The sequence below is a fragment of the Billgrantia ethanolica genome, assembly GCF_021404305.1.
GTDB lineage: Bacteria > Pseudomonadota > Gammaproteobacteria > Pseudomonadales > Halomonadaceae > Halomonas > Halomonas ethanolica.
In genome coordinates this window covers 337,185-394,646 of sequence record NZ_JABFTX010000002.1, presented here as the reverse complement: position 1 = coordinate 394,646, position 57,462 = coordinate 337,185, and the positions used below count along the sequence as shown (strand labels likewise).

The 57,462-nt window shown below is 64.2% G+C and carries 51 protein-coding genes and 1 pseudogene (1 of these 52 cut by a window edge); 23 read left to right on the top strand and 29 right to left on the bottom strand.

Annotated elements, in window-relative coordinates; translation table 11 throughout:
- Positions 1-56 precede the first annotated feature (56 nt).
- The 3 genes from HOP53_RS10645 to HOP53_RS10635 all read right to left on the bottom strand — a co-directional run bounded on the left by HOP53_RS10645 (position 57) and on the right by HOP53_RS10635 (position 3,096).
- Complete coding sequence (locus HOP53_RS10645) at positions 57-1,379, bottom strand: TRAP transporter large permease (RefSeq protein ID WP_234270018.1); 1,323 nt, start codon at positions 1,377-1,379, stop codon at positions 57-59.
- Complete coding sequence (locus tag HOP53_RS10640; RefSeq protein ID WP_234270017.1) at positions 1,376-1,924, bottom strand: TRAP transporter small permease subunit; 549 nt, start codon at positions 1,922-1,924, stop codon at positions 1,376-1,378. Before HOP53_RS10640 ends, HOP53_RS10645 begins: the two co-directional genes overlap by 4 nt.
- Before the next feature lie 212 nt (positions 1,925-2,136).
- Entirely contained in the window at positions 2,137-3,096 is a 960-nt protein-coding gene (locus HOP53_RS10635) for a LysR family transcriptional regulator (protein WP_234270016.1), read from the bottom strand.
- Positions 3,097-3,237: 141 nt separating this feature from the next.
- On the opposite strand from HOP53_RS10635, the gene HOP53_RS10630 reads away from it, so the two are divergent.
- The gene (locus HOP53_RS10630; protein ID WP_234270015.1) at positions 3,238-4,038 is read left to right on the top strand and encodes a TraX family protein; all 801 of its coding nucleotides are present in this window, start codon (positions 3,238-3,240) and stop codon (positions 4,036-4,038) included.
- 16 nt (positions 4,039-4,054) lie between these two features.
- Here the strand turns inward: HOP53_RS10630 and HOP53_RS10625 are convergent, their stop codons facing one another.
- The 3 genes from HOP53_RS10625 to HOP53_RS10615 all read right to left on the bottom strand — a co-directional run bounded on the left by HOP53_RS10625 (position 4,055) and on the right by HOP53_RS10615 (position 8,667).
- A complete protein-coding gene (locus HOP53_RS10625; protein WP_234270014.1) occupies positions 4,055-6,400 on the bottom strand; it encodes a putative bifunctional diguanylate cyclase/phosphodiesterase in 2,346 nt (781 codons plus the stop codon).
- A 144-nt stretch (positions 6,401-6,544) separates the two neighbouring features.
- A complete protein-coding gene (locus tag HOP53_RS10620) occupies positions 6,545-7,378 on the bottom strand; it encodes a cytochrome b5 domain-containing protein (RefSeq protein ID WP_234270013.1) in 834 nt (277 codons plus the stop codon).
- Positions 7,375-8,667 carry a ferredoxin reductase family protein gene (locus tag HOP53_RS10615; protein WP_234270012.1) on the bottom strand — a complete coding sequence of 431 codons (1,293 nt, stop codon included), beginning with the start codon at positions 8,665-8,667 and terminating at the stop codon, positions 7,375-7,377. The genes HOP53_RS10620 and HOP53_RS10615 overlap by 4 nt, the downstream gene beginning before the upstream one ends.
- Before the next feature lie 255 nt (positions 8,668-8,922).
- Here HOP53_RS10615 and HOP53_RS10610 point away from each other — a divergent pair, with 255 nt between their 5' ends.
- Positions 8,923-10,938, top strand: coding sequence for a PhoX family protein (locus HOP53_RS10610; RefSeq protein WP_234270011.1), 2,016 nt, complete (start codon positions 8,923-8,925; stop codon positions 10,936-10,938).
- Between the two features lie 268 nt (positions 10,939-11,206).
- Here HOP53_RS10610 and HOP53_RS10605 read toward each other — a convergent pair whose 3' ends face one another.
- The 5 genes from HOP53_RS10605 to HOP53_RS10585 form a co-directional block, all read right to left on the bottom strand.
- Entirely contained in the window at positions 11,207-12,346 is a 1,140-nt protein-coding gene (locus HOP53_RS10605) for a 5-(carboxyamino)imidazole ribonucleotide synthase (protein ID WP_234270010.1), read from the bottom strand.
- Between the two features lie 40 nt (positions 12,347-12,386).
- Positions 12,387-12,896 (bottom strand): 5-(carboxyamino)imidazole ribonucleotide mutase, encoded by a 510-nt coding sequence (purE, locus tag HOP53_RS10600; protein WP_234270009.1) that lies wholly within the window; start codon positions 12,894-12,896, stop codon positions 12,387-12,389.
- Positions 12,897-13,017: 121 nt separating this feature from the next.
- On the bottom strand, positions 13,018-15,039 hold the full coding sequence (locus HOP53_RS10595) for a TRAP transporter permease (protein WP_234270008.1): 2,022 nt from the start codon (positions 15,037-15,039) through the stop codon (positions 13,018-13,020).
- 9 nt (positions 15,040-15,048) lie between these two features.
- Positions 15,049-15,501: a DUF1850 domain-containing protein gene (locus tag HOP53_RS10590; RefSeq protein ID WP_234270007.1), complete on the bottom strand. Its 453-nt coding sequence runs from the start codon at positions 15,499-15,501 to the stop codon at positions 15,049-15,051.
- 81 nt (positions 15,502-15,582) lie between these two features.
- Complete coding sequence (locus HOP53_RS10585; protein ID WP_234270006.1) at positions 15,583-16,542, bottom strand: TAXI family TRAP transporter solute-binding subunit; 960 nt, start codon at positions 16,540-16,542, stop codon at positions 15,583-15,585.
- Positions 16,543-16,835: 293 nt separating this feature from the next.
- Between HOP53_RS10585 and HOP53_RS10580 the strand changes: the two genes are divergently transcribed.
- Positions 16,836-17,117: an XRE family transcriptional regulator gene (locus HOP53_RS10580; protein WP_234270005.1), complete on the top strand. Its 282-nt coding sequence runs from the start codon at positions 16,836-16,838 to the stop codon at positions 17,115-17,117.
- Between the two features lie 108 nt (positions 17,118-17,225).
- Here the strand turns inward: HOP53_RS10580 and ilvD are convergent, their stop codons facing one another.
- Positions 17,226-18,917: a dihydroxy-acid dehydratase gene (gene ilvD, locus HOP53_RS10575; RefSeq protein ID WP_234270004.1), complete on the bottom strand. Its 1,692-nt coding sequence runs from the start codon at positions 18,915-18,917 to the stop codon at positions 17,226-17,228.
- A 193-nt stretch (positions 18,918-19,110) separates the two neighbouring features.
- Here ilvD and HOP53_RS10570 point away from each other — a divergent pair, with 193 nt between their 5' ends.
- The gene (locus HOP53_RS10570) at positions 19,111-19,782 is read left to right on the top strand and encodes a hypothetical protein (RefSeq protein WP_234270003.1); all 672 of its coding nucleotides are present in this window, start codon (positions 19,111-19,113) and stop codon (positions 19,780-19,782) included.
- A gap of 13 nt (positions 19,783-19,795) precedes the next feature.
- On the opposite strand, the gene HOP53_RS10565 is transcribed toward HOP53_RS10570, so the two are convergent.
- From HOP53_RS10565 to HOP53_RS10555, 3 genes are all read right to left on the bottom strand, one after another.
- Positions 19,796-20,395: a peroxidase-related enzyme gene (locus tag HOP53_RS10565; RefSeq protein WP_234270002.1), complete on the bottom strand. Its 600-nt coding sequence runs from the start codon at positions 20,393-20,395 to the stop codon at positions 19,796-19,798.
- A gap of 80 nt (positions 20,396-20,475) precedes the next feature.
- On the bottom strand, positions 20,476-22,278 hold the full coding sequence (locus tag HOP53_RS10560) for a diguanylate cyclase (protein WP_234270001.1): 1,803 nt from the start codon (positions 22,276-22,278) through the stop codon (positions 20,476-20,478).
- Between the two features lie 184 nt (positions 22,279-22,462).
- Positions 22,463-23,962: a CoA-acylating methylmalonate-semialdehyde dehydrogenase gene (locus tag HOP53_RS10555; RefSeq protein WP_234270000.1), complete on the bottom strand. Its 1,500-nt coding sequence runs from the start codon at positions 23,960-23,962 to the stop codon at positions 22,463-22,465.
- Positions 23,963-24,143: 181 nt separating this feature from the next.
- On the opposite strand from HOP53_RS10555, the gene HOP53_RS10550 reads away from it, so the two are divergent.
- Positions 24,144-25,076, top strand: a complete 933-nt coding sequence (locus tag HOP53_RS10550) for a LysR family transcriptional regulator (protein WP_234269999.1) — start codon at positions 24,144-24,146, stop codon at positions 25,074-25,076.
- 60 nt (positions 25,077-25,136) lie between these two features.
- Here HOP53_RS10550 and HOP53_RS10545 read toward each other — a convergent pair whose 3' ends face one another.
- Positions 25,137-25,922 (bottom strand): GntR family transcriptional regulator, encoded by a 786-nt coding sequence (locus HOP53_RS10545; protein ID WP_234269998.1) that lies wholly within the window; start codon positions 25,920-25,922, stop codon positions 25,137-25,139.
- A gap of 378 nt (positions 25,923-26,300) precedes the next feature.
- Between HOP53_RS10545 and HOP53_RS10540 the strand changes: the two genes are divergently transcribed.
- From HOP53_RS10540 to HOP53_RS10495, 10 genes are all read left to right on the top strand, one after another.
- Entirely contained in the window at positions 26,301-27,278 is a 978-nt protein-coding gene (locus HOP53_RS10540) for a Bug family tripartite tricarboxylate transporter substrate binding protein (RefSeq protein ID WP_234269997.1), read from the top strand.
- Positions 27,279-27,290: 12 nt separating this feature from the next.
- On the top strand, positions 27,291-27,740 hold the full coding sequence (locus tag HOP53_RS10535) for a tripartite tricarboxylate transporter TctB family protein (protein WP_234269996.1): 450 nt from the start codon (positions 27,291-27,293) through the stop codon (positions 27,738-27,740).
- 19 nt (positions 27,741-27,759) lie between these two features.
- Positions 27,760-29,277, top strand: a complete 1,518-nt coding sequence (locus tag HOP53_RS10530; protein ID WP_234269995.1) for a tripartite tricarboxylate transporter permease — start codon at positions 27,760-27,762, stop codon at positions 29,275-29,277.
- 25 nt (positions 29,278-29,302) lie between these two features.
- Entirely contained in the window at positions 29,303-29,881 is a 579-nt protein-coding gene (locus HOP53_RS10525; protein ID WP_234269994.1) for a cysteine hydrolase family protein, read from the top strand.
- 26 nt (positions 29,882-29,907) lie between these two features.
- On the top strand, positions 29,908-30,777 hold the full coding sequence (locus HOP53_RS10520; protein WP_234269993.1) for a LysR family transcriptional regulator: 870 nt from the start codon (positions 29,908-29,910) through the stop codon (positions 30,775-30,777).
- A gap of 352 nt (positions 30,778-31,129) precedes the next feature.
- Complete coding sequence (locus HOP53_RS10515; RefSeq protein WP_234269992.1) at positions 31,130-32,053, top strand: isocitrate lyase/PEP mutase family protein; 924 nt, start codon at positions 31,130-31,132, stop codon at positions 32,051-32,053.
- A 73-nt stretch (positions 32,054-32,126) separates the two neighbouring features.
- Positions 32,127-33,134: a TAXI family TRAP transporter solute-binding subunit gene (locus tag HOP53_RS10510; protein WP_234269991.1), complete on the top strand. Its 1,008-nt coding sequence runs from the start codon at positions 32,127-32,129 to the stop codon at positions 33,132-33,134.
- Positions 33,135-33,136: 2 nt separating this feature from the next.
- Complete coding sequence (locus HOP53_RS10505) at positions 33,137-35,077, top strand: TRAP transporter permease (protein ID WP_234269990.1); 1,941 nt, start codon at positions 33,137-33,139, stop codon at positions 35,075-35,077.
- The gene (locus HOP53_RS10500) at positions 35,074-35,730 is read left to right on the top strand and encodes a cysteine hydrolase family protein (protein ID WP_234269989.1); all 657 of its coding nucleotides are present in this window, start codon (positions 35,074-35,076) and stop codon (positions 35,728-35,730) included. The genes HOP53_RS10505 and HOP53_RS10500 overlap by 4 nt, the downstream gene beginning before the upstream one ends.
- A 149-nt stretch (positions 35,731-35,879) precedes the next feature.
- Complete coding sequence (locus tag HOP53_RS10495) at positions 35,880-36,968, top strand: TauD/TfdA family dioxygenase (RefSeq protein ID WP_234269988.1); 1,089 nt, start codon at positions 35,880-35,882, stop codon at positions 36,966-36,968.
- Positions 36,969-37,051: 83 nt separating this feature from the next.
- Here the strand turns inward: HOP53_RS10495 and HOP53_RS10490 are convergent, their stop codons facing one another.
- The 6 genes from HOP53_RS10490 to HOP53_RS10465 are packed head-to-tail and all read right to left on the bottom strand — an operon-like array spanning position 37,052 to position 42,404.
- On the bottom strand, positions 37,052-38,464 hold the full coding sequence (locus tag HOP53_RS10490; RefSeq protein WP_234269987.1) for an FAD-dependent oxidoreductase: 1,413 nt from the start codon (positions 38,462-38,464) through the stop codon (positions 37,052-37,054).
- An 11-nt stretch (positions 38,465-38,475) separates the two neighbouring features.
- Positions 38,476-39,411 carry a polysaccharide deacetylase family protein gene (locus HOP53_RS10485; RefSeq protein WP_234269986.1) on the bottom strand — a complete coding sequence of 312 codons (936 nt, stop codon included), beginning with the start codon at positions 39,409-39,411 and terminating at the stop codon, positions 38,476-38,478.
- Between the two features lie 3 nt (positions 39,412-39,414).
- Positions 39,415-40,365, bottom strand: a complete 951-nt coding sequence (locus HOP53_RS10480; RefSeq protein WP_234269985.1) for a polysaccharide deacetylase family protein — start codon at positions 40,363-40,365, stop codon at positions 39,415-39,417.
- A gap of 17 nt (positions 40,366-40,382) precedes the next feature.
- Entirely contained in the window at positions 40,383-41,057 is a 675-nt protein-coding gene (locus tag HOP53_RS10475; protein WP_234269984.1) for an isochorismatase family protein, read from the bottom strand.
- 31 nt (positions 41,058-41,088) lie between these two features.
- Positions 41,089-41,964 (bottom strand): isocitrate lyase/PEP mutase family protein, encoded by an 876-nt coding sequence (locus HOP53_RS10470; protein WP_234269983.1) that lies wholly within the window; start codon positions 41,962-41,964, stop codon positions 41,089-41,091.
- A 53-nt stretch (positions 41,965-42,017) separates the two neighbouring features.
- On the bottom strand, positions 42,018-42,404 hold the full coding sequence (locus HOP53_RS10465; protein ID WP_234269982.1) for a nuclear transport factor 2 family protein: 387 nt from the start codon (positions 42,402-42,404) through the stop codon (positions 42,018-42,020).
- Between the two features lie 158 nt (positions 42,405-42,562).
- Here HOP53_RS10465 and HOP53_RS10460 point away from each other — a divergent pair, with 158 nt between their 5' ends.
- From HOP53_RS10460 to HOP53_RS10435, 6 genes are all read left to right on the top strand, one after another.
- Complete coding sequence (locus tag HOP53_RS10460) at positions 42,563-43,375, top strand: GntR family transcriptional regulator (protein WP_234269981.1); 813 nt, start codon at positions 42,563-42,565, stop codon at positions 43,373-43,375.
- Positions 43,376-43,505: 130 nt separating this feature from the next.
- The gene (leuC, locus tag HOP53_RS10455) at positions 43,506-44,903 is read left to right on the top strand and encodes a 3-isopropylmalate dehydratase large subunit (RefSeq protein WP_234269980.1); all 1,398 of its coding nucleotides are present in this window, start codon (positions 43,506-43,508) and stop codon (positions 44,901-44,903) included.
- Between the two features lie 13 nt (positions 44,904-44,916).
- A complete protein-coding gene (gene leuD, locus HOP53_RS10450) occupies positions 44,917-45,549 on the top strand; it encodes a 3-isopropylmalate dehydratase small subunit (RefSeq protein WP_234269979.1) in 633 nt (210 codons plus the stop codon).
- 68 nt (positions 45,550-45,617) lie between these two features.
- Complete coding sequence (gene dctP, locus HOP53_RS10445) at positions 45,618-46,619, top strand: TRAP transporter substrate-binding protein DctP (protein ID WP_234269978.1); 1,002 nt, start codon at positions 45,618-45,620, stop codon at positions 46,617-46,619.
- An 84-nt stretch (positions 46,620-46,703) separates the two neighbouring features.
- Complete coding sequence (locus HOP53_RS10440) at positions 46,704-47,210, top strand: TRAP transporter small permease (RefSeq protein ID WP_234269977.1); 507 nt, start codon at positions 46,704-46,706, stop codon at positions 47,208-47,210.
- Positions 47,210-48,523 (top strand): TRAP transporter large permease, encoded by a 1,314-nt coding sequence (locus HOP53_RS10435; protein WP_234269976.1) that lies wholly within the window; start codon positions 47,210-47,212, stop codon positions 48,521-48,523. Before HOP53_RS10440 ends, HOP53_RS10435 begins: the two co-directional genes overlap by 1 nt.
- Before the next feature lie 7 nt (positions 48,524-48,530).
- Here HOP53_RS10435 and kynU read toward each other — a convergent pair whose 3' ends face one another.
- From kynU to HOP53_RS10415, 4 genes are all read right to left on the bottom strand, one after another.
- Positions 48,531-49,799, bottom strand: a complete 1,269-nt coding sequence (kynU, locus tag HOP53_RS10430) for a kynureninase (RefSeq protein ID WP_234269975.1) — start codon at positions 49,797-49,799, stop codon at positions 48,531-48,533.
- A gap of 81 nt (positions 49,800-49,880) precedes the next feature.
- A complete protein-coding gene (gene kynB, locus HOP53_RS10425; protein ID WP_234269974.1) occupies positions 49,881-50,513 on the bottom strand; it encodes an arylformamidase in 633 nt (210 codons plus the stop codon).
- The gene (gene kynA, locus HOP53_RS10420; protein WP_234269973.1) at positions 50,510-51,382 is read right to left on the bottom strand and encodes a tryptophan 2,3-dioxygenase; all 873 of its coding nucleotides are present in this window, start codon (positions 51,380-51,382) and stop codon (positions 50,510-50,512) included. The genes kynB and kynA overlap by 4 nt, the downstream gene beginning before the upstream one ends.
- 190 nt (positions 51,383-51,572) lie before the next feature.
- Entirely contained in the window at positions 51,573-53,051 is a 1,479-nt protein-coding gene (locus HOP53_RS10415; RefSeq protein WP_234269972.1) for a protein adenylyltransferase SelO, read from the bottom strand.
- A 122-nt stretch (positions 53,052-53,173) separates the two neighbouring features.
- On the opposite strand from HOP53_RS10415, the pseudogene HOP53_RS10410 reads away from it, so the two are divergent.
- Positions 53,174-53,373, top strand: a pseudogene (locus HOP53_RS10410) (malonyl-CoA decarboxylase domain-containing protein); the annotation flags it as partial.
- Positions 53,370-54,887 carry a malonate--CoA ligase gene (locus tag HOP53_RS10405; RefSeq protein WP_234269971.1) on the top strand — a complete coding sequence of 506 codons (1,518 nt, stop codon included), beginning with the start codon at positions 53,370-53,372 and terminating at the stop codon, positions 54,885-54,887. The pseudogene HOP53_RS10410 and the gene HOP53_RS10405, both read left to right, overlap by 4 nt.
- Positions 54,888-54,964: 77 nt before the next feature.
- On the opposite strand, the gene HOP53_RS10400 is transcribed toward HOP53_RS10405, so the two are convergent.
- From HOP53_RS10400 to HOP53_RS10390, 3 genes are all read right to left on the bottom strand, one after another.
- Complete coding sequence (locus tag HOP53_RS10400; protein ID WP_234269970.1) at positions 54,965-55,453, bottom strand: tripartite tricarboxylate transporter TctB family protein; 489 nt, start codon at positions 55,451-55,453, stop codon at positions 54,965-54,967.
- A gap of 14 nt (positions 55,454-55,467) precedes the next feature.
- Positions 55,468-56,982 carry a tripartite tricarboxylate transporter permease gene (locus HOP53_RS10395; RefSeq protein ID WP_234269969.1) on the bottom strand — a complete coding sequence of 505 codons (1,515 nt, stop codon included), beginning with the start codon at positions 56,980-56,982 and terminating at the stop codon, positions 55,468-55,470.
- An 88-nt stretch (positions 56,983-57,070) separates the two neighbouring features.
- Positions 57,071-57,462 carry the 3' end of a Bug family tripartite tricarboxylate transporter substrate binding protein gene (locus tag HOP53_RS10390; protein ID WP_234269968.1) on the bottom strand. The gene runs 583 nt beyond the window's last position, so 392 of the gene's 975 nt are visible here — the last part of the coding sequence; its start codon lies off the right edge, out of view; it ends in the stop codon at positions 57,071-57,073.

The window sequence follows — 57,462 nt, the reverse complement described above, 5'->3', positions numbered from 1 at the left end:
GCTTGTTGTCGGAAGAAACGCGCTGCTCGTGGGTCGTACCGGGGTCACCTCCTGGGTCAGTAGCCGCGATAAAGATGCGGCAGCCACAGCGCCAGCTGCGGGAAGATGGTGATCAGCGCCAGCCCGATCAGCATGATGCCGACGAAGGGCCAGACGCTGCGGTAGATATCGCCCAGCGACACCTCCGGCGGCGCCATGGCGCGCATGAGAAACAGGTTGTAGCCGAACGGCGGGGTCATGTAGGCGATCTGCACGGTGATGGTGTAGAGCACGCCGTACCAGATCGGGTCGAAGCCCAGGCTGATCACCAGCGGCACGTAGAGGGGTGCCACGATCACCAGCATGGCGGTGTCGTCGAGGAACATGCCGAGCAGGATGTAGGAGAGCTGCATCATCACGAGAATCTGCCACGGGCTCATGCCGATGCGGTCGAGGAACACGTTCTCGATGGCGCGCACTGCGCCGAGGCCGTCGAACACCGCGCCGAAACAGAGCGCCGCCAGGATGATCCACATGAACATGCAGCTGATGCCGAGCGTCTTGTGCACGGTGCTCTCGATCACCTTCCAGGTCAGGCGTCGCTTGAACAGCGCCGCCAGGGTCGCGGCCAGGGCCCCCACCGCTGAGCTCTCCACCAGGCTGGTCACCCCCATCAGGAACAGCCCGGTCATGAAGAAGAAGATCATCAGTGGCAGCAGGCCGGCGCGTAGCAGCTTGAGCTTTTCGGCCAGGCTCATCTGGCGTTCCTCGGCGGGCAGTGCCGGGCCGAGGTGCGGCTGCAGGCGGCAGCGAATGACGATATAGAGCACGAACAGGCCGGCCAGGATCAGTCCTGGGATGGCCCCGGCCAGCCACAGCTGGCTGACCGGCTGGCGCGCGATCATGCCGTAGAGCACCAGCACCACGCTGGGCGGCACCAGGATGCCGAGCGAGCTGCCGGCCTGGATCACCCCGGTGACCATCACCTTGTCGTAGCCGCGACGCAGCAGCTCCGGCAGTGCGATGGTGGCGCCGATGGCCATGCCCGCCACGCTCAGCCCGTTCATCGCCGAGACCACCACCATCAGGCCGATGGTGCCCACCGCCAGGCCGCCCTTGAGCGAGCCCATCCAGACGTGGAACATCTCGTAGAGTTCGCCGGCGATACCCGATTCTGAGAGCATGTAGCCCATGTAGATGAACAGCGGCAGGGTCAGCAGCGGGTACCAGTTCATCAGCTGAATGGCGGCGCTGAACGGCATCTCCACCCCACCCTGGCCCCACAGCAACAGCGCCGCGGTGGCGCCGACGAAACCGATCACGCCGAACACCCGCTGCCCGGTGAGCAGCAGCAGCATCATGGTGGAGAACATCAGCAGGGCGATCATCTGGTAGCTCATTCGCCCGCCCCCTTATCCACGACACCATGCGTTCGCTCCAGGGGAACGCCGCGCGCACGGGCGATATCCTTGAACAGCGTCGAGAAGCTCTGCAGCAGCATGAGGAACACGCCGAAGGTCATCACGATCTTGATCGGCGCCAGCCGCGGGGCCCAGGCGCTATAGCTCTTCTCGCCGTAGCGCAGGGCGTATTCGGTACTGGAGATACCCCCGAACAGCAGCGCGGCGAGGAATACGATCAGCAGCAGGATGGTGAAGGCATCGACCCAGGCTCGGGTGCGGTCGGACCAGCGCGAGTAGAACAGGTCCATGCGCACGTGGGAGCCCATCTGCATGGCGTAAGCGCCGCCCAGCAGGTAGTAGGAGGACATCAGGAACTGCGAGACCTCGATGCTCCAGATCAGCGGGCTGTTGAAGGCGGTACGTGCCACTGAGGCGTAGAGCAGCACGCCGATCATCACGAAGATCATGAACATGACGATGCGTCCCACCACCCGGTTGAACGCATCCACCCAGCGCACGTAGAGGATTATTGTTCTTGGCATCGTCCGGCACCGATCCTGGTTTCATCCCGTCTCGATGCAGTCTTTGCGCATGTAACGCAACGGCGCAAAGAGCATCGGCAATCGGGACGACGGCACTATGGGCAAAATCGATAGTGCCCCGTCAGGCGGCGTGCGCAACGCCCGATGCACTCGCTCGGCGCAAGAGAGTGACGGAAAAGCGCAGCTAGAGGGTGAGAAAACCCTAGGAAGTCTCAGGGCTGGACGGATACCTCGGCCGCCAGCCACGGCAGCACCCGCTCCAACTGGGCGCGAAAGCGCTGTTCCAGCAAACGACGGCTGTCTCGGGCCAGCAGCGCCGGCAGCTCACCCAGTTCGTCGCGCCGCGCCACCAGGGTCAGCTCCCGGGTCAGCGCTGCCAGCGGCAGCGGCGCCACGGTGACCTGCAGGCTGTCGAGTCCGGCCTGATAGAGGCATAGCGGCGTGGTGATGGTCCAGCCGGCGCCGGCACTGACCAGGCGCAGCACGGCGAAGGTGTTGTCGAGATGCAGCCGGGCCGGCAGTTCCAGTTGGTTCAGGCGCAGATGACGCTCGATGGCCTGACCGATCAGCGACTGTGGCGTGTAGCGCACGAAATCCAGGTGGCGGGCCAGCCAGCGCAGGTTGTCCAGCGGACCGTTCCAACTGAGCGGCACCACCAGCACGAAGGGCTCGCGCAGCAGGGCGTGGCGCTCCAGGCCGTCGTAGTTCTCCAGGCGGTCATCGGAAATGATGATATCCACGTGACGCGTGAGCAGGGAGTGGCCGTGCATGTGCGACAGCCCCGTGGTCAGGGTATAGTCGCGGGTGTAGCGCCGGATCAGCTCGATCAGGGGCTGGCCCACGGCGGTGGCCAGCGAATCGACCAGCGCCAGACGCACCTGATGCAGCTGACCGAAGCCACCGCTGACCAGTTCGCGCCGCGTGCTGCGCGCCTCGTCGAGCAGGCGCTTGGCGCGGTCGTAGAAGAAGCGCCCTGCGCTAGTCGGCTCGAGGGGGCGGGTGTGGCGCTTGAACAGCGACACGCCCATGCTCTCCTCCAGATTGGCCAGACTCTGCGACACCGAGGACTGCTTGAGCCCCAGCCGCCGAGCCGCCGCACTCTGGCTGCCCTGCTCCAGGGTCTCGACGAAGATCTCCATGCTGCGAAGATCGAAACCGAAGCCGCTGCGCATTGCCGTGATTCTCCGTGCACTGCCCTGTTTCCAGTGGAACTCTACCGGTGCGACTCGGTCACAGGGGATTGTTATCTTTACCGTTTCTTCATCACCGACTTATTCACCATCGACTCACTCATCATCGACAAGGAGGTCAGGATGACCGTACAGGCCGCTTCCGGCGCGGCGCCGGATCGCCCCGTATCCACCTGGACAGGCTGGGGGCAGTGGCTGGCTCTCGCCACCATGACCGTCGATCACCTGACCCGCTATGTCTTCCCCAGCGCCTGGGAACTCGGCTGGGCCGGCTCTTCGATCGGCCGTATCGCCTTCCCGCTGTTCGCCGCCATGGTCGCCTGGCATGGTCTGTTCAATACCCGCAACCCGCTGCGCTACGCACGGCGCATCCTGATCATCGGCATCGCCGCCCAGCTGCCCTACATGATGATGCCGCGGGCCTCGGACGCCTTCATTCTCAATGTCTGCTTCACCCTGGCGCTGGGGCTGGCCTGGGGCGCCTGGCTGCGCGATCTCCTCGAACGCCACCGCAGCGGCAGCCTGGGCAGCATCTGGCTGGGGACGGCAATAGCCGCCAGTCTGGTCATCTGGTACCTGCTCGGTGACTGGGTCGAATACGGCCACCGCGGCCTGCTGCTGATCCCCTTGTTCATGCTCGCCATGCATCACCTGCACGGTGCCGGAGAAAGCTTGGTCGAACGCCTGCAGGCGGTATCGCTGGCGGCTCCCGTGCTGATCGTGGCAGGCCTGATGAACAGTTCCGACATGGCCAAGTCGTTTACCGTGGCCACCTGCCTCGCCGTGCTGTGGCTGGCCGCCGGCGCCCACCGCCTGACACCCGGCGTGCCCCTGGCCATGCCCCGTCGGCTGTGGCTGACCTGGTATCCGGGACATTTCGCCCTGATCGCACTGTTGCTCTGGGCCAGCGGCGCGCTGGGCTGAGCCGGCCATTCAGAGCCTAGCCCTCGCCGACCTCGGTCTCGACTTCACTGCCGGTAAGCAGCGCTTCGAACGCTTCGACGCTCATGGGGCGGTGGAAATGGTAGCCCTGGAAGAGCCGGCAGCCCCGTGCCAGCAGGTACTCCTGCTGCGCCCGATTCTCTACCCCTTCCGCCACCACGTCGATGCCCAGGTGCTGGGCCATGGCCAATACCGTTTCCACGATGGCGGCATCGCTGCCATCGGTATCTAGGTTGCTGACGAAGCTGCGGTCGATCTTGAGTTCATCCAGCGGCAGCGACTTCAGGTAGGAGAGCGACGAGAAACCGGTCCCGAAGTCGTCCAGCGCCAGATGCACGCCCAGCCGCTTGAGCGCCTGCATGCGCTCGACGGCGTCCTCCAAGCCATCGATCATGATGCTCTCGGTCAGCTCGACCACCAAACGGGACGGATCGATACCGTGGGTGCCGGTTACCCAGGTGACTCCCTCGACGAAGCCGGGCTGGCTGAAGTGGCGCACGCTGATGTTGACCGACAGGCGCGGGAGAGACTCCACCGGCAGGCGTGCCAACAGCTTGCAGCAGCGATCCAGCATCCAGGTCTCCAGCTCGACGATCAGATCGCTCTCCTCGGCGATGGCAATGAATACCTCAGGCGAGACCCAACCGTGCCGAGGGTGCTGCCAGCGCATTAGCGCCTCCCCGCCGATGACCCGCTCGTGCTCATCGAGCTGAGGCTGGATAGCGATACTCAGGCGGTCCTCGGCCAGCGCACGACGCAGTGCCTGTTCCATCTCCAGGCGCCAGCTGAGCTGCGTCTGCATGGAGGGCTCATAGCCGCAGATCTGGGCACGCCCCTTGAGCTTGGCCTGATACATGGCGGTGTCGGCATGGCGCAGAACATCGCCGACGTCTTCATCCCCCAACGGAAAGAGGGTGTAGCCGATACTGGGCGTCACGCTGATCCGCTGTCCCCCCAGGTCGTAGGTGCGGCGAAGGGTCGACAGTAGGCGCTCGGCCCGGTGCTCGGCTCGCCCGAGTTCGGCATCGCGATCGGTACTCAGGGCCGGCATCAGCACGACGAACTCATCGCCGCTGAGCCTCGCCGCCATGGCGTCGTTATCGAGGCTCAGCAGCAGGCGCTTGCTGACCTGGCGCAGCAGTTCGTCGCCCACCGCATGGCCCAGCGTATCGTTGATGATCTTGAAGCGATCCAGGTCGAGAAACATCACCAGCCCCACGCGTCCATCGTCGCGACGATCGCGAATGGTCGAGGCCAGTGTCTCGATCAGCAGGCGACGATTGGGGAGCTCGGTCAGAGGGTCGAAGTAAGCCTGGCGATGAATGGTCTCTTCCGCCAGCTTGCGTTCGGTGAAATCCTCGATGATGCCGACGCCGCCCACCACCTCGTCCGATTCGTTACGCAGCGCACTGTAGAAGGCCCGCAGCGGTGTCTGCTTGCTGCTGAACATGTTGCGATAGGTACCCTCGAAGTACCCGGTCCCGCTCTCCAGGGCATCGCGTATCGCCCTGGTCACTCGTCCATCCTCGAGCTGGGTCAGCAGGTTCATGCCCAGCAGACGCGTTCGACTTGTCCCTAGGATGTCGAGGCACATCTCGTTACAGTCGACCACCCGACCGTCGCGGTCAAAGTGCATGACGCCAAGAGGCGTATGGCGAAAGATGGCGCGATAGCGCGCCTCGCTGACACGCAGCTGCTGTTCGCGGGAAGTGACGACCAGGCGCAGGGAGATGTTGTCGGTGATATTGCGATGCAACCGGCGGCTGGTCACCAGCACCAGGCCAAGGAGCAGAACGACCATGGCCGAGAGCAATAGCGCCAGAGAACCTCCATGCGCCAGCAGCTGGCCCAACAGAGGCACCAGGACGACCAGCACGTATGCCGGTGCAATCCACGCCACCGAGGAGAGCGTGGTGACTCCTCCTGCTGCAATACCCGTCAACACGATGGCAAGCGCCGCCAACTGGCCGTGATGCTCCATGGTGAACATTATCAGGCCGGCCGCACCCCACAGCAGGCCGGCGAGGGTGGCACCCCAGGCAAAGCGGTAGAGCCAACGCCGTCGACGGCGTTCCTCCTCCGGCTGGCGGTGATACCGCCAGGCCAGCCACAAGCGTCCGCCGGAGACGAGCGTCATCGCCGCCAGCCAGCCGAGCAGCTGGCCGTGCGGCATGACCGGCCACATGGCCGCCACCAGCAGGCACGCCGCCAGTACACTGGTCAATAACGGCTGCCACAAACGCTCATAGAGCAGACGCACCTGCTCATGAGCCAACTGGCGGCGATGAGAGAGATCCAGCCCGACCTTAAGTTCGGGTGGCTTGTCCTGAAGCGGGAGGGGCATGCCTGCGTCCGAGTCTATTTTTATTTCTCTTTGCTATCTTTACTTGATACCGCCGTATTAAGCGAGCCGTCTCCTCAACGCAATCCCTTGCGACTTTAGTTCGCGCCGGCTCGCAGATTACGCTGACGTCCCTCCCCCACGGGCCTAGGGCCAGGCGTACACGCCCCGGTTCAAGGCATCGCGAATGGCCGAGATCACCTTGGCACCGCGCAACGTCGCACCGCTGTAGCCATCGATGTCATCCACCAGCGACGCGGGTTCGTAGAGCGCGAATATGCGGGTGATCGGAGCCCCCTCCAGACGCTCGGCGATCTGGCGGTGCTGCAGCATCACCGGATAGAGCTCATCGCCCTCTTCCAGGGCCAGATAGTCCACGCCGCGATATGCCAGATAGCGATAGGCCAGCGACTCGATGTGTCCATCCCGCAAATCGAAGGTGATGTTGACCTGGATGCTGCCGCGGTCGATGAAGACACCGCGATAGTGTCCGTCGAGCGGCAGTCCCAGCAAGGCACGCGCCAGACGCTCGTCCTGGGCCGGCGACGTCGCCTCCTCGGCCTGCCTCTCCGGCATGGCCCCGGTGGGCTCGCCCGGCCCGGGCTCGAGCGGCTCACCGGTGTCATCCACCAGCCGCCCGATCAGGTAACGCTCGAGCATCGCCTCGGCCCTGGGGCTGTGAGGAACGCCGGGACGCTTGTTGTCCCAGCCCTCGGTAGACTCCCGACCGCACCATTCGAGCAGGACCTCTTCTTCGGTGGGATGATCGGGCACATAGTCGGTGATGTCGTAGACCCGGCCGTGAATGGCCTTCCAGCAGCTCTCGGCACTGTCGTGCTCGGCCAGCTCCGCCAGGGTGATGGACTCCAGGCCGGCATCGTCCCTGTCTTCGCGTTCGCTTTCGGAAAGCGCATTGACGGAGACCAGAGTGAGCAGGCTGGCCACGAAGGCGATGAAAGCCGAATAAGCGATCTTGTTCATAGGAAATCGAAGACCTCGCTGTGAATGCGTGATACGGGAATGCCCTGCTCGATCAATAGCCGCTGTAGGTAGGCGTTCATGCCGGGCGGGCCACAGAGATAGATCTCTCGTTCGACGAAGTCGGGGCAGTGTTCACGCAGGAACGCCTCGGTGAGAGGCCCCCGATCGCGATAGTAGTGCTGTGTATAATCGAACCCCTCGATGCGCTCGGCTATTTCGCAGAACTCCTCGCGGTAGTAGGCGCGGTCCGGGCTGTTGGCCAGATAGAACAGATGTACGTGCCCGTCGGGAACGGATCCGGCGCCCAGATTACGGGCACCGGCAGCGAACGGCGTGATGCCGATCCCACCGCCGAGCCACAGCATGTCGCGCTGCGGGAAGCGCCGCTCGAAGAACTCTCCGTAGGGGCCTTCGATCAATACCCGCGTTTCCGGTGTCACCGTCTGCAGGGCGCGGCTGGCATCGCCCAGATCCTTGATGCCGATGCGCAGCCGCGAATCCGAGGGCGCCGAAGCGATGGTGTAGGGGTGCTCCTCACCGCGTCCGGCAGCGAGCCGCTCGTCCAGCGGGGTGAGATAGACGAACTGCCCCACCTCATGGCGAATACCACTCTCCTCGGGGCGCAGCACCAGCTCGACCACGCCGCGGGCCAGCGGTACCACCTGCTCGATGCGGTAGGGATGGCGCCGCTGCGGCGCCACGCCCTTGCGCCAGGCAATGGCGCCCAGCCCGGCAATGCCGAGCAGCCACCACGGCCAGGCCTCTCCGGCCAGCAGCAAGGCATGCCACAGCCCCAGCAGCAGCGCCACCGCCGAAACCAGATGCAGGCGCTTCCAGCGCTGATAATGGGGCTTGCCGAAGAAGTCGAAGGTTGGCGCCAGAAACACCACCATCGCCACCCAGGCCAGCCAACCGAGCCATATCGCGGCCTGGGAAGGTGGCGGGAACAGCGTGGCCACCGCAGCATCCAGAGATGCCGGAACCGCCGCCAGACCCAGGGCCAGTATGTGGACCATCACCAGGATGAAAGCGGCGAAGCCCAGCCAGTGATGCAGGCGCCAGAGCCGTGCCAGCCCGCCGAAAGGTCTGTCGAAGCCCGGCACCCGGCAGCTCACCAGCCCGGCCAGCAGCATCATGGCCAGCCCCAGGATGCCCGTGGCACGACCGACCCAGGTCAACCACAGCTCGGGCGGCCCACCAGGCCCACCCAGGCGCGGCAGCGCCACTGCCAACGGCAGCAACAGTGCCGCGATCAGGCCGATGTCGCCCGGCCTCGGCAGTCGTCGCATCGCCTCCCCCCCCCCCAGATTGCTGATATCAGTGTCGCCTAATGGCCCCAAGCTTCAAGAGCGGTGGCCGTTTGTTCGCACTAGATTGATCCATGTCAGGCTGTGAGTCTGCGCGTCATCGAAGCGCCACCAACCGGTCATGCCGCTGTAACGCCCAGTCGCCACTCTCTTCGGGCGAAGACCCACTAGCTTCGGGCGAAGACCCACTAGCCTTTGGCAAGCGCCATGCAGCCTGCCCCCAGGAGAGACAAATTCATGACTAAGCCCCATCTCCCCGGTCACGTCGACCCCATTCTGGCCGCCGGCGACGAGCCGACGAGCAACGCCTCCGGCAACGCCTATTTCGGCGATATCCTGGAAGCCCGCATGAGCCGCCGCACGCTGCTGCGCGGAAGCCTGGCTGCCGCCATCGCCGGCGCCATGGCCACCAGCCTGCCCTTCGGTCGCGCCCTGGCCGCCGGGAGCTCGTCGCCAAGCATCGGCTTCAAGGCGATCCCCATCGGCACCGGTGACAGCGTGGTAGTGCCGGAAGGCTACCGGGTGCAGACCTTCATTCCCTGGGGCACGCCGATCAGCGGCAACATGCCGGCCTTCTCGCTGGACGCCAGCGGCGAGGATCAGGCTCACCAGATCGGCAGTCACCATGACGGCATGCACTTCTTCGCCATCGACGGCAGTTCCCGCGACGGCCTGCTGGTGCTCAACCACGAATACGTCGAGCCACGCTTCCTGCACGGTGCGGCGGCCGGGCTGGCGCTGGACGCCGACGGCTTCCCGCAGCACGAGGACGGTTCCCGCGATGCCGACCAGGTGCGCAAGGAGCTCAACGCCCACGGCGTCTCGGTGGTACGGGTGCGCCAGGGCGACGACGGCCAGTGGCAGGTGGTGGAGGATCGCCTCAACCGCCGGGTCACCGGCCTCACACCGATGCAACTGGCCGGGCCGGTGGCAGGCACCGAGCACGTGGTAACGAAGTACAGCCCCGACGGCAGCATGACCCGCGGCACCCTGAACAACTGCGCCCACGGCGTCACGCCGTGGAACACCTATCTGGCTGCCGAGGAGAACTGGGCCGGCTACTTCGCCAACGAAGATGTCGAGATCGACCGTCGCCAGAGCCGCTACGGCATCGAGACACGCGCCGAAGGCCGCTATCAATGGCACCGTGCCCAGGGCGGTGCCGACGAATTCGTGCGCTTCGATGCCACTTCCCGTGGCGCCTCGCCCAGCGAGGACTACCGCAACGAGCCCCATGCCTTCGGCTACATGGTGGAGATCGACCCCTTCGATCCGGAGAGCACGCCGGTCAAGCGCACCCACCTGGGCCGCTTCGCCCACGAGGGGGTGATCTTCGCCCCGGCAGTGGAAGGTCAGCCGGTGGTGGCCTACTCCGGCGACGACGCCCGCTTCGAGTACATCTACAAGTTCGTCTCGGCTCGCCCCTATCAGGCCGCCAGCGCCGATGGCTCGCTGCTCGACGAGGGCACCCTCTACGTCGCCAGGTTCAACGACGACGGCAGCGGCGAGTGGCTGGCCCTGGCCCCGGGCCAGAACGGTCTGACGCCGGAGAACGGCTTCGCCGACCTGGCCGACATCCTGGTCAACACCCGCAGTGCCGCCGACCACGTCGGCGCGACCAAGATGGACCGCCCCGAGTGGGGCGCCGTCGACCCCGCCAACGGCCAGGTCTACTTCACCCTGACAAACAACACTCGCCGCAGCGAGGAGCAGGTCGACGCCGCCAACCCGCGCGCCGAGAACCACTTCGGTCATATTATTCGCTGGCAGGAGGACGGCACCCACGCCGCCGAGCGCTTCGAGTGGGATATCTTCGTTCTTGCCGGGGATCAGGAGAGCGGTCGCGACATGGCCGGTGAGCCGCTGGGCCAGGAGGCGATCTTCGCCAGCCCCGACGGGCTGTGGATCGATCCGGATCGCCGCGTGTGGATCCAGACCGACATCAGCGAGTCGGTGATGAACACCGGTATCCACGAGGTGTTCGGCAACAACCAGATGCTGGTCGCCAACCCCGAGACCGGCGAGATCCGTCGCTTCCTCACCGGCCCCATCGGTCAGGAGATCACCGGGGTGATCACCACTCCCGACCAGCGCACCATGTTCGTCAACGTGCAGCACCCCGGCGCCACCACCAGCACCGAGGCGTTCGCCGCAGGCGAGTCGGTCAGCCACTGGCCGGACGGCGGTAGCGCCATTCCGCGTTCGGCGACGCTGGTCATTACCCGAGAGGACGGCGGTATCATCGGCGCCTAGGACAAATACCTGCGCGAGCGAATCGCTGCGTTGCGCGGTGCCGAAGCGTCGGACCGGCGAATCCTCACATATACCCCATATGCTCCGGTTGACTCGCAGCCTTCGGCTTCTCGCCCCTTCGGGGCCAGCCTACGGCTGTTTGTCGCTTCGCTCGGTACTGTGCTCCGTGCGCCTTACGCTTCATCTCGCTCGGTGATTTGTATGGCCTACCGGCAAAAAACAGCGGGCCCCGCCAATGGCGGGGCCCGCTGCGTTGTGTCTTGCCGTGTTACAGGTTGCCCTGGCGGAACGCGTCCTCGAAGCTGAAGTGCGCCTCCGGCGCCTCCGGCAGCAGCCAGGCGCAGGCGTGCACTTTCTCCAGCAGTTCGCCGTGGGTCGGTGCCAGCAGGTTGACGTGGGCGAGCTTGCGCCCGGGGCGCTCGCTCTTGTCGTAGCGGTGCAGATGGGCATCACTGATGGCGAGTATCGCTGCCGGGTCGCCCTCCTGGCCGATCACGTTGACCATGCAGGTCGGCATGCGGGCCGAGGTGTCGCCCAGGGGCAGGCCCTGGATCGCGCGCAGATGGTTCTCGAACTGGCTGGTCACCGCGCCATCCATGGTCCAGTGGCCGGAGTTGTGCACGCGGGGCGCCATCTCGTTGGCCAGCAGCTTGCCGTCACGGGTCTGGAACAGCTCCAGGGTCAGCACACCGACGTAGTCGAGCTCGTCGAGCAGCGCGCGAATGTAGCCATCGGCGGTCTGCTGTACTGCCTCGTCGAGGTCCGGCATCGGCGCCAGCGAGTAACGCAGGATGCCGTCCACGTGCAGGTTCTCGGCCATGGGGTAGAAGGCCATCTCGCCCTGGCGGCCGCGTACGGCGATGATCGACACCTCGCGCACGAAGTCGACGAAGGCCTCGACGATCAGCTTGGGGTGATTGATCGAACGCCAGGCCTCGGCCGCCTCGGCCGGGTCACGCAGCACCGCCTGGCCCTTGCCGTCGTAGCCTTCGGTGACCGACTTGGCCACCACCGGGGTGCCCAGCTCGCGGGCCGCCGCTTCCAGTGCCTCGGCGCTCTCGACGATGCGGTAGGCTGGAGTGGGAATGCCCAAGCGGTCGAACAGCACCTTCTCCTCGGCGCGGTTCTGGCAGATGCGGATCGCCTCGCTCGAGGGATAGACCGGCTTGACCTCCTCGATGGCCTGCACCAGCGCCACGGGCAGGTGCTCGAACTCGTAGGTCACCAGGTCGACCTTGGCCAGGAAGTCGTCGAGCAGGTGATGCTGATCGGTGTAGATCATGACATCACCGATCCCGGCGCTGGGGTGACCGGTAGTGTCGAGGAAGGTGAAGCGGTTGGCCAGCGGGTAGCCGGCCAGAGCCAGCATGCGGCCGAGCTGGCCGGCACCGAGTACGCCGATATTCATGTCGCTCTCTCCTCTCGCTGGCTCATGCGGGTTCGCCGACTCATTCGTCTGCGGGCCGGGGATCGGGGTTGTCGAGCACCGTCTGGGTCTGCTCGGCTCGAAACGCCTCCACGGCGGCACGCACCTTGGCATCCTGCAGACCGACGATCTGCGCTGCCAGCAGGCCGGCGTTGGTCGCCCCGGCCTTGCCGATGGCCAGCGTGCCCACGGCGATACCGCCCGGCATCTGCACGATGGAGAGCAGCGAGTCGAGGCCCTTGAGCGTCTTGGACTCTACCGGCACGCCCAGCACCGGGAGCGCCGTCTGTGAGGCCACCATGCCCGGCAGATGGGCGGCCCCACCGGCACCGGCGACGATCACCTGCAGACCGCGCTCGGTGGCACTCTTGGCATAGTCGAACAGCAGATCCGGAGTGCGATGCGCCGAGACCACGCGGGTCTCGTAGGCCACGCCCAGGCGTTCGAGCATCGCCACGGCGTGCTCCATGACCGGCCAGTCGGATTTCGACCCCATGATCACGCCTACGCGTGGCTGCTCGCTGGATGACATTTTGCGGTTCCCCGTGATGCGGCTGGTTGGCGAAGGGCAGGTATTCTAACGGCGCCCGCAGGCGCCGTCATCTTGACCAATCGGGCAAGCGACCGCCCGCTCGCGCAGGCGGACCCCACCGTCACGTCGTCCCGGCTCCGGCCGAGTGAATTTCACGCCGGCTGGCCAGCCAGTTGGCGCCGATGGCCACTATCATCACCACCACCCCCACGGCCTCCATCAGGAAGTTGGGATAGAACACCGCCACGATGGCCCCCGAAATGGCGATACGCGGCAGCCACGACATGCGCGTGAAGAGATAGCCCTCCAGCGCCGCGGCAAAGGCACCAAGCGCCAGTATCGCGATCAGCCCGTTCCAGGCCAGGATGTGCAGCGGGCCGCCCATGATGATCTCCGGGTTGAAGACCATGAACATCGGGATCAGATAGAGCCCCTTGGCGAACTTCCACGCCTGCACGCCGGTCGCCATCGGCTTGGAGCCGGCAATGGCCGCCCCGGCGAAGCCGGCCAAGGCTATCGGTGGCGTGACGTTGGAATCCTGGGAGTACCAGAACACCACCAGGTGAGCGATCAGCAGCGGGATACCGAACTCGGCGGTCAGGGCCGGGCCCACCAGCACGATCAGCACGATGTAGCTGGCGGTGACCGGCAGCCCCATGCCCAAGATCAAGCTGGCCAGCAGCACCATCAGCAGCGCCAGCACGATGTTGCCGCCGGAGAAGGCCATCATCATGGCGGAGAACTTGAGCCCCAGGCCGGTGAGACCCACCACGCCGACGATGATGCCGGCCACGGCACAGGCCAGGGAAACCGACACGGCGTTGCGCGCCCCCAACTCCAGCCCCTCGATCAGCTTGACGAAACCGGCCCAGATCACACGTCCGGTGCTGGCCAGGGTGACGGGCTGACCTTGCCTCGGCGCGACGAACAGGAACCAGATCGCATAGCGCAGCGCGGCCACGGCAACCATGGTCACCACCGCGTAGAAGCCCACTCGCATTGGCGACATGTGCATCGCCAATAGCCACACCAGTACCGCCAGTGGCAGCAGGAAGTGCCAGCCCTCGCGCAGCACGTCGCGCATCTGCGGCAGCTCGCTCCTGGGCAGACCCTGCATGCCCTGCTTGAGAGCGATGATGTGCACGAACAGATAGACGGTGGCGAAATACATGATCGCCGGCAGGATGCTCACCTTGACCACATCTAGATAAGGCGTGTTGGTGTACTCGGCGATCAGGAAGGCACCGGCCCCCATCAAGGGCGGCATGATCTGACCGCCGGTGGAAGCCGCGGCCTCGATGCCGCCGGCCTGATGCGGCTTGTAGCCCAGACGCTTCATCAAGGGGATGGTGAAGGCGCCGGTGGTCACCACGTTGGCGATGGCGCTGCCGGAGATCGAGCCCATGCCCGCGGAGGCGATGACCGCGGCCTTGGCCGGGCCGCCGCGCTGGCGGCCGGTGGCAGCGTAGGCCATGTCGATGAAGAACTTGCCGGCGCCGGTACTCTCGAGGAAGGCGCCGAACAGCACGAAGACGAAGATGAAGGTGGCCGCCACCCCCAGCGGCAGGCCGAAGATGCCCTCCTGCCCCAGGTAAAGCTGCCCCACCACCCGGTCGAGGTTGTAGCCGCGGTGCTCGAGAATGCCGGGCATGAACTGGCCCAACCACGGCAGCTCGCCGCGCGGGCCGGCAAAGGCGTAGAGAATGGCGATCACACCGATGATGGTCATGCCCAGGCCTACCGCACGGCGGCTGGCCTCGAGCACCGTAACCACGGCAATGCAGCCGACGATGATGTCGGTCTGGCTCCAGAACCCGGCGCGGCGGATGATTTCATCCAGGTAGAGCACCATGTAACCACCGGTGATCAGGGCCCCGGCGAAGAAGGCCGCATCGATCAGCCAGCCCAGCACGCCGCGTTTGCGGTGGGGGCCGAACACCGGAAAGATCAAAAACGCCAGCATCATGATCAGCATCAGGTGGACGCTGCGCTGGTAGAACAGCCCCAGCGGCTGAATGCCGGCGGAGTATAACTGGAACAGCGAAAGCCCCACGGCGACCAGGGTGATCAACCACAGGATCGGTCGGGGCTGAATGGCATTGCCACCGGGTACGGTGACGGGCGGGTTGGCAGATTCGCTCATGCGCGCCTCTCAGGGGGTGGTGTCAGGGGTGCGCAGGTGGATCGTCACCCGCTCGCCGGCCGCCAATTCGCTCAGGCTGATCCGACGTCCCTCATGCAGCAGTCTATGGTCGACTCTGGCAGAGCCGACCCTCAATCGATAGCGGTTGCCGGGCACCGGTTCGTCGATGTCCTCGATCCAGTAGCCGCCCTGGCCGTCGGAGACCTGACGGCCCCGACCCGGCACATGGCCCAGCCCGGCGGCAAAGTCGGGCTGGTGGCTACGCTCGAGTACCATGTTCCCTTGGTGATGGCGATAGCAGTCCTGCACGCGAATACCGGTCACGGAGTGATTCCACTCCATGCACCAGCGCTCGCCTTCCGGCATCGGCAGCGAGACCAGTGCCTGGCCGTGATCGTCGAGCACTTCCAGATGCGAGGCATCGGCCCAGACCGCCGTGCTCGCGGCACATAGTGTCAGCACGCAGAAAGTCGCCGGCCCGAGGGCTCGGCGACTCCTGCGCAGGTTCGCAGCAAGCATCATGGATGCCTGACTGAACGAGCCTTACGGACGCTGGTGGTCGGCCACTTCGGCGCCCACTTCCTCATAATAACGCAGCGCGCCATCGTGGAACGGGACCGGAGTGGAGTCGATGCTGAACTCGACGGTGGTATCGTTGGCCGCCGGGTGCACGGCGATCAGCTCGTCGGTGTTCTCGAACAGCAGCTTGGTCAGCTCATAGGCCAGCTCTTCGTCCATGTCGGCGTTGACGACCAGCACGTTGGGGATGCTGATGGTCTGCACCGCCTCGTCCATGCCGTCGTACATACCGGCGCGCAGTTCGTAGGCGGCGAAGGTAGGCTCGACTTCACGGGCGTTTTCGATCTCCTCGTCGCTGAAGCCGACCAGACGGATACTACGGGTCGCCGCCAGGTTGAGGATCGAGCTGGTGGGCGGACCCACGCTCCAGAAGCCGGCATCGATGTCACCGTCGCGGATGGCGTCGGCGGTCTCGTTGAAGTTCAAGCGCTGGGGACGGAAATCGTCATAAGTGATGCCGTTGGCTTCCAGCAGGGCACGGGCGTTGAGCTCGGTGCCGCTGCCCGGTGCGCCGACGGAAACGCGTTTGCCGCGCAGATCTTCCAGCGACTGGATGTCGGAGTCAGCGAGAGTGACCAGTTGCACGGCGTTGGGGTAGACGGACGCCAGCGCACGAGTGTTCTCAATCTGGCGACCCTCGAAGTCGCCGGTGCCGTTGTAGGCCTGGTAGGCGGTATCGGCCAGCACCAATGCCAGATCGGCATCGCCGCGCATGATCAGGCCCATGTTCTCCACCGAAGCGCCTGTCACTTCCGCCGTGGCGCTGGCCCCTTCGATGTGGTTGTTGATCATCTCGGCGAAGCCGCCACCGATCGGATAGTACACGCCGCCGGTACCGCCGGTGGCGATGGAAAGCTGCTGAGCGGCAGCTAGCGGAGCCGTGGCCATCAGCGAAGCGGCCGCGACATATTTGAGAGCGCGCATGAATCTCCTCCGTCCTGAAACCGGATCGTTTATGGTTGTTTCGGGAGCGTACCGGGCGAGCCCGACCGCTTACCTGACAAAAGCTAGCATGCCCCTGCGTAAAGAGGCTAATCAACAGTTTCTACGTTATTGAGAATTTTCGGCAATTCCACCAAGGTCGGCTTAGCCAAGGCGCCTCTTGCCACGGTCTCGCTGCCGCTGTCTCGGCATCACGAAAAAGTCGCCAAACGGGGCTGGCAAAATTGACGAATTGCCTCCATGATGTGGTTGTCGCAATCGCCCACTGGAGCATCATGAGTACGGCACGACATTTTTCCAACGCGGATCTTATCGACCCCCCGCGAAGTTGCCCTGACCTCGATGTCAGGGATCTGGAAAAGCGCACACGTCTGATGCGCATCGTTACACGGCTCATCGCCGTATCCGACCTCGGTTGCCGCGAGATCGCTCGCCGCGCCGGACTACCGGCACAGAAGATCAGCGATCTGCTGGCCGGCCGCCTCGAACACCTCTCGCTCGATGAGCTACGCCTCGTCTATCACACCATTGATCCGGAAGGCGCCTTGAACTATTAGCGCCAGAAGCTCCGCGTTTTTGATCGACCTGATAGGGATCGCCCGGATACCGCGACGCCTCGTCCCAGGACGAGGCGTCGTTTTGCTGTGAGCGGAAATTGTCGGCCGTCACTCCTCCGGTGGCAGATCCGTCAGCGCCCCGGTGGAGGCCGAGCTGACTGAGCGCGCGTACTTGGCCAGCACGCCACGGGTATAGCGCGGCTCGGGCTGGCGCCAGGCAGCACGACGCCGGGTCAGCTCGGCGTCATCGACATGCAGCTCGATGGTGTCGGCCTCGGCGTCGATGGTGATGGGGTCGCCATCTTCGACCAGCGCCAGCGGACCGCCGTCGAAAGCCTCGGGCGAGACATGCCCCACCACGAAGCCGTGGCTGCCGCCGGAGAAGCGGCCGTCGGTGATCAAGGCCACGGAATCGCCCAACCCGCGCCCCATGATCGCCGAGGTAGGCGTCAGCATCTCGCGCATGCCTGGGCCACCCTTGGGGCCTTCGTAGCGGATCACCACCACGTCGCCGGCCGTCACCGTGCCGTCGTTGATGCGCGCCTGGGCCTCCTCCTCGGAGCCGAACACCCGCGCACTGCCGGAGAAACGCGTGCCCTCCTTGCCGGTGATCTTGGCCACCGCACCTTCGGGCGCCAGATTGCCGTAGAGGATGCGCAGATGGCTCTCCTTCTTCAGCGGGGCGTTCAGCGGCGCGATGATCTGCTGTCCTTCCGGGTAGGGAGCGACATCGGCCAGGTTTTCGGCCAGCGTACGCCCCGTCACCGTCAGGCAGTCACCGCGGAGCATGCCGGCCTCGAGCAGGGTCTTCATCAGCGGCTGGATGCCGCCGATCTCGACCAGCTCGCTCATCATGTAACGCCCGCTGGGGCGCAGGTCGGCCAACACCGGCACACGCCGACCGATCTCGGTGAAGTCGGCCAGCGACAGCGGCACACCTACGGTGTTGGCCATGGCGATCAGATGCAGCACCGCGTTGGTGGAGCCCCCCAGGGCGATCACCACGGTAATGGCGTTCTCGAAGGCCTGACGGGTCATGATGTCGGAAGGCTTGATGTCGCGCTCGAGCAGTTCCAGCACCGCCGCGCCGGCCGCCTCGCAATCGGCGCGCTTGGCCTGGGACACGGCGTTCTGCGCCGAGCTACCCGGCAGGCTCATGCCCAGTGCCTCGATGGCCGAAGCCATGGTGTTGGCGGTGTACATGCCACCGCAGGAGCCGGGACCGGGTATCGCCGTCTCCTCGATCTGCTTGAGTTCGATCAGCTCCAGGTCGCCGCGGCTGTGGGCGCCCATGGCCTCGAACACCGAGACGATATCGGTATGGTTCTTACCGGGCTGGATAGTGCCGCCATAGACGAACACGCTGGGCCGGTTCAGGCGTGCCATACCCATCAGGCAGCCCGGCATGTTCTTGTCGCAGCCACCGATGGTCACCAGACCGTCGAAGCCCTCGCAACCGGCTACTGTCTCGATGGAGTCGGCGATCACCTCCCGCGAGACCAGCGAGTACTTCATACCCTCGGTGCCATTGGCGATACCGTCGGAGATGGTGACGGTGTTGAAGATCACCCCCTTGCCGCCGGCCGAGTCGGCACCGTCACGCGCCCGCTCGGCCAGCTCATGGATGTGGCTATTGCACGGGGTGACCATGCTCCAGGTAGAGGCGATACCTACCTGGGGCTTGGTGAAATCCTCGTCGGTAAAACCCACCGCACGCAGCATGGCACGGCTGGCCGACTTGCCGACGCCGTCCACCACCGAGGCGGAGTGGCGACGACGCGGGTCCGGGGAATCGCTCATGAGGGTGGCTCCTTCGTTTCGCTTATCGACCTACGAAGGGTGGTTGGCCAAAAGCTTCCTGGCAAATTCCAGCCTGACTACCGCCGGACCGAGGGGCTAAAGCCCGAAGCCGACTGGCCGATATGACCTGGAGCTCATGCAGTGTTATAACAGCGAAAAAGCCAGTACGACTTCTCCCCCGCAGGGAACCGCCATGCCTTTCAGTGAAGCCAAGGAACACGCCCCCGGGCATCTGCACCATATCTTTGCCGACCCCTATTCCGCCTTCGACAACCTGAGCGTCGAACGCCAGTTGCATCTGCGGGTCGCCCTGCAGACGCTGGTGTGCGAGCCGATGGCCAGCGCAGCGTTGACGCTGCGAGTCATTCACGGCTGGGAGAATGGCGGCTTCGAGCCCGGCGATCTCGCCCACAGCGACCACCCCATCGCCACGCTCGACGCTCTGAATCAAGTGCGAGCCACCTATCAGCAGGCCATCGAGAGCGCCGCACCACTGCCCCGCGACACCGCTTCGCTGCTGGCCGGCCCGCTGGCAGAAGCCATCGAAGCCGCCGAGGCAGAGGGGCAGACACTCGACGAGGAGACCCGCACCATCCCTGCACGCTGGCCCGCCTTCGACGACGGCCTTTCGCTCTATACCTTCTTCAAGGTCTATCACCGGCTGACATACAGCGAGGACGACAGCTACCGCTCGATCCAGTGCCAGACGCCGCAGGGCCCCAGGGAAATCCACGAGTTTCATCTGGAAGAGGGCGAGTTCGCCGTGATCCGCCCCGCTGAAGGGACAAGCGGCGACAGCGTGCTGGTGCTGCATGTCAGCCAGTTGGAGCCGGTAATGATGCTGCTGCAAGCCTGCCGCACCTGAACGAAGCAGTGCGCTAGCCGTTAGCGGCCTTCTCCCTGGGCACCCGTCCCATCAGGTAGAACTCCGGGTTGGGCGGGGTGCCGGTAAGAGTGACCAGTCGGTTAGAGAGGCCGAAGAAAGCGGCGATGGCGCCGATGTCCCAGATATCGTCGTGAGTGAAGCCCGCCTCGGTGAGACGAACCTGCCACTCATCGGTGAGCTCCCCCACTTCCAGCCCGCAGTGCAGGGCGAAATCGAGCATCACCCGATGGCGCTCGCTGATCGGTGCGGTGCGGTGGTTGATGGCTACCTGATCAGCCAGCAGCGGGTCCTTGCTGTAGATGCGCACTAGCGCGCCATGGGCTACCACGCAGTAGAGACAGCGATTGCGGGCGCTGGTGGCCACCACGATCATCTCCTTCTCCGCCTTGGTCAGGGTGTCGGACTCACGCTCCATCAAGGCGTCATGGTAGGCAAAGAACGCCCGAAACTCATCGGGGCGGTGTGCCAGCATCAGAAATACGTTGGGCACGAAGCCGGCCTTCTTCTGCACCGCGAGGATGCTGTCGCGGATGTCTTCGGGTAACTCCTCGATCGACTCGGGGATGGGAAAGCGGCTGATCGGTGTTGTCATGGCAGGACCTCTTGCGTCGTTGTTATGCTGGCTAATGCCAGTTAACGTCAACGTAAACGATAAGTCCATGCGGCATCCGCTCACACCTCTGCCATTACCGAGCGCGCCACCACCCGATTACGACTGATCTGCTTGGCCTCGTACATGGCCTGATCGGCGTGACGATAGACGGCCATGGCCGCCGGCAACTGATCGTAATCGCTGCAGCACACCAGCCCGAAAGAGCCTGTCACCACGCCATGCTGCGAAGCTTGGTGGGGGATCTGCAACTGCTGCAAGGAGTGGCGAAAGCGCTCCAGCGCGAAGCGGCCTGCCTCGAACGAATCGGCCTCGAGCAGGATGCCGAACTCCTCGCCGCCCAGCCGGAACAGCCTATCGCCGGCGCGGCGGAAGTGGGCCTTCAGGAGAGCGGCCACCTCCACGAGCACTTCGTCGCCTGCCTGGTGTCCGTAGGTGTCGTTGAAGAGCTTGAAGTCATCGACATCCATCATGGCGAACAGCAGCGGCTTGCCGTCACGATGTCGGCGCTGGATCTCCTCGTTGATCAGGGTTTCGAACTGACGTCGATTGAGCAATCCTGTCAGTGGATCGGTGCGCACCATGGCCGCCAGCTTGCGATTAGCCTGCTCCAGCTCCTGGGTACGCTGCAGCACCTGGGTCTCGAGCTGGTGATTGAGAGTACGCTGCAGCTCATAGGTCTCGCGCTCTGCGTCGAGCTTGGCACGCTTGAGGCGATTGATCTTGCAGGCCAGACCGAAGGCCATCAGCAGGAAGCCGAAGCCCGCCCCCGCCTCCAGCGCATACTCAGTGGCCAGCCCATAGGGCACGAAGCCCCCCAGGCGCAGTGCATAGAGTGCGCCCCCCGCCAGTAGGCCACCCCAACCCAACAGGAAGATTCTCGCCAGCCGATCGCCCTGGAAACTGAGCCAAGCAGCAGTGCCGAGCAGGAGCAGCGCATACCCTATGCTGAGCGGTACCAGCGCGCGCAGTGTCCAGGCGAAGCGATCGGCCAGGCTCGGCAGTATGCTGAGCACCAGCAGCCCCGTAAGCACCACGAGCCCCTTGGCCAGCCGCGGGGCCTGCCGCTTGAGCGTCAGATAGTCGAGGCTGAACAGGGTGAGCGCGACGTAAAGCAGCCCCGCGCTGAGCAACAGAATCTGCTGGTTGAAGCGCGGCCACTCCGGCCACAGGAACTGGTAGCCGAACCCTCGCAGCGAGAGGTTGAACAGCAGGAAAGCGCCCAGATAGAACACGGAATGCAGAAAGGCTTTCTCGCGGGTGGCCAGAAAGGTCAGCAGATTGTAAAGCAGCAGCGCCAACAGCCCGCCATACAGCACGCTGTAGGACATCAGCTCGCTTTGCGTACGCTCTAGGAATCTGACGTCGTCCATCAGCCGCAGGGGCGTGGCGGGCACCAAGCCGTCGTGGCTCGCCATCCGCACGTATACCTGCCGCGTTTCATTCGCCCCCACGAGTACCGGCAGCACGAAGGCGTGATGCCGCACTGGGCGGGTGGCGAATGGGCGTCGGCTACCGGTGCTCCACTGTTGCACCACCCTGCCCTCGGCGTCGACCGCATAGGCATCGATGAAATCGGGCAGCGGCGAGGCCAGCTCGAGCAAGCGCCGCAAGGGAGCAGCGGAGTCGTTCGCGAGCTCCAGCCTCAGCCACCAGGCTGAATGAGTGAAACCGAAGTTGGGTACTTCCTGCTGCAACTGCTGCCAAGGCAGTGGCTCGGCCGGCTCCAGGATCTGCTCGATGGCAAGCTGAGCAGTTTCGTCTTCCAGCACCGCGACTTGAGGTGCCGGGTTGATGGCGAGCGGTGAAGAGCTGATATCGACGACGGCCTGGGCCTGCCATGAGAGCAGCCACAAAAGGGGCAAGAGAAGAGCGGCCGTCCATTTGGCCAAGCCGGCAGAACCACCGGCAAGCGCGCAGCGCATCGGCAAACTGCCTCCATATCGTGTCCTTACGATTCTTCAACTCTAGCAGGTTTGTTTCGTTGAGATACTTCTAATAAAAAGTCCCGCCCATTAGGGCGGGACCGGATACTGAGCCGGGGTTGGGTCAGCTGAGCGAAATGGTGCTGTTGATGCCGCTGGAGACATTCTCGGGCTCGAACCAGCGTGCGGTAACGGTCTTGGTCTGGGTCCAGAACTGGATCGCCTGCTTGCCGTTGGGGCCTAGGTCGCCGAGCTTAGAGGCTCGCGAGCCGGTGAAGCTGAAGTAGGCTACCGGCACCGGGATCGGCACGTTGATGCCCACCTGGCCGACGTCGATGTCGGTCTCGAAGCGGCGTGCCACCCAGCCGGAGTTGGTGAAGATCGAGGTACCGTTGCCGTTGGGGTTGGCATTGATGAAGGCGATCGCCTCGTCCAGCGTATCGACGCTGACCACGCACAACACCGGTCCGAAGATCTCCTCACGGTAGATGGACATCTCGGGTTTGACGTCGGCGAAGACGGTGGCGCCAACGAAGTTGCCGTTAGGATAGCCTTCCACCTGATAGCCGCGACCATCGACCAGCAGCCTGGCACCCTCTTTCTCGCCGGCCGCGATCAGACGCTCCACGCGCTCCTTGGCCGCCGGGGAAACCAACGGACCGAGATCGGCATCGCGCTGGGTACCCGGCCCCACCTTCATGCTGCGCGCACCCTCGACGATGTCGTCGAGCCACTGGTTGGCTTCGCCCACCAGCACCACTACCGAGTTGGCCATGCAGCGTTGCCCGGCGGCACCGAAGGCGGAGCCCAGCAGGTTGTTGATGGCCTGGCTGCGGTTGGCATCTGGCATCACGACACAGTGGTTCTTGGCGCCCATCATCGACTGCACCCGCTTGCCCGCCTCGGAAGCGCGGCGGTAGATGTGGGTGCCCACGTTGGTGGAGCCGATGAAGGAGAGCGCCTTGATGTCCGGGTGGTCGCAGATCTGGTTGGCCACGTCGGGGCCGCCGTGCACCACGTTGAGCACGCCGGCCGGCACGCCCGCCTCATGGGCCAGCTCGACCAGACGCATGGTGGAGCTGGGGTCCTGCTCGGAGGGCTTGAGCACGAAGGTGTTACCGGTGGCGATAGCCAGCGGGAACATGAAGCACGGCAGCATGATCGGGAAGTTGAAGGCGGTGATGCCCGCGCCCACCCCCAGCGGCTGATTGAGGGTATAGACGTCGACCTCGTTGGCCGCGTTCTCGGCCAGCTCGCCAAGCTGCAGCGAGGTGATGGAACAGGCATGCTCCACCACCTCCAGGCCACGGCCCACCTCGCCGGCGGCGTCGGGCAGTGTCTTGCCGTGCTCCTCGGTGATCAGCGCGGCGAGCTCCTCGGTATGCTCGCGGATCAGCGCCTGAAGCGTAAGCATGATGCGCATGCGCTTGGCCAGCGGTGTCTTACGCCAGGTCTTGAATGCCTCCTTGGCGCTGGCCACGGCGCGGTCGACCTCCTCGGCGGTGCAGAACGGTACACGCGCCACCACTTCCTGAGTGGCGGGGTTGATCACGTCGCGCCACTCCTGGCTCTGGGACGGGACGGCTTGGCCGTCGATATACATGGGAATTTCACGAATGGACATGGCGAACTCCTGTTGTGCTTGTAGTCGTCGCACGGCTGAAGCCGTGATGTAGACTTTGTGTGTAGAAACACACGAAGCGTGATGAATTCGAGTCTATATACCCACGAGCCGGCGTGACAACGGGCACTTCTTCACATGCCTTGTGCAATAATGCACAAACGAACTCCATGAGGTGCGAGCCATGCTCGACTGGCAAGACATCCAGATCTTTCTCGAAGTGGCGCGCAGCCAGCGGCTCACCGATGCCGCCCGGCGCTTGGGCCTGGACCACTCCACGCTGTCGCGGCGCACCCGACGCTTCGAGCAGAAACTCAATACCCAACTCTTTGAGCGTAGCACTCATGGCTACCACCTGACCGAGGCCGGCCAGCAGCTGCTGGCCCACGCCGAGGAGATGGCCCGCCATGCCTTCGAGGCAGGCGAGAGCCTGGCCGACAAGAACCGCCAGCTCGGCGGTCAGATTCGCCTGGGTGTGACCGAAGGCTTCGGCACCTGGGTGATCGCCCCGCTGCTCTCGGCCTTCTGCGAGCGCCATCCGGGCATCACCCTGGACCTGCTGGCCCTGCCGCGGGTGGTCAACCTGAGCCGCCACGAGGCGGACCTGGCGATCACCGTCGAGCGCCCGGCAAGCCAGGGTCTGGTGATCTCTCGGCTGTGCGACTACCGGCTGCGGCTCTACGCCAGCCAGGCCTACTTCCAGCGCCACGGCCGCCCGGCGCGGATTGCCGATCTGGGCGGGCACCGCCTGATCGGCTACGTCGACGACCTGATCTTCAGCGAGCAGCTCAGCTACCTCGACCCCCTGCTCGACCCCGCGGTGGTCGGAACGGCGCCGCACTTCTCGATCCGCAGCACCAGCGTGACCACCCAGCACGCCGCCGCCCTGCAGGGGGCGGGGCTCGCCGTGCTGCCCTGCTTCATGGCCGAAACCGGCGACAGGCTCGAGAGCGTGCTTAATGATGAGGTGGAGATCGTGCGCCAGTTCTGGATCACCGCGCGCCAGGAGCAGCGCCGCCTGGCGCGGGTGAGGCTGCTGTGGGACTTCCTGCGCGAGGCGCTCGAAGCCAACCGGGCGCTGCTGATGGGCGAGGCGCGGGAGCTGACGCTGCCGTAGCCCTCGCCAGAACGCAGGCAATTCGAGCGGCTGAGTCAGGGAGAAGCCAAACTAGTAGTTTTACGCCTCCCATAATCGCTTATCGTGATGCGTCTTACGACCCAGTGACATCTGGTGTTCATAGGTATCGGGACGATAAAACCCTTCGATGTATTCAACGGGGCGGTCGTCTTCAGCAAACACCTTGCGCCGAATGCAAAGCAGAGCGTCCCCCGGCTCGACATTGAGTAGCTCGGCTTGGCTAGGCGTGGCCAGCTTAGCGGTAATGGCCTGCTCTGCACTGGTCACTTTGGCGCCAGCACGCTCCAGCAGCAGCAATAGCGGCTGACACGCCAAATCCGCCACGGTAAAGGTACGCCCAATCGATTCCGGTACGTATGTGATCAGCAGAGAGAAGGGGGAGCCACGGTGGCTACGAATGCGTGTCGCCTTCTGTACCAGCGCGCCAGGCTCGACTTCAAGTGCCTTGGACACCTCCGCCGAGGCCGCTACATAGCTGAAATCAATAACTTTCACGTCCGTTTTGAGCCCCATTTCAATGAGGTTCTCAATTACCCCGGAGATGCTCGCCTGTACCGGTGACGACTCGTTGGAAGCGATTGGAAAGGTCCCCTTGCCACGGTAGCGAACAATCAACCCTTCCCGATCCAGACGCTCCATCGCCTTGCGGATGGTAATTCGCGACACTTGGAACTGCTCGGTCAAGGCTATCTCGTTGGGTAAGGGTTTATCTGGCGTGTAGTGACCCTCTAGGATTGCCTGACGCAGAACCAGATAAACACGATGGTGTTTCGGCCACGGATCACCGGCATTCCGGTTGGGCTGGCGTTTCGAGAGGTCTGTCACTGCGCCTCCTGTGCCTGAAGCATGGGAGCTTCTGGCTTTGGTTGCTTTTTTATTCCATGTCTTGTTGACATAACAAAACGTACCATGCCTCCACGTCACACGCCAACGGATTCGCTCTTGCGCCAGTAGCGGCTCCGGCACCGGTTAGTTCACCAGCACCGTCAGCATGACAGTGCTGCTCGGATGCCTCTGCGCCCTTCGGGGCAATGTCCAACGGCTCCCCCTTGCCCCTGGCCCGGGGGGTGACCGCCCTCAATTGTCCTATTGACATTACAATAAAACCATACCTAGAGTGATTGTCACGACGTACCCAAGCCTATTGATGACCACACCCGCGCTCGTCACGGCTTCACCTAAATCAACAAGAAGGAGTTTCCGATGCGCTTGAACAGCCCTTGCCTACTGCTTGTCGCAGCCGCCCCCCTAAGCCTGATGCTGGGCAGCATGGCCGTCGCCGATGACTATCCCAGTAAGCCGATCACCTTCATCGTCGGCGCCTCTGCCGGCGGCACCACCGATGCCCTGGCGCGCGAAGTGGCCGAGGGCCTGGCCCAGAAGTACGACGTACCCACCGTGGTTGACAACCGCCCGGGCGCCGGAGCCAACATCGCCGCAGAGGCGGTTGCCAACGCCGCCCCGGACGGCTATACGCTGCTGGTGGCCTATACCAGCCATACGTTGAACGCATCTCTGTTCCACCAGTTGCCCTACGATCCGGTCGAAGACTTCTCGCCGATCTCTCTGCTCGGCGAGGTTTCCAGCATCCTGCTGTCGCGCCCAGACCTCGAGGTCGACAGCCTGCAGGGCCTGCTCGACTACGCCACCGAACAGCCCGACGGCATCACCTTCGGGGTCGGTGGACTGGGTTCCTCACTGCACATGGAGACCCTGAAGTTCATGCAGGAGTCCGACGTGCTTGGCTACGAAATCCCCTACAACGGCACCGCCCCGGCCATGGCCGATCTCATCGGTAGCCATGTCGACGTAATGTTTGCCCCTTTCGCCGCTGCCATGCCACTGGTCGAGTCGGGCGATGCCAATGCGATTGCCGTCACCTCGCCGGAGCGGATGCCCAACCTCGACGATATCCCCTCCATCAATGAGACCCTGGGTGACTACCCCACCACCTATGGCTGGTTCGGCCTGCTCGGCCCGGCTGGCATGGATTCCAGCATCGTCGAGCGGCTCAATGCCGACGTGACCGAGATCATGCAGGGAGAGTCAGGGGCCAATCTGCTTGAGCGCGAGGGCGCAGAGCCGATCGACATCTCCGCCGAGGAGTTTGCCGCCTTCATCATCGAAGACATCGAGCGCTGGCAGGCCATTGCCGAGGCCGGCAGCATCGAGAAGCAGTGATCGCCGCACCCAATGACTAAGTTGACGCTCAAGGTCAATCACGACCTCTTCGGTGGGCTGCTGCTCGTAGGAATAGGCGCTTACGCTTTCTACCACGGCCAGCAGTATGCTCTCGGCAGCCTGGCCCGGATGGGGCCCGGCTTCTTGCCCACCCTGCTCTCGGCCATGCTGTGTGTGATGGGCGCGACTCTCGCCGTGTCCTCACAGTGGAGGCCGAGCAGCCGGGTGCAGATTCAGCTCGGCCAGCTTCTGATCGTGGCTGCCAGCCTGTCGCTATTCGCCCTGTTGCTAAGGCCCGCGGGATTGCTGACCGCCACTTTTGTCAGCGTACTGGTCTCTTCCTGGGCCGACCGTCAGATCACCTGGCCAGGCAGACTTTTGCTGGCCGGCGTCGTTGCCGGCCTGGCTTCGCTGATCTTCATTTTCGGGCTCGGTATGACCATGCCGCTGTGGTGGGGATAACTGCCGTGGAGACACTCGCATGGACGTAATTGCCAACCTGGGGATCGGGCTCCAAGCCGCTCTGACCCCGACGATGCTGTGGTACTGCTTTATCGGGGTACTGCTTGGCACCTTCATCGGGGTGCTACCGGGCATCGGCCCGCTGGCCGCCATCTCCCTGCTGCTCCCGATCACTTATTACATCGGTGCCGACGTCGCCATCGTGATGCTGGCAGGGGTCTATTATGGCGCCCAGTATGGCGGCTCGACCGCTGCCATATTGCTCAGACTGCCGGGCACGGCCTCCTCCGCCGTGGCCTGTCTCGATGGCAATCCCATGGCCCGTAATGGGCGCGCCGGGGTGGCGCTGTTCATCACCACCATCGCCTCGTTCGCCGGCGCCATAACCGGTCTGATCATCCTGATCTTCTTTTCGCCCTATATCGCCAAGCTGGGACTCAAGTTTGGCTCCGCCGAGTACTTCGCATTGATGCTCCTCGGGCTGGTGGCCGCCTGCACCTTTTCCGACTCGCCACTGAAAGGTGGGGCCATGGTGGTGCTGGGGTTACTGCTGAGCATGGTCGGCACGGACGTCAATACCGGCGTGATCCGCTATACCTTCGGCTTCTCCGAGCTTTCCAGCGGCCTGAGCCTGGTCGCACTGGCAATGGGCATCTTCGGGGTCGCCGATATCATCCGCAACATCAACACCATCGACACCTCCCAACTAAGCCAGCGCTTCACACTGCGCTCGATGTTGCCCAATCGCGAGGAGTGGCGACGGTCGCTTCCCTCCATGGCGCGAGGCTCGGCAATCGGCAGCTTTTTTGGCACCCTGCCCGGCACAGGCGCCTCGATCTCCTCGTTCATGTCCTATGCCACCGAGAAAAAACTCTCCAGGCACCCCGAGCGCTTCGGCCATGGCGCCATTGAAGGGGTAGCCGCCCCCGAGGCCGCCAACAACGCCTCCGCCCAGACGGCCTTCGTGCCCACTCTGACGCTCGGCATTCCCGGTGACATCACCATGGCCCTGATCCTGGGCGCTCTGATCATCCACGGCATCACCCCAGGGCCACAGCTGATCACCGCACAGCCTGAGCTGTTCTGGGGCCTGATCGTCAGTTTCATCATCGGCAACATCCTGCTGGTGGTGTTCAACATTCCGATGATCGGACTGTGGGTCAGCATGCTCAAGATCCCCTACCGATTGCTCTACCCCACCATCCTGGTCTTCATCAGTGTGGGCGTGTTCAGCGTCAGCAACAGCACCTTCGACATCTATACCGTGGTCGCCATCGGCGTTCTCGGCTACCTGCTCAGCACGCTGCGCTTCGACCCGGCACCGCTGCTGCTCGGCTTCATTCTCGGGCCGCTGATGGAAGAGCACTTCCGGCGTGCCATGCTGCTCTCCCGCGGCAACCTCGGCACCTTCATCGACCGTCCGATCAGCTTCAGCATCCTCATAATCACGGCATTGGCCATCGGCTTCATCATGACCAGCAGCGTGCGCAGACGGCTCAAGGCCAACAAAACAGACAAGGCATCCCATGCAAACTGACACCCTTACGCCTCAACGCACTGCGTTGATCATCGTCGACCTGCAAAACGACTTTCTGCACCCCGAAGGCGCCTACGCCCGAGGTGGCGCCAACAACCCCGAGGCTGTCGCTTTGCCCGAGCGAATCGCACCACTCGCCCGGTACTTGAAACAGACCGGTGGCTTGGTGGCGGCTACCCGTTTCACCTTGTGGCCGGATGCCCAGGGCGAGCCCATGATCTCGCCACATCTCAAATCACTAAGGCCATTCCTGAGGCGTGGCGACTTCGCGCCGGACAGTCACGGACAGGCCAATGTCGAGGTGATCCGTCACTTCGTCGACGTGTCGGTGAATAAGGTCGCCTATTCCGGATTTTTCAATACCCAACTCGACTGGGTTCTCAAGAAAGCCGGCATCACCACAGTCGCGGTGTGCGGAATCGTCACTAACGGTGGCGTTGCCAGCACCGTGCGCGATGCCCATATGCGCGACTACCACACCTTGGTCATCGAGGACGGCTGCGCCGCGTTCAAGCGCACCACTCACGACACTGCTATTGCCGACATGGCCAGCATCGCCACTATCACCGACTGTCAGTCACTGCTGGAACAGCTGGGCAGCTGACCGCCCTTTGCCGCGGAGGGCATACCATGCGACTCGACTTTCTCATCACGGTGAAGACAATCGTCGAGAAAGGCAGCTTTGCCCTGGCGGCGAAGGCCATGAACATTACGCCAAGCGCCGTCAGCATGCAGGTGAAGACCGTCGAACAGTACTTTGAAAAGGCCATGTTCAATCGAGCCGGACAGTCGGTCACGCCAACGCCCTTTGCCCACGAGCTAAGCGCTAGAGTCGGCCCACTACTCGAGGAAATCGAACGGCTGCGCGGTGGTCACCAGGCGTCGGTCACTGGCCGTCTCCAGCTGGGAACCATCAGCATCATGCAGCCGGTCGTGCTGCCCCCACTATTTAATAGACTCAAGGAGCTGGCTCCACAGCTGGAGGTGAGCTGCACTCCGGGACGCTCCCAGGATCTCATCGAAGCCGTGAAGCTGGGTGAGCTGGATGCCGCGATAGTAGCAGAGCCCGCCACCGCCAGCCGTCGGCAGCTCGACTGGCAGCTCCTGCAGGAGGTGCCGTTCCGCTTGATCACACCCAAGCAAATGCCACCGGGAAGCGATGAAGATGGACTAGGTGCATTTCCCTGGATCGCTTACGACAGGTCCACCTCACTTGGAAAGATCTCACGCTGCTTGTCGCTGTCGATCTTCGGAGCCAGGCCGCCTGCACTGGAGCTGCAGTCCCTCGAGGGCGTGATCTCGATGGTTGCTTCCGGGTATGGAGCAGCTGTTGTCATCCTTCCCGACCCCCGCCTGAAGCACTATGACATCGACATCACTTCACTTGGTGATGATGCACCTACCCTTCGCTTTTCGCTTGTAAGTAGAAAGATTGAGCACAACGACAGGCCAATAAAAATCATCAGAAACATATTGAAACGCCATTACGACAGCGATTAAAACTGAGACCAAAATCATCAATAATCCTCACCTTTAAATCAAGAAAATATCACTAGCCATCATCTTGGCTTTTGGTAGCCTTGTAGAAAGGCAAAGAAAAATAAAAACAATACAAAGACAAATCCACCCTGACAACAAAGACAAACATCATGAAAAAAATCAAACCACCTCAGACTTTCCCAGCTTTTTTCTTCTCCCTTTTCTCCTATTACATGAAGAATAAATAGCGCTGCATCTTTTTGGCGCCCACTGCCTTAAAAGCATCACACCTGACCTAATCCATTTCATGCTGCACAGCTTGCTTCGCTAGCGAAGCCGTACTTTCCCGGCAAGCATGACCAGGAGATCCTAAATGACTTCCACCGTTACGCGGCGTCCAGGCTATCCGCTTGGGCTCGCTCCGGCCCAGGGCCGAAATGCGCGACTCAGAACACTGATCGAACGCGACGTACTGACCATGGCACCGGGCTGCTTTGACTGCCTCAGCGCGCGGCTGGTCGCAAAAGCTGGCTTCCCGGCCGCCTACATCACCGGTTCCGGTGTCTCGATGAGCGCCCTGGGGGCGCCGGATATCGGCGTGATCTCCTTCGCCGAGATCGCCGAACGAGCAAGGCGCATCGCCGACGTTGTCGACATTCCCGTCATCTGCGATGTCGACACCGGCTATGGCGGCCCGCTCAACGTGGTGAGAACCGTTCGAGAACTTGAACGTGCCGGCGTCAGTGCCATGCAGATCGAAGACCAGGCCTGGCCCAAAAAATGCGGACATGAACTCGGGCGCAAGCTAGTCGACATCAACGAAATGCAAGGCCGCATCAAAGCCGCCGTGGACGCCCGCGATGACGACGACGTCATCATCATTGCCCGCACCGATGCCCGTACCGGCCACGGCCTGGCAGAGGCACTGGACCGCGCCATGGCCTATCGAGAGGCGGGCGCCGACATCATTTTCGTCGAGTCTCCCGAAAGCGAGGAGGAGATGCGGCAGATCAATCAGCGGCTCTCTTGTCCCACGTTGGCCAACATGGTGGAAGGCGGTCGTACCCCTTTCCTCGACGCCGATACTCTCGCCCACCTTGGCTATCGCCTGGCCATCTATCCCAACTCACTGACGCGGCTGTTCGGGTTCCAAGGGGCGCGCATGCTCGAAAGCCTGGCACAGCATGGCAGTACGGCTCCGATGCACGAGCAGATGCTCGATCACCAAGGCCTCTGGTCACTCTTTGACTATCCCGAATGGACCACGCTCGAATCGCACTTTACCGACCGCGGCTAGCATGCCGGCAACAGGCGTCAACACGACAACAGCGCTCCATCGCCCATGAGCGATAACAACAAGAGGCAATCCCATGACAACCCCTGCAACTCATCTTTCACGCAAGACACCCCTGGCAGCCGGTATTGGTGCCGCTCTGCTGCTCTCGCTTCCCCTCGGGGCGCAGGCACAGACCCAGCTATCGGTGGGCACAACCAGCCAGGCATCGTCGCTGTATGCGTATTTCGTCGCCGTCTCCCAGCTGCTCAATTCAGAGCTCGACGACGTCAACCACTCGGTGCTCGAAACCGGCGGTGGACTCGACAACTCGCGCCGGCTACGTGACGGACAAGTCGACTGGGCGATGATGGCCGAGCCTGACCTCTTCGAATACTACAAGGGGCTTGGGCCCTTTGAAGGCGACCCCAGCCCCAACTTCCGCACCTTCTGGGTCACCACGCCGCTGGCCTATCTGACCGTGGTCGACGCCAACTCCGATGTGACCTCCTACTCCGATCTCGACGGCGTGGCATTCAACGGTGGCGGCCGCGGATCCGGCACCGAGCGCGCTACCTTCGAGGCCATGGAGGCAATGGGTGTCGAGCCCAACTGGTTCCGCACCGGCATGAGTGACGCCATTACTGCTTTCCAGGACCGTCGCGTAGTCGGCTTTACCAAGGCCGGGCCACCCAACGCCCCCGATAGCGCCATCATGGACGCCGAGACCACCCGCGATATCCGTATCCTGGGCTGGTCGGACGAGGAAATCGAACAGGTTCAAGCCGAGTACCCGCACTTCGATTTCATGCACGTGGATGACACGCCCTATGACACCGGCCCGATGAATCTGCGCGTGGTCTTCATCACCGTCGGCACCACTACCGACCTGCCCGAGGATACCGCCTACGATATCTTCAAGACCGTGGTCGAGAACGTCGATACCGTCGCCGAATCCTATTCGGCCATCCAGGGGCTCGACATAATCGAGCAGACGCTCGAGCGTGGACAGACCCCGCTGCATGCCGGCGTGGCCCGCTACATCCTCGAACAGGGCTACGAGATCCCCGAGCACCTGATGCCAGACGAGCTTGAGGAGGGTTGAACGTGGCCACACAACCCACCGTGTCGGCGCCCGAGGAGGGCGCCGTACGCTCGCCCATGACGCGGTTCCGCGGACACCTGATTGCAGTACTCAGCACCACCATGGTGCTGTTTCATCTCTATACCGGTGCCTTCGGCTCCTTTCCCGACTTGATACAGCGCTCGCTGCACGTCGGCGGCACCCTGATTCTGGCGTTCTGCCTCTATGACATGCGACGCGGCAATGCTCGCGACAGCCCTCTGGGCCTCATCGACATCGCCTTCATTCTTGGCACCGTGACCGTCATCGGGCACTTGATCCTGAGCTACGACCGCATCATGGGTTTCACCTTCAGGATGAGCCAACTGGACTTCATCTTTGCGATCGTCGCCACCCTGCTGGTACTCGAGGGATGTCGGCGGGTGATCGGCTGGACCATTCCCGCACTGGGTGTCGCCGGTCTGACCTATGCTCTGGCGGGCCCCAACCTGCCCGGCCCCCTGGCCCATGGTGGCCTCGATGCGCGCTTCGCCGCTGAGGTGCTGTATCTCTCTACTCGTGGGCTGTTTGGCATGGTGACCGGCATCTCGGCCACGGTCATCGCCATGTTCGTGATCTTTGGCGCGGTCCTGCTGCGTACCGGCGGCGGCCAGACCTTCATGGACCTCGCCATGGTGATCGGCGGCCGAACCACCGGCGGCGGTGCCAAGGTAGCGACAATTTCCAGCGCCATGTTCGGCAGCGTCTCTGGCTCTGCTGCCGCCAACGTGGCCACGACCGGCGCCTTCACTATCCCGCTGATGAAGAAGCTCGGCTACCGGCCCACTTTTGCCGGTGCCGTCGAGTCGGTTGCCTCGACCGGTGGGCAGATCATGCCGCCTATCATGGGGGCAGGGGCCTTCATCATGGCCGAGCTGATCGGCATCTCGTACATCACCATCATGATTGCCGCCATCATCCCGGCGGTGCTCTACTTCGTTGGCTGCCTGGCCGGCATCCATTTCGAATCCAAGCGCCTCGGCTACAAGCCGATGACCCGTGACCAGCTACCGCGCGCCAGGGAGGTACTCACCCTGCGCCGAGCCGGGCCGGTGTTTCTCTCGCTGGGGACCCTCATCACCCTACTCGTGCGCGGCTACTCTCCGGCCATGGCGGCCTTCACCGCCACCGCCATTCTCGTCGCGCTGTTCCTGCTCGGCACGCGCAGTTGGCCGGACCTCAAGGCACGCCTGAACAGCCTGCGTGAAGGATGTATTGATGCCGGCATCGGCCTGGTCGCCATCGCCGTGCTGATTGCCGGCGCACAGATCCTGCTGGCCATGATCTCGACCACCGGCATGGGGGTGACCTTCACCTCCGCCATAATCGGCCTGGGCGAGAATCACCTGTTCATCTCGCTGCTGCTGGCCATGATCGTCGCCATGCTGCTGGGCACCGGGCTACCCACCGCCGCCGCCTACATGCTGGCCGCCGCCGTTGTGGCTCCGGCACTGGTGCGGCTCGGTGTCGAACCCATAGCCGCCCACATGTTCATTTTCTACTTCAGCATCATTGCCGGCCTAACCCCCCCGCTGTGCGCCACGGTTTTCATCAGCGCCAGTATGGCGAAGGCCAACTGGCTGCCCACCAGCATCACCGCCATCCGACTCTCGTTGGTGGCGTTCATCATTCCGTTCGTGTTCGTCTTTCACCCCGAGATATTGATGATCGGTGACGGCCTGACCATCGCCGCCTATGCGATCACCGGGCTGATCGGGGTGACGTTGGTCGGTGCGGCCATGTCGGGCTATCTGTTCTATCCGCTGGCGTACTGGGAACGTCTGCTGTTCTCGCTGGCCGCGTTCGGCCTCATCGCACCCGGGCTAGCCCTGCCGCTGGCCGGCGGGACCCTGTTGCTGCTAGGGCTGACCCTTCACTTGTTGCGCGGCAAGGCCGCCTACCCCCTTGGCGAGGAGACCTCATGATCACGCTGCACGGGAAGACCGTACGCCAGAGCCTGGAGGAGATACTCCTTCCCGCATCGACGGCGCTGCTGGTCATCGATATACAGAACGACTTCTTCGACGAGGAAGGCGTCTTCGCCGGCGCTGGTCGAGACATGGCCCTGGCTCAGGCGCACCTTCCCAACATGCGCCAGCTGATAGCCGAGTGGCAGGCCTTGGACCTGTTCACGATTTTCGTGCGCCAGATCACGCTTCCCGACGGCCGCGGCGATAGCCCTGCCTGGCTGCGGCTCAAGGTGCGTGACGGCAAGAGTCCGAGCTATACCCTGAAAGGCTCATGGGGTGCCGACTTCTGCGATGGCATCACGCCTCGCGAGCAGGATCCCATCGTCGAAAAACTGCGACCAGACGCCTTCCTGGGCACCAGCCTCGACATGCTGCTCAAGGCAAATGGTATCGACACCACCGTGGTGGTCGGCGCCAATACCGAAGGGTGTGTAGAATCCACCGTGCGCAGCAGCGCGCATCACGACTATTACACTGTCGTGGCCGAAGACGCCGTGGCCAGCAGCAATGTGCAGTTTCATGATGCTTCGCTGGCCCTGATGAAAGAGCGCTTTCTTGTCGCTTCCTCAAGACGAATTCTCGATACCCTGAAGAATAACCGGCACTGAACCCATCTCCTTTCTGCATTAAGCCAGTAGGATAACCACTGGCTTTTTCACCATTTTTTCTTTAGCCAACCTTTCATATATATCGTTTCCATCAAGTTATTCACGTTGATAATCTGGAAGCCACCGAAGACAAAAAGTGAGAATATACCGTGAGCAATCTTACAAAGTTCCGCCCTTGGCTCAGCCAGAATGTCGAAAGCGATACCAGCTGGATTCGCCATCTTTCACAAGCGGCCATCGACGATATCGACTGCGCCCTTCGCTATGCCATCGCCACGAGGAAATCCCTGATCGCACTAACTCCCGACGACTTTCCGCTTGGCAATACTGCACTCGAAGAAATGACCTCTGCCTACGCCAGCACTCAGAAAGATTGGGGATTTTGCCTGATCAAGGGCCTTCCCGTCGAACGATACAGCGTCGAAGAGATAAAGACCCTTTACTGGGGTCTTGGCTTGCATGTCGGCGTGGCCAGGACACAGAATAAGCACAGCGACATCATGACTTCGGTCAAGGACACTGGAGGCCAATACAAGGTCAACGGCGGGCGCGGCTACAACACCAATGCAGGCCTGGATTTTCATGTCGACTTCTGCGACGTGGTGTCACTGCTGTGCATTCATCCCGCCAAGGCCGGCGGTACCAGCTTGATCACCAGCTCGCTGGCGATCCACGAGGAGCTCAAGAGAACACGACCAGATCTGGAGGCCGCCTTGCGCAAGCCGTTTTATTTCAGCCTGCAGGGCGCTGGGTCGGATGACGAGCCCAACGTCTATCCCTGTCCGCTGTTTGGTGAAGCCCAGGGTTACCCGGCATTTCGTACCAACCGCAAGAACATCACCGCAGCGCAGGAATATTTCGACGATGTGCCACGCCTGGACCAGGACCAGATCGAGGCCCTCGACTGGCTGGATGAGAAGCTCAAGGACCCCAGGTACTGCTTTTCCATGAATATCGAGAAAGGCGATATTCAGTTGCTTAACAACTTCACTGTGGTGCACTCACGCACCGACTTCGAGGACCACGAGGACGAAGCACGCAAACGTCACCTGCTGCGCCTGTGGATGAGCATACCTGGCTCTCAGCCGCTTCCAGAGAGTTGGAAAGCGGCCTTCAAGGACATTCGCGCCGGTGCCGTTCGAGGCGGCAACCGAGGCAAGCATATCACCGACGACTTCCTCGCCTACGAACGTCGCCAGGCGCGCTACCACGAGATGCACAACGTCTTCAGTGGCTGAAGGGCGCACTAAACTATGTGCTGCTGAGGGAAGAGGCGCGGGAGCTGACGCTGCCCGACGCCTCGCAGTAACACAGGCGAGGTTTACGCGGCCGAGTCGCAGCTGAGCTGACGGGCGGCCTCGCGCCCGGCGATGGCGCCCAGCACCACGGCGCTGAGCAGGCCGTTGCCGGAGAGATAACCGCTGTCGCCCGAGCCGGACACCCCGCGCGCCGCACCACCGGCGGCGAACAGATTGACGAAGGCGCCGCCATCCTGGCGCATCACCCGCGCCTGGGTGTTCACCTCGAGCCCGCCCTGGGTGTGGAACAGCGCACCGGTGACCTTGATCGCGTGATAGGGCGCCGTCAGCAGATCCTCGCTGCTGAAGGTGCGGCCGAAGGCATCGGCTCTGCCGCTTTCGGCCAGGGCTTGCATCTCGGCGAAGGTCTCGCGCAGCGCCTCAAGCGGCAGCTCCAGCCCCGCCGCCATGGCCTCCAGGCTATCGAAGGTGCGTACCGCCCCGGCGATATGGGCGTTGCGGTAGTCCTCGAACTCCAGCGCCGCCTGATGGATACGCCGGTCGAACAGGTTCCAGGCCATGCCGCCCGGCTGGGCCAGCACCTTGGCCGCCTGCTCCGAGTAGCCGCCGTGCTCGTTGGAGAAGCGCCGACCCTCGCGGTTGAGCTGCACCCCGCCGCGCATCATCACCGCCCAGGTGATCAGGGTCTGATGCGGCATCGCCAGCGAACCGTGGCCCTGGCAGGCGCCAAGGTCCTTGAGGCTCGCGCCCATCGCCTCACCCCACAGCAGGGCGTCGCCCTGATTGCCCTCGTGGCCGAAGTAGAGCGCATCCTTCAGTGCTGGCAGATGGCGCGCCACCAGTTCGGGATTGCCGCCATAGCCGTTGCAGGCAAGGATCAAGGCATCGCAACCGATGGCTTCGCGGCTGCCGTCGGGGCGTTCGAGGGTCACGCCCTGCACCCGGCCGCCATCGTCCACATGCAGGTCGACCACGCGGGCCTCGGTGAGCAGGTCGATGCCCGCCACCTCCACGGCGTTGAGCAGGCTGCCCATCAGCTCCTCCCCGGTGCGCCGTGGGGTGGCGTGCATGCGCATTCGGCTATGCCCGGGATAGAGGAAGCCCTCCACTAGGTCGAAGGGTACGCCATGGGCGTCGGCCAGCCACTCGACCACCCCGGCCGAGGCCTCGGTCAGCGCACGCACGATGGCCGGATCCGCCTGGTGGCCGTTCTTGCGCTGGATGTCCTCGGCCATCAGCGCCGGGGTGTCCGTCACCCCGCGCCGCTCCTGAAAGCGCGTGCCCGCCGCCGGGATGAACCCCTGGGACATGGAGGTGCTGCCCCGCGGCAAGGCATCGCGCTCCAGCACCACCGAATCCATGCCGTACTCCTTGGCGGCCAGCGCCGCCACCAGCCCGCAGGCGCCCGCCCCGACGATCACCAGCGGCACGTGCGCCTCGAACGCTTCTCCGCTGCCAAAGGCGACGATAGGCATGACGTTTCTCCTCAGTGGTTGCCGCCGGCCTGGGCCCGGTAGGCATCGAGAATCTTGCCCGCCGGTGCCTGCCACACCTCGGCATGGCCGGCGATATGGTCAAGCACCGCCTCCAGGCAGCCGATGCGATGCGGCTGGCCGACGAGCCAGGGGTGAAGGTTGAGTGCCAGCAGCCGTCCGCCCTGCTCCCGCCCCTCCTGCAGCAGGAAGTCGAAGGCGTCCGTCACCTGGGTCGCCCAGCTGTCCTCCGAGTGCAGGTTCTGGCACATCACGAACTGGTCCTCGATCTCGGTGGAGAGCGGCAGCATGGTCAGCTCGCCCCGCTCGGTGGCGAAGGCGTAGGGCAGATCGTCGTTGACCCAGTCGGCGCAGTACTCGATGCCGTTCTCGGCCAGCAGCTCCGGGGTGTTCCAGCTCTGGTGCTTGGCCGGACTCAACCAGCCGCGAACGGGTTGCCCGGTCAGCTCGCGCAGCGTCGTCACCGAGCGGCGCACGATCTCAGCCTCCTCGTCGCGCTCCTGGCCACCGTAGTGCAGGTGATCCATGTTCCAGCCGTGGCACAGGAACTCGCCGCCGTAGGCTTTCAAGCGATTCAACAGGTAGGGCTGCTGCTCGGCGAGCTGGGCGTTGATCGCCCAGGTGGGGCGAATGCCGCGCTGCTCGAAGGCGGCGAGGATGCGGTAGATACCCACCCGATTGCCGTAGTCGCGCAGCGAGTAGTGGCGCAGGTCCGGATAGGGCATGGTCATGCCGTTGGGCACCTTGAACGGCACGCCGCGCTGATCGAGCGGGTAGAACTGCAGCGAGACGTTGATCCACACCGCCAGCGGCTTGCCACCCGGCCACTGGAGCGGCGGGCGCTCGCCCAGCATCGACCAGGCGTAGCGCTCATGATCGTAGCCGTGGCGCCGCCAGGGGTAGCGCAGGTATTCCGGTTCAAGAGACATCTCTCAGCTCCTCCCGGCCGTGGCGGCCTTGGCATCGATGTCGCGCAGGGCGTCGTCGTAGTGGTGGGCGAGATAGTGCCGGGCGATCTCACGGCCGGTGGCGACCCACACGTCGCTGTGGCCGGTGATGTACTCCAGCGCCTCCTCGAAGGCCTTGATGCGGTGCGGACAGCTGATCTGGTAGTTGTGGGTGGGGATGCACATCACCGTGCCCGACTCGGCGCCCTCGGCGTAGAGCCGGTCGAAGTGGCGCTTGAGCATGGTCAGGTAGTGGCGCGGCTCCACCTTGTTCACCGCGTAGACGATGGTGTCGTTCATCTCCAGGGAGTAGGGCATGGAGATGAAGCGCCGCCCCGAGCGCAGCCGAATCGGCGTGGGCTGGTCGTCGTGGAACAGATCGCAGGTGTAGATGCCGCCCTCCTCGCCGAACAGCCCCTGGCCCACCTCGGCGAACAGGTCGAGGGTATGCTCCGAGTGGGACAGTGCCGGCGCCAGGTAGCCGGCGCATTTCTGCCCGGTGTGGCGATGGATCGTCTCGATGCCGTCGCGGATCATCTCCCGCTCCTGCTCCTCGCTCAGGCCGTAGGTGTAGCGGGTGTTGTAGATGCCGTGGCTGAAGAACTCCCAGTCGCGCTCGCGGCACATCTCGATGATCTCGGGATGGTGCTCGCACAGCGCCACCGACAGCGATACCGAACCACGAATGCCGTACTTGTCGAGCAGCGCCATCTGGCGCTCGTGTCCCACCCGGTTGCCGTAGTCGCGAATGCTGAAGCCCGGCACCGAAGGGTGCGGCGTGGGCCACGGCTTGCGCTGCGGGTTGGCCGGCGGGTCGAGCTCGTAGTACTCGATGTTGGGCGCCACCCAGAAGGCCACCCGCGCCCCGTTCGGCCAGGCGATCTTGGGCCGGTTCTCGTAGGGCCAGTAGTCGTAGGCATCCAGCGTCTCTTTCATCACCGCCTCCTCGCCGCTCAGGCCTTGTCGCTCGCGCGCGCCTCGAGCCAGGCCAGCACGTCGGCCACGTTCATCACGTCGGCGTACTTCAGGTGCAGGTCGGTGAGGTTGGCGTAGTGGTAGCTCTCGTGCTTGTCGGCCACGCACTCCATCGGCACGATGGTGCGATAGCCCCGCGACAGGCTGTCCACCCCGGTGGCGCGAATGCAGCCCGAGGTGGAACCGCCGGTGACGATCACGGTGTCGACCTGGTGCCACACCAGCAGCGACTGCAGCGGGGTCTCGAAGAAGGCCGAGGGCATACGCTTGGTATAGACCACATCGCCCTGCTCGATCTCGACCCGCTCGTCGAAGGCGGCGCGGTCGGAGCCGTACTTGATGTTCTGCAACGAATCCGGGGTGTCGGTACGCGTGCCCCATACGCCGGCATCCTCGGCGGAGTCGAGAAAGGCGACATGGGTCCACACCACCGGCCAGCCGAGCTTACGGAAGCCGCGTGCCAGTTGGTTCACGTAGTCGAGCTGATTGGGGTCGGTCTCGTAGGCGGTGTTGTAGAGATCGGTGCGGGTGTAGGCCTTCTGCGGGTCGACGTTGATCAGCACCGCCTTGTTGCCGAAGCCGAACGGCACGCGCTGTGGATTGGCCATTACCTCGAAGAAGATCTCCTTGGCGGTCTTGTCGGTCGTGATCATGCGCTCTACTCCTGTGTCTTTGTCCTTGTGGTCAGTGGGCGTCGTACTTCTCGCCCAGCTCGAGCATCTTGCGGGTGCCGAGCACCTCGTTGAGCTGACTGAAGTCGAGCATACGCTCACGGAAGGCGTCGGTGGTGCCGTCGCGGCGCAGGGTGCCGAAGAACTGGCTCGCCATATGGGTGAAGGCGCGCACCAGAGCACCGGGGAAGATCACCAGCGAGAAACCCAGCGCCTGCAGCGCCTGGGCATTCTGCAGCGGCGTATCGCCCCCCTCCACCATGTTGGCCATGATCGGGATCTTGCCGCGGAACTCGGCCATGATGCTGGCGATGTCGTCGTCGCTGCGAATGCCTTCGATGAACAGCACGTCGACCCCGGCCTCGCGGTAGGCATGGGCACGCTCGATGGCCCGGGCCGTACCCTCCACCGCTACTGCATCGGTGCGCCCGATGATCAGGGTCGCATCGCTCGCGCGAGCGTCCAGTGCGGCCTTGAGCTTGCCCACCATCTCGCCTTGGGACACCAGGGTCTTGCCGCGCAGGTGGCCGCAGCGCTTGGGGTAGGTCTGATCCTCGAGTTGGATGGCGTTGGCCCCGGCGCGCTCCAGCATGCGCACGCTGCGCATGACGTTCATGGCGTTGCCGAAGCCGGTGTCGCAATCCACCACCACGGAGAGCTCGGTGCGCTCGCGGATGTGCGCCATCACATCATTGACCTCGCTGACGCTGACCAGGCCGATGTCGGGGCGGCCGAGCTGGGTGTAGGCGATGCTGGCCCCCGAGAGGTAGACGGTATCGAAGCCCGCCTCGGCGGCGAGCGAAGCGCTCAGGGCGTCATAAACGCCAGGTGCTACGACGATGTCGGGAGCGTGCAGCCTGGCCTTGAGGTCGCTAGCATCAACAGTCATGACGGGTGAATTCCTCATGTTCGGAAAGTCGGTAAGTGGTACGTCGCCCCTGTTCAGGGACGTGCCAGCGCCAGGTCGTTCCAGACCTGCTGTCGCACTATCCGGCCGTGGCGCAGCTCGAAGCGGTCGATGAAACGCACCCCGGCAAAGGGGGTGCCGTCGGGCCACTCGCCGTCGAGCTCGCCATGGCAGAACACCGCTGTGACGCCATTGCCATCACAGGCTTCCACCGCGGCGATGCGCTTGCGCACGAAGCGGTAGCGGTCGGCGGCCCAGGCCACCAGCTCTTCGAGGCGATGCATCTCGCCACTGCCCGGAAAGACCATGCTGAACTCCTCGTCGAGCAGGGCACCGGCACGCTCGAGCTCGCGCGCCTCCATTGCCGCCAGGAAGTCGCGCACGACCTCTTCGGGGGCAGCAGCAGGCTTGTTGGCAGGCATAGGGGTCTCCTGGGAAGAAGCCTTTGTCGTTGTTTGGCGCTATTCTTCGAATTGCATGGCACACAAAGCTGTCCTATGCATAATACATTTCTATGTCCACCCCGACCCTTCCGTCAAGCGCTTCATCGCAACCGACAACTATGCACAAGGATCGAACCATGAACGATACGCATGCGAATTCCGTTGGGGGCACCAAGTCCCATCGCATCTATCTGCTGCTCAAGGACGCCATTCTCAGCGGCCGGCTGGCGCCGGGGCGCAAGCTGCCCGGCGAGCTGAAACTGGCCGAGCAGTACGGTGTGTCGCGGGTCACGGTCAGGCGCGCCATGCAGGCGCTCAACGAAGCGGGACTGGTGGCACGCAAGCCCGGACTCGGCACCGTGGTGCTGGAGCAGCCGCTGGATGCCACGGTGATGACTGCCAGCGTCGCCAACCTGCTACCCAACATGGTCAAGATGAGCAAGGCCTCACGGGTACGACTGCTGGAGTTCTGCTACGCCAAGCCGCCGGAGCCGGTACGCGAGAGCCTGGGGCTGCGTGAGGGCGACAAGGTGCAGCGCTCGATTCGCGTGCGCATGGCGGATGGCAAGCCGTTCTCCTACCTGGTGACCCACGTGCCGGAGTACATCGCCCTGCACTACAACGAAGCCGACCTGTCGCAGACACCGCTGTTCGCACTGCTCGAGCGCGGCGGCGTGAAGGTCGACCACGCCGCCCAGACCATCTCGGCCACCCTGGCCACCCACGAGGTGGCCGAGGCGCTGGAGGTCTCGGTGGGCTCGCCGCTGATCTCGCTGACCCGGGTGGTGTACGACGAAGAGGGCCGCGGCGTGGAGCATCTCGACGCGCTCTACCGCCCCGACCGCTACCGCATTCAGATCGATCTCAACCGCACCGGTGACGAAGCGGCACGCTACTGGGAACCGATGGCGCCGGAACCCCGGCAGGCGGAAGCGGAGCAGCAGGCATGAGCGTAACGCAAACCAAATGTGCCATTTTTAATACATTTACATCACAACAAAAAATACATTTGACCTGTGATATCGGTCTGGGATAGATGTATTTGGACGAGAATGACACAACACCGTTGAAGCGACCGACATGACAATGCCAACGACCCTGTTCGACAAGGTGTGGGACGCCCACGAGATTCTGCGCGGCGAAAGCGGCCAGAGCCTGCTGTGGATCGACCGCCATTTCGTGCACGAGGGCTCCTTCCATGCCTTCAACAAGCTGCACGAACGCGAGCTGTCGGTGGCGCGCCCCGACCTCACCTTCGGTATCGCCGACCACTACGTGCCGACCCTGACCCGCCGGCTCGATGCCATCGGCGACGCCAAGGTGCGCGGCATGATCGAGCAGCTGACCGACAATACCCGCCGCCATGGCATCACCCTGTTCGGTCTCGACGACCCGCGCCAGGGCATCGTGCACGTGCTGGGCCCCGAGCAGGGCCTGACCCAGCCGGGACTGCTGATGGTGTGCGGCGACAGCCACACCTCCACTCACGGCGCCTTCGGCAGCATCGCCTTCGGTATCGGCGCCTCAGAGGTGGCCCACGTGCTGGCGACCCAGACCCTGTGGCAGAGCCGCCCCAAGAAGATGCGCCTCACCGTCGAGGGCGAACTGCCGCCGGGCATCAGCGCCAAGGACATCGCCCTGACCTGGATCGCCCGCCTGGGCGCCGACGGCGCCCGGGGCTACGCCATCGAATACGCCGGCAGCGCCATCCGCAGCCTGTCGATGGAAGCGCGCCTGACGCTGTGCAACCTCTCCATCGAAGGCGGCGCCCGCTGCGGCATGATCGCCCCCGACGCGACCACCTTCGACTACCTGCGCGGGCGTCCCTTCGCCCCCCGGGGAGCGCGATGGGAGCAGGCTTTGGCCTACTGGCAGATGCTGAAGAGCGACGACGGCGCCCACTTCGACCGCGAAGAGAGACTCGCCGCCGCCGATATCGCCCCCACCGTGACCTGGGGCGTCTCGCCGGAAGAAGCACTACCCATCGACGCCCGCGTACCCGACCCAGCCGACCAGCGCGATGCCGGCAAGGCGCGTCAGCTGCGCGACAGCCTCTACTACATGGGCCTCGCAGCCGGCCAGAAGCTGACCGACATCGTCATCGACCGCGTCTTCATCGGCTCCTGCACCAACGCACGCATGGAGGATCTGCGCGCCGCGGCCTCGGTATTGCGTGGGCGGCGCAGCAAGGTACCGGGCATCGTCTCGCCCGGCTCCACCCAGGTGAAGCGCCAGGCCGAGGCCGAAGGCCTGGATACTGTGTTCCGTGAGGCGGGACTGGAGTGGCGCGAGTCCGGCTGCTCCATGTGCGTGGGCATGAACGGCGATCTGGTGCCGCCCGGCGAGCGCTGCGCCTCTACCACCAACCGCAACTTCAAGGGCCGCCAGGGGCCGGGAGCCAGAACCCACCTGATGTCCCCGGCCATGGTCGCCGCGGCGGCCGTAGCCGGCCGCCTGGCCGACGTGCGCGAGCTGTGACAGGAGCCGAATGATGGAACCGATCAAGATCATCGACGCCCCGGCCTGCCCGCTGCCGCTGGCCAACGTGGACACCGACCAGCTGATTCCGGCGCGCTTCATGAAGGAGCCGCGCAGCGTCGGCTACGGACTCTTCCTGCTGCATGACCTGCGCCACGACGAAAACGGCCGGCCGGTGGCGGGTTTCATCCTCAACCACCCGCAGGCGGATGAGGCGAAGACCCTGGTGGCACGGCGCAATTTCGGTGCCGGCTCGTCGCGGGAGGCCGCCGTCTACGCGCTGGTGGACTTCGGCTTTCGCTGCGTGATCGCGCCCAGCTTCGGCGACATCTTCGCCTCCAATGCGGTCAACAACGGGCTGCTGCCGGCCACGGTCAGCGAGGCAGACGCCGAGGCACTGCTCGCCGCACTCGGCGAGTCACCCGCCCCACTGCGCGTCGACCTGGAGGCTCAGCGCATCGTCATCGGCGAGCTGAGCGTCGCCTTTACCATCGCACCGACCTGGCGCACCAAGCTGCTCAACGGCTGGGACGACATCGACATGACTCGTCAGCACGCCGCAACCATCGCCCGCTTCGCCACTCGCTATGCCAGCCAACGGCCCTGGCTCGATGCCGGACCGCCACCGCTGATCACACGGGGCTGACGCTGAATACCGGCCCAAGGGCCAATGACAAGACCACCAACGCTGCAGATGATCAAAGGAGAACAACTATGAACAAGCCTCTCATCGCCTCCCTGGGCCTCGCCGCCCTGATCGCTTCCGGCCAGGCCCTGGCCGTGGAGCGCATCACCGCCGTCCACGCTTTTCCGCCGTCGCTGATCTACACCCAGAGCTTCCTCGAGTTCGTCGACAAGGTGAACGAGCGCGGCGAAGGCGTGGTGCAGATCACTGTACGCGGTGGCCCCGAGGTGATCGGTCTCTCCGAGCAGCCCGACGCGGTACGCAACGGGGTGGTCGACATGGCCTACACCGCGGCCAGCTTCTATGCCGGCACCGTGCCCGAGCGCGACGCCATGGTGGCCTCCAACACCAACGCCATCTATGCCCGTGAGAACGGCGGCATCGACCTGCTCAACCAGATCCACCAGGAGAAGATGGGGGTCTACTATCTGGGCTGGTTCGACAGCGGGGTGAGCTACAACCTCTACACCATCAACGAGCCACGCCTGGACAGCGAGGGCAACCTCAGCGTCTCCGGCATGACCCTGCGCAGCAACCCGGTGTACGACGCCTTCTTCCAGGACTACCTGGGCGCCCAGCCGATCAGCCTGCCCACCACCGACGTCTACTCGGCGCTGGAGCGCAACGTGGTCAACGCCACCGGCTGGACCCAGATCGGCCTCAAGGACCTCAACTGGGACCGTTTCCTCAACTACCGCATCGATCCCGATTTCTTCTCCACCGACATGGGCGTGATCGTCAACCTGGATAGCTGGAACGGCCTGAGCGAGGAAGCCCGCGAGATCCTGCAGGAAGTGGCCATCGAGCACGAGCGTGCCAGTGCCGAACGCTTCGAGGTGCTGGCCGAGGAGCAGCAGGCCGAGCTGGAGGCCGACGGCATGCAGGTCTTCCGTCTGGAAGGCGAGGCTGGCGAGCGCTTCTCCCAGGCCGCCCGCGAAGCCACCTGGGAGCGTATGCGCCGCCAGATGGAGCGTCACCCCATGGGGCTCGAGCACTACGACGAGCTGATCGAGAAGTTCAACGACCTGTAAGCGCGGGGGCCGGTCGCCAGCGGCCGGCCCACTGCTGCTCGTCGTCGGTTCGTTCGGCCCTTTTCATCGCGCCCGGAGAGGCTTATGCGTTACGCCAGTCGTGCTTACCTGCTGCTGCTCAACGGCATGGCCCTCGCTGCCGCCATCATGCTGGTATGGCTGATGGTCGCCATCGTGCTCTCGGTGGTGATCCGCAACCTGGGGCTGCAGCCCTCGGCGTGGTTCTTCCTCTCCACCGAATACGCCATGTTCTACCTGACCCTGCTGGGCGCGCCCTGGCTGGTGCGCCACAAGGGCCACGTGCATATCGAGCTGCTCACCTCGATCCTGCCGCCGCTGGCGCTGCAGATGCTGAGTCGCCTGGTGGCTCTGCTGTGCGTGGCGGTATGCGTGGTGCTGGCGTGGAAGGGCTACGACCTGGTGTCGATGAACATTGCGCGCAACGACTATGACGTGCGCGCCTTCTTCGTGCCGAAATGGATCCTCACCGTGGCCTACCCGGTGTGCTTCACCATGATGGCCATCGAATTCGCCCGCTTCGTGGTCGGGCGGGACATCCTTCACAGCGGCGAAGCGGGGATCAAGGAATAATGGAATGGTATCTGGCCCTGGCCTTTCTGCTGACGCTGATTCTCGGCTTCATGGCCATCGGCACGCCGATCGCCCTGGCCTTCCTCGCCGCCAACGTCATCGGCGCCTGGCACTTCATGGGCGGCCAGAACGGCCTCATCCAGCTGCTCAACAACGGCTTCGGCGCCCTCTCCAGCTTCAACCTGGTGCCCATTCCACTGTTCCTGCTGATGGGTGAGCTGTTCTTCCGCACCGGCCTGGGCATGCGCATGTTCAACGCCATCGACCAGCTGATGGGCAAAGTGCCCGGCCGGCTCTCCTACGTCACCGTGGTGGGCGGCACCGGCTTCTCGACCTTGAGCGGCTCATCGATGGGCTCCACCGCGCTGATGGGCTCGCTGCTGGTGCCGGAGATGGAGCGCCGCGGCTACCAGAAGCGCATGGCCATCGGCCCGATCCTGGGCACCGGGGGGCTGGCCATCATCATTCCGCCCTCGGCGCTGGCCGTGCTGCTGGCCACCCTGGCCAAGGTCGACATCGGCGCGCTGCTGATCGCCGGCATCCTGCCCGGCCTGGTGCTAGCAGGATTCTATATCGGTACCATCTGGATCCAGACCCGGCTCGACCCGAGCGCAGCCCCCAACTACGAGCTGGAGCCGGTGCCGCTGGGGCAAAAGCTCAAGCTGGTGATCACCGACATCCTGCCGATGATCAGCGTGATGATCTTCATTGTCGCGCTGATGCTGCTGGGCTTCGCCACCCCCTCCGAGGCGGCGGCCTTCGGCGCCCTGGGCGCCATCGTGCTGGCGCTGATCTTCCGCTGCATGACCTGGGAGGCGTTCAAGCTCTCGGTCATCGGCGCGCTCAAGGTCACCCTGATGGCCTACCTGATCGTATTCGGCTCGGCCACCTTCAGCCAGCTGCTGGCGTTCTCCGGCGCCTCCAGCGGGCTGATCCAGTGGGCCACCAGCTTCGACCTGGCGCCGATCCTGATGCTGCTGGCGATGTTCGCCGTGCTACTGGTGCTCGGCACCTTCATGGAGCAGATCTCGATCATGATGCTCACGGTGCCATTCTTCTTCCCGCTGGCCCAGGTGCTCGGCTTCGACCCCATCTGGTTCGGCATCATCATGCTGCTGGCGCTGGAGATCAGCTTCTCCACGCCGCCGCTGGGACTGCTGCTGTTCGTGATGAAGGGCGTGGCGCCCAAGGGCACCACCATGCGCGAGATCTACTCCGCGGCGATCCCTTACATTCTCTGCTCAATGCTATTGGTCGCGCTGCTGATCGTGTTCCCCGGCATCGCCACCTGGTTGCCCGGGATGATCAACTGAGCCCTTCTCAAGTCACCGCCCCGCGCTGCTGAAAGCGCGGGGCGAGATGCTCGCCTGCGCCCAGCACCTCACGCAGATGCTGCGCCGCTTGCCAGACGTCCTCATGGCTCAGATAGAGCGGCGCGAAGCCGAAGCGCATCAGCCCCGGTTCGCGGTAGTCGCCGATCACACCGCGCTCGATCAGCGCCTGGACGATGGCGTAGCCGTGCTCTCTTTCCACCAACCCCACCTGGCTGCCGCGCTGTGCCTCGTCCGGGGTGATGTCACGGATGCCGTACTCCTCCAGACAGTCGCTCAACGACTCGCGAAACAGCTCGATCAAGCGCTGGCTCTTGCGCCGCAGTTGGGCGAGGTCCACCTCCTGCCACAGCGCCAGGGATGCCTCCAGCGCCGCAAAGGCCAGCGGCGAGTGGGTGCCGGTACGAAAGCGCGAGATTCCCGGCGCGGGGGCATAATCGGCCTCGAAGGCAAACGGCGCCGCGTGGCCCAGCCAGCCCGACAGCGGCTGCCATGCCTGCGCCTGGCAGTCGCGCCGCACGTAGAGAAAGGCCGGCGCCCCGGGGCCGCCGTTGAGGTACTTGTAGGTGCAGCCCACCGCGTAACGCACGCCACAGGCGGCGAGGTCGACGAGCAGCGCGCCGGCCGAGTGGGCCAGGTCCCAGACCACCTCGGCGCCGCTGGCATGCACCTGGCGGGTGATCGCCGCCATGTCGCGCAGGCGCCCGGTGCGGTAGTGCACATGGCTGAGCACCACCGCCGCCACCCGCTCGTCGAGATAGGCATCCAGCGCCTCGCCCTCCGGCACCACCCGATGCTCGAAGCCACCGAAGCGGCAGAAGCCCTGGGCGATGTAGCCGTCGGTGGGAAAGTTGCCGCCTTCGCTGAGGATCACCGGCCGCGCCCGGCCCTGCCATTCAGTGCCCTTTTGCCCTTCGGTGCCCTTTTGCCCTTCGGTGATATAGCCCAGCAGCTTGAAGATATTGTGGGTGATGGTATCGGTTACCAGCACCTCTCCCGGCTCGGCTCCCAGCAGCGGCGCCAGCCGGTCGCCGAGCCGCTCCGGCGCATCGAACCAGCCCTGGTTCCAGCCCTGGATCAGCGAGTCGCGCCACTGGCTCATCAGGCCGTCGACGGAAGCCACGGCAGCGCGGGACTGAGCCCCCAAGGAGTTGCCGTCGAGGTAGATCGTGCCTTCCGGCAGCGCGAAGCGGTTTCTGAAGGTGGCCAGCGGGTCCTGGCGGTCCAGCTCACGGACGTCATCGAGAGTCAGGGGCATGCTCGGCTCCGGCAAGGAGATGGTGGTAGGGATGAGTCGGGATCGGGTCAGCTCGCGCCGTCAGCGGGCCAGTTCGCGCAGCTATCCAGCCAACTCGCGAAGCAGGGCCCGCACCGGCGAGGCGTCGGCCCCAGCCAGCTTCAGCGGCAGGGCAATCAGCTCGTAGTGGCCCGGCGGCACCGCGTCCAGCACCAGCCCTTCGAGAATCGCCATGCCGTGATGCCGCACCCGATGGTGTGCCAGCAGACGGCTATCCACCTCGGGATCGAGCGAAGGAGTGTCCACGCCGATCAGCCGCGCGCCGCGCTCGGCCAGCAGGTCGATGCTCTCCGGCGCGATGGTGGTGAAGTCGCTGCGCCAGCGCTCATGGGGAAAGTGCTCCCAGGTGCGCAGCAGCACCCGCTCGACGTGCGACGGCAGCACGGGCAACAGATGTTCGGGCTCGACCCTCGGCCCGGCATGGCGCATGTCCAGCACCACGCAGGGGCCCAAATAGGGGGTGAGTTCCACCTCGTCGATGGCTTGGCCATCGGCCGCGTAGTGGCTCGGCGCATCGGCATGGGTGCCGGTGTGGGTGGAGAGCGTGAGGCGCGAGACGTTGACCGGGCACTGCCCGTCGAGCACCCAGGTCGGCTCATGGGCAAACGGGGTATCGCCGGGCCACACCGGCATGTCGGCGCGCAGCGGCTGGGAAATGTCATGGAGCCGGCTCATGAGGCGCCCTCCTCCAGCGTGGTACGCACCGACCACAGCTCGGGGAAGAACTGCAGATCCAGCGCCTTGGCGAGATACGAAGCCCCGCCGGTGCCACCGGTGCCGGGCTTCTGTCCGATGATGCGCTCCACCGTCTTGAGGTGGCTGAAGCGCCACTGGTGGAAGTGGTACTCGGTATCGACGAGCTTTTCGGCCAGCTCGTAGAGCTCCCAGTAGCGGCCGGTATCGCGGTAGATGTCCGCCCAGGCCTGCTCCACCTCGTCGCAGGGCCGATAGGGCTCGGACCAGTCCCGCGCGACGACCGAATCGGGCAGTGCGAAGCCGCGCCGCGCCAGCAGCTGCAGGCTGATGTCGTACAGGCTCGGGGCGTGGAGCACCTCGCTGAGGCGCCGGTAGCGCTCGGGATGGCGACGGTGAACCTCGATCATCGCCGCATTCTTGTTGCCGAGCAGGAACTCCAGCTCGCGATACTGGAACGACTGGAAGCCCGAACTCTGGCCGAGGCTGTCACGAAAGCGCGCGTAGTCGGCGGGAGTCATGGTCACCAGCACCTCCCAGGCATTGATCATCTGCGCCTGGATTCGCGCCACCCGGGTGAGCATCTTGAACGCCGGGCGCAATTTGTCCGCTGCGATGTGCGCCGCGGCGGCGTGGGCCTCGTGCAGGCACTGCTTGAGCCACAGCTCCGAGACCTGATGGATGACGATGAACAGCATCTCGTCATGCTCCGCGGTACCCGGTCGCTGGGCCGACAGCAGCGGCGCCAGCTGCAGGTAGTCGCCATAGCTCATCGGCTGGTCCCAGTGCACCCCCTCCTGCGAGAGGTCCACGCTGGCGCTGCGTGCGCGCCCTTCCTTCCGCTTGGCCATGGTCGCCCTCCCTCTTCGTCTTTCCGTCAGTTTACGAAGTTACAACCACAGCCACTGACCAAACAGGGGCTCCCTGAACTGGTATCGGGTCATGCGCCAGGGCGAAGCCGAGGGCTCGGCGGCAGGGGCCCTGGCGCATACGCTGCAGGCCGTCATTACAGGTCGCCGAGAGTGCGAGTAAGGCACCGCCTCAGGTCCCGCAGAAGGTGCGGAACACCCGCTCGGTGGGCTCGGCCGGCCGCATGTACTCCTCGCGCCCGGGCTGGTCGTCGAACGGGTGGGTGATGATATCGAGCAGGGTCTCGAAGGGGCCGTAGTCGTTTTCGTCCATGGCCGCGGTCAATGCCTGCTGCACGCGGTGGTTGCGCGGGATGAAGGCCGGGTTGGCCAACCGCATGCGCTGCACCCGTTCGCTCTCGCCCGGCTCTTCCTGAGCAAGGCGCTCGCGCCACTCCTCCAGCCAGCCGGCAATCTCCTCGGGGCGTTCGAACAGCTCGACCAGCGACGCTTCCGCCGCGGCGCTCTCGGCAACATCCGCCAGCCGGCGGAAGGTCAGGGTGAAGTCGGCGCGGCCACGGTGCATGGCCGCCAACAGTGTCTCGACCAGCGCCTTGTCGCCGGGCTTCTCGCTGGCCAGGCCGAGCTTGGCGCGCATGACCGCAAGCCACTCCTGCTCGTACTGCTCCGGGAAGCGCTGCAACAGCTCGGTGGCCCGCTCCACCGCGCGGTCGCTGTCGTCATCAATCAGCGGCAGCAGGGTCTCGGCCAGCCGCGCCAGATTCCACTGGGCAATCCACGGCTGGTTGGAGTAGGCGTAGCGCCCGCCTTCGTCGATGGAGCTGAACACCATCTTCGGATCGTACTGCTCCATGAAGGCGCAGGGGCCGAAGTCGATGGTCTCGCCGGAAATCGAGGTGTTGTCGGTGTTCATCACGCCATGGATGAAGCCCACGCCCATCCACTTGGCGATCAGCGCCGCCTGGCGCGCCTGTACCGCTTCCAGCAGGCCCAGATAGCGCTCGCCGTCCTGGCGTGACTCAAGCGCCGGATAGTGACGCTCGATGACGTGCCCGGCCAGCTCACGTACACCGTCGATATCGCCGCGGGCGGCAAAGTATTGGAAGGTGCCGACGCGGATATGGCTGGCGGCGACCCGGGTGAGAATGGCCCCGGGCTCGGGAATACCGCGCATGACCCGCTCGCCGGTGGTCACCGCGGCCAGCGCCCGGGTAGAAGGGATGCCCATGGCGTGCATCGCCTCGCTGACCAGATACTCGCGCAGCACCGGCCCCAGGGGTGAGCGGCCGTCACCGCCGCGGGAGAACGGCGTGCGCCCCGCCCCCTTGAGCTGGATGTCGCGCAGTCGGCCGTCGCGGTCGGTCACCTCGCCCAGCAGCACCGCACGGCCATCGCCCAACTGCGGCACGAAGCCGCCGAACTGATGCCCGGCATAGGCCTGGGCCAGCGGCTCGGCGCCGTGGGGCACCACATTGCCGGAGAACCACACCGCCGCCTCTTCGGCATCGAAGGCGGCAAGGTCGAAGCCCAGCGCCTCAGCCAGCGGCCGATTGAAGGCCACCAGGTGCGGCTCACGCACGGGCACCGGCTCGAAGTGGGCGTAGAAGCGTTCCGGCAGGCGGGCATAACGCAGAGTGAACGGGGGAAACATGGCAACTCCAGCAGTCTTCCTGCCGCTCACTGTAGGCGTGAGGGTGGCGAAAATCGAGCGCCTTTGCACCCCCTTACAAGGGGCTGGTCACAAGCGACTCGTGACAAGCGACTAGCCGGTAGCGCATCAACTGGCTCGGCGACATCTCGCCCAAGGGCTTGAAGCAGGCCGCCGGGCTCATGGTCAACTACCTCTACGTACTCGACGACATCGAGCGCAACCACGAAAACTACACCGCCAACGCCACGGTGTATGTTCCAATGCAGTTCGCGATCTCAATCGCCGTGCCATAAAGATGGCCAAAGGAGAGCCTGCCAAATGAGTCACAACCTCTTCGAAACTTTCGCCGCCCGCATGCACGACCGTAGCGACGCCGACTTCATCACCACCCGTGAAGGTCGGCGCTACTCCTACCGCGATGCTCTGGACGCCAGCGCCCGCCTGGCCGGTGCGTTGAAAGCGCTGGGCGTGGCCCCCGGCGACCGCGTTGCGGTGCAGGTCGACAAGAGCCCAGAGGCGATCCTGCTCTACCTCGCCTGCCTGCGCATGGGCGGCGTTTATCTGCCGCTCAACACCGGCTATACCGCCGATGAGATCCGCTACTTCCTCGACGACGCCGAACCGGCGCTGTTCGTCTGCCGCCCCGCCGCCCTCACCGAGGCGCGCACGGTGGTCAGCGAGACCGGCTGCCCCGCGGTGGAGACCCTCGGTACCGATGCCGACGGCAGCCTGCTGACGCTGGCCGAGCGGGCCGAAGCGTACACCGGCATCGAGCCGCGCGAGCACGACGACCTCGCCGCCATCCTCTACACCTCGGGCACCACCGGCCGCTCCAAGGGCGCCATGCTGACCCACCGCAACCTCGGCTCCAACGCCGCCACCCTGGTGGAAGCCTGGCGCTTCACCGCCGCGGACCGGCTGATCCATGCCCTGCCCATCTTCCACACCCATGGCCTGTTCGTCGGCTGCAACGTGACCCTGATGGCGGGCTCGAGCATGCTGTTCCTGCCCAAGTTCGATGCTGACGTGATCTTCGAGGAGCTGCCCCACGGCAGCGTCATGATGGGCGTGCCCACCTTCTACACCCGGCTGGTAGCCGATGAGCGCCTCACCCCCGAAGCGACCGCCAACATGCGCCTGTTCGTCTCCGGCTCGGCACCGCTCACCGCCGAAACCCACCAGGCTTTCGAGGCCAAGACGGGACACGCCATCCTCGAACGTTACGGCATGACCGAGACCAACATGAACATCTCCAACCCCTACGACGGAGAGCGCCGCGCCGGCACCGTGGGCATGCCGCTGCCGGGGGTGGAGTACCGCATCACCGACCGCGAGACCCATGCGCCGGTGCCCCAGGGCGAGATCGGTATGCTCGAGATTCGCGGCCCCAACGTCTTCATCGGCTACTGGCGCATGCCCGAGAAGACCCGCGAGGAGCTGCTGGAGGACGGATTCTTCATCACCGGCGACCTGGCCATGGCCGACGAACAGGGCTATGTGCACATCGTCGGCCGCGACAAGGACCTGGTGATCTCGGGCGGCTACAACGTCTATCCCAAGGAGGTCGAGCAGGTGATCGACGAGCTGGAAGGCGTGGTGGAATCGGCGGTGATCGGCCTGCCCCACCCGGACTTCGGCGAGGGGGTCACCGCCGTGGTGGTGCCGCAGCCGGGCGTCACGCTGGGGGAACGCCAGGTGCTCGACCATCTCGAAGGACGACTGGCGAAATACAAACAGCCCAAGCGGGTGTTCTTCGTCGATACCCTGCCGCGCAACACCATGGGCAAGGTGCAGAAGAACGAGCTGCGCAAGCAGTATCAGGACACCTACCGCTGATAGCCGCACCAGGCGTGGCCGGCCGGTGGATACCGGCCGGCCACGGTTCGGTTGCCTGGTAAGCTGCAAGCAGCCAATCAGAACAGCAGAGGCGTCGGTAGGGTAACGCCGATCATCCTGACGAACAGCAGCCATACCGCCGCCCCCACCAGCAGCGGGACGATCAGCAGGCTCTTGTAGGTGGCGTTGGGCGCCAGCATGGCCACCAGCACGCCATTGAACGCCACGGTGGCAACCACCAGCCCCACGTTGAGCACCAGCCAGAAGTAGACCACGGCGCCACCGAGCATCAAGGCCACGGCGACCCCGACACCGACCAGATCCTGACTCTCGGCGCCGGACCGCTCCAGCGCGCTGAGCCGGCCCTTCAGGGCGAACAAGCCCAGGGCGGCCAGCACCCAGACGCCGGCGGCGAGCAGGAAGTAGTACGCCGTCTGCGGCATGATGTAGGAAGGCACCAGCGGTGCGGGTCGCCAGGCACCGTACTGGATATGTAACAAGCCAGCGATGCCCAACGTCAGCATCAGGGCTGCCGAAAGCAGCTCTTTCACCATCGTGCGGTTCATTTCCCGGCCCTCGTTCATTTCCTGGCCCTCAGGGCGAAGGTGAATAGCATGATCAGCGCAAAGGCGGCGATGTAGAAGCCGATGGCGATGGGGCTCTTGACCAGCACCCACCAGTCGCCTCCGCCCATGATCATCGATTGACGCAGCGCCCGTTCGGCCCCGGGCCCGATGATGAAGCCAAGCACCAGCGGCGCCAGCGGGAAGCCCATCAGCCGCAGCGTCACACCGAGCAAGCCGGCGAACAGCAGCACCCACACGTCCATCACCGAATTGTTCGCGGCATAGGTACCGACGATCGCCAGAATGAAGACCGCCGGGATCATGAAGCCGGGCTGGATCATGGCGATCCGGGAGTAATAGGGCAGCAGGATCTTGCCCAGCAGCAGGTTCACCAGGTTGGCGAAGATCAGCGTGAAGAACAGCGCATAGATGATTGCCGTGTGGTCGGTGAGCAGGCTCGGCCCCGGCGTCATGCCCATCAGGATGAACGCCGCACCGAACAGTGCCGCGGTGGCACTGCCGGGAATGCCGAAGGCGAACAGCGGGATGAAGGTGGAGCCGCAGGTCGCGCTGTTGCCGGACTCGGCGCTGGCGATGCCCTCCAGCGAGCCCTTGCCGAACTCCTCGGAGCGGCGTGAAAAACGCTGGGCCAGGCCGTAGCTCATGAAAGCCGCCAGCGACTGCCCTGCCCCCGGCAGCGCGCCGATGAAGGTACCCACCGCGGCCCCGATGTAGGTGGCCTTGAGGGTCGACTTGAACTCGGCCCAGGTCAGCTTGTCCTTGCTGATGTCGTAGCCCTGCAGCAGGCTGGCCTGCTCGGCCACGTCGTCCATCAGCTTGTCGACCTTGCGCCGCCACAGCTTGGCGCCCTGGAACACCACCTCCGAAATCGCGAATATCCCGATCAGCACCGGAATCAGACTCAGCCCTCCGGAGAGACCGGGCATGCCGAAGGTGAGACGAGAGGCCCCGGTAATGGGATCACGCCCGATCATCGCCAGCAGCACGCCAATGGCGGCCACCGCCAGGCCCTTGGCCACCATGCCCTGGCTCAAGGCAGCGATCAGAATCAGCGAGAAGGCATAGAGGGCAAAAAACTCGATAGGCCCGAAGGTCAACGCCACCGCCGCCAGCGGTACGGCGATGAAGATCAGCACCAGATCGCTGGTGGTATCGCCGATGACCGAGGAGTAGAGGGCGGTGTGCAAGGCCTTGCTCGGTTTGCCCTGGAGCTTGGCCTGGTAGCCGTCGATGCTGGTCGCCGCGGCCCCGGGCGTGCCCGGCACGCCAAAGGAGATGGCAGAGATGGAACCGCCGAACAGTCCGCCCTTGTAGATGCCTACCAGCAGGCCCATGGCCAGCGCGGGTTCGAGAAAGAACACGAAGGGCAACAGCAGGGCAATGGCCATGTCCCCCGACAAGCCGGGTATTGCCCCCAGGGTAATGCCAAGCAGAACCCCGAGGAAAACGTACATCATGACATAGGGATGGAAGGCCAGCGCACTGGCTTCGATGACGATATCCAACATCCGCACTCTCCCACGAGGCTGGAACGTTCACGACGCCACGACGGGGCCGGTGAGCCGGCCCCGCTCATGGAGCGTCAACCTGAGAGGTTCAGCCTTCGCCGATGGCGGCGAGCACTTCCCTGACGCGTTCGGTGGTGTCGCGATAGACGGCCTGGGCGCTCTCGAGTCCCTGGACATTCTCCAGCCCTGCCGAGGCCTGACGTCCCATGGCCTGAGCGGTATCGCTTTCGAGCCCAGTCATGATGCACTCGGAGAGCTGTTGCTGAATCGACTCCGGTACCGACGAGAAGGTGTAGACCAGCAGCGGCGCCTCGAACGACACGTCGTAACCGGCCTCCTTGAAGGTAGGCACGTCCGGCAGCACGTCCGAGCGCTCGTCGGCAAAGACCCCGATGGCGGTGACCTCACCGTCGTTGACGTTGGAGACGATGGAAGGCGGCAGCGTCATCCCCAGGTCGATATGGCCACCCAGGATCATGG

Coding starts and splice junctions, on each gene's coding strand:
- HOP53_RS10645 (WP_234270018.1), bottom strand. CDS start 1,379: ATGAGCTACCAGATGATCGCCCTGCTGATGTTCTCCACCATGATGCTG.
- HOP53_RS10615 (WP_234270012.1), bottom strand. CDS start 8,667: ATGCGACGACTGCCGAGGCCGGGCGACATCGGCCTGATCGCGGCACTG.
- dctP (WP_234269978.1), top strand. CDS start 45,618: ATGAACAAGCCTCTCATCGCCTCCCTGGGCCTCGCCGCCCTGATCGCT.
- HOP53_RS10595 (WP_234270008.1), bottom strand. CDS start 15,039: ATGAGCGAATCTGCCAACCCGCCCGTCACCGTACCCGGTGGCAATGCC.
- HOP53_RS10500 (WP_234269989.1), top strand. CDS start 35,074: ATGATCACGCTGCACGGGAAGACCGTACGCCAGAGCCTGGAGGAGATA.
- HOP53_RS10485 (WP_234269986.1), bottom strand. CDS start 39,411: ATGTCTCTTGAACCGGAATACCTGCGCTACCCCTGGCGGCGCCACGGC.
- HOP53_RS10610 (WP_234270011.1), top strand. CDS start 8,923: ATGACTAAGCCCCATCTCCCCGGTCACGTCGACCCCATTCTGGCCGCC.
- HOP53_RS10465 (WP_234269982.1), bottom strand. CDS start 42,404: ATGCCTGCCAACAAGCCTGCTGCTGCCCCCGAAGAGGTCGTGCGCGAC.
- HOP53_RS10530 (WP_234269995.1), top strand. CDS start 27,760: ATGGACGTAATTGCCAACCTGGGGATCGGGCTCCAAGCCGCTCTGACC.
- HOP53_RS10550 (WP_234269999.1), top strand. CDS start 24,144: ATGCTCGACTGGCAAGACATCCAGATCTTTCTCGAAGTGGCGCGCAGC.
- kynU (WP_234269975.1), bottom strand. CDS start 49,799: ATGCCCCTGACTCTCGATGACGTCCGTGAGCTGGACCGCCAGGACCCG.
- kynB (WP_234269974.1), bottom strand. CDS start 50,513: ATGAGCCGGCTCCATGACATTTCCCAGCCGCTGCGCGCCGACATGCCG.
- HOP53_RS10405 (WP_234269971.1), top strand. CDS start 53,370: ATGAGTCACAACCTCTTCGAAACTTTCGCCGCCCGCATGCACGACCGT.
- leuC (WP_234269980.1), top strand. CDS start 43,506: ATGACAATGCCAACGACCCTGTTCGACAAGGTGTGGGACGCCCACGAG.
- HOP53_RS10515 (WP_234269992.1), top strand. CDS start 31,130: ATGACTTCCACCGTTACGCGGCGTCCAGGCTATCCGCTTGGGCTCGCT.
- HOP53_RS10580 (WP_234270005.1), top strand. CDS start 16,836: ATGAGTACGGCACGACATTTTTCCAACGCGGATCTTATCGACCCCCCG.
- HOP53_RS10440 (WP_234269977.1), top strand. CDS start 46,704: ATGCGTTACGCCAGTCGTGCTTACCTGCTGCTGCTCAACGGCATGGCC.
- leuD (WP_234269979.1), top strand. CDS start 44,917: ATGGAACCGATCAAGATCATCGACGCCCCGGCCTGCCCGCTGCCGCTG.
- HOP53_RS10475 (WP_234269984.1), bottom strand. CDS start 41,057: ATGATCACGACCGACAAGACCGCCAAGGAGATCTTCTTCGAGGTAATG.
- ilvD (WP_234270004.1), bottom strand. CDS start 18,917: ATGAGCGATTCCCCGGACCCGCGTCGTCGCCACTCCGCCTCGGTGGTG.
- HOP53_RS10460 (WP_234269981.1), top strand. CDS start 42,563: ATGAACGATACGCATGCGAATTCCGTTGGGGGCACCAAGTCCCATCGC.
- HOP53_RS10400 (WP_234269970.1), bottom strand. CDS start 55,453: ATGAACCGCACGATGGTGAAAGAGCTGCTTTCGGCAGCCCTGATGCTG.
- HOP53_RS10620 (WP_234270013.1), bottom strand. CDS start 7,378: ATGAACAAGATCGCTTATTCGGCTTTCATCGCCTTCGTGGCCAGCCTG.
- HOP53_RS10470 (WP_234269983.1), bottom strand. CDS start 41,964: ATGACTGTTGATGCTAGCGACCTCAAGGCCAGGCTGCACGCTCCCGAC.
- HOP53_RS10625 (WP_234270014.1), bottom strand. CDS start 6,400: ATGCCCCTCCCGCTTCAGGACAAGCCACCCGAACTTAAGGTCGGGCTG.
- HOP53_RS10490 (WP_234269987.1), bottom strand. CDS start 38,464: ATGCCTATCGTCGCCTTTGGCAGCGGAGAAGCGTTCGAGGCGCACGTG.
- HOP53_RS10435 (WP_234269976.1), top strand. CDS start 47,210: ATGGAATGGTATCTGGCCCTGGCCTTTCTGCTGACGCTGATTCTCGGC.
- HOP53_RS10635 (WP_234270016.1), bottom strand. CDS start 3,096: ATGCGCAGCGGCTTCGGTTTCGATCTTCGCAGCATGGAGATCTTCGTC.
- HOP53_RS10565 (WP_234270002.1), bottom strand. CDS start 20,395: ATGACAACACCGATCAGCCGCTTTCCCATCCCCGAGTCGATCGAGGAG.
- kynA (WP_234269973.1), bottom strand. CDS start 51,382: ATGGCCAAGCGGAAGGAAGGGCGCGCACGCAGCGCCAGCGTGGACCTC.
- HOP53_RS10520 (WP_234269993.1), top strand. CDS start 29,908: ATGCGACTCGACTTTCTCATCACGGTGAAGACAATCGTCGAGAAAGGC.
- HOP53_RS10585 (WP_234270006.1), bottom strand. CDS start 16,542: ATGCGCGCTCTCAAATATGTCGCGGCCGCTTCGCTGATGGCCACGGCT.
- HOP53_RS10555 (WP_234270000.1), bottom strand. CDS start 23,962: ATGTCCATTCGTGAAATTCCCATGTATATCGACGGCCAAGCCGTCCCG.
- HOP53_RS10480 (WP_234269985.1), bottom strand. CDS start 40,365: ATGAAAGAGACGCTGGATGCCTACGACTACTGGCCCTACGAGAACCGG.
- HOP53_RS10605 (WP_234270010.1), bottom strand. CDS start 12,346: ATGAATATCGGCGTACTCGGTGCCGGCCAGCTCGGCCGCATGCTGGCT.
- HOP53_RS10540 (WP_234269997.1), top strand. CDS start 26,301: ATGCGCTTGAACAGCCCTTGCCTACTGCTTGTCGCAGCCGCCCCCCTA.
- purE (WP_234270009.1), bottom strand. CDS start 12,896: ATGTCATCCAGCGAGCAGCCACGCGTAGGCGTGATCATGGGGTCGAAA.
- HOP53_RS10535 (WP_234269996.1), top strand. CDS start 27,291: ATGACTAAGTTGACGCTCAAGGTCAATCACGACCTCTTCGGTGGGCTG.
- HOP53_RS10510 (WP_234269991.1), top strand. CDS start 32,127: ATGACAACCCCTGCAACTCATCTTTCACGCAAGACACCCCTGGCAGCC.
- HOP53_RS10630 (WP_234270015.1), top strand. CDS start 3,238: ATGACCGTACAGGCCGCTTCCGGCGCGGCGCCGGATCGCCCCGTATCC.
- HOP53_RS10640 (WP_234270017.1), bottom strand. CDS start 1,924: ATGCCAAGAACAATAATCCTCTACGTGCGCTGGGTGGATGCGTTCAAC.
- HOP53_RS10395 (WP_234269969.1), bottom strand. CDS start 56,982: ATGTTGGATATCGTCATCGAAGCCAGTGCGCTGGCCTTCCATCCCTAT.
- HOP53_RS10570 (WP_234270003.1), top strand. CDS start 19,111: ATGCCTTTCAGTGAAGCCAAGGAACACGCCCCCGGGCATCTGCACCAT.
- HOP53_RS10415 (WP_234269972.1), bottom strand. CDS start 53,051: ATGTTTCCCCCGTTCACTCTGCGTTATGCCCGCCTGCCGGAACGCTTC.